We start from the raw sequence: 57,671 nt of genomic DNA on the forward strand, positions 1-57,671 counted from the left end.
GTTCCAGTACAGCGTTTTAATGCAGACAATATAACTTCATTAGCAGATGTAAAAAACTTTCTTGTACTGCTAAATCCTGAAAAATTTAAAAATATAGATGCGTTTTTTGAATATTTAAAACAAACAGACTATGATTTATTGTTAATAGAATTATCACATAATGGTAAATTTATGACAAAGAATCAAATTTCAATTTTAAAAAGAAAGAAGAATGGAGCAAAACGTAAAGTAATTGCATATTTTAGTATTGGGGAAGCTGGAAATTATAGAAGTTACTGGAAAGAAGAATGGAATAATAAAAGCAAAAGACCAAACTGGATAGTAGAAGAAAATCCTTATTGGAAGGGAGATTTCATTGTTAAATATTGGAGCAGCGAATGGAAACAAATAGTTAAGGATTATCAGAAAAAATTGGATGAAATTGGTGTAGACGGTTATTTATTAGATACAGTAGATATCTATTACAACTTTGAAGATAAATTTGAAAAAACTGGAAAAATTATTGATTAGAAAATTTTTGGGGATTGACATTTTTAGAAAATATGATATAATAAATGTGTAAAAATCCCTAAGGGAGACTTTGTATAATATTTAAAAAAAATGTGCTACAAATTAGACTGGAAAAATCCAGTCTTTTTTGTTATAATATTTTAGGTGAGTTTTAGCACAACTCACAAAATATTATATAAAGGAGCTAGTGAGATGGTAGATTTCATTGCGATATTTATTCTTTTTGTAATTATTTATTACATCTTGAATAGATAGAGCATGAATTTCACCTCTACTCCTCGCCCTTAGGGGAATACTTTAAAATTTAAGGAGGAAATATTAACAATAAATTTGTTAAAACAAAAAATGAACAAAATTAAAAACATTGCAATTATTGCACACGTAGATCACGGAAAAACGACTCTTGTCGATGCTTTATTGAAACAGGCAGGAACATTTGGGGAACATGAAAAAGTAGATGAAAGAATTATGGATAGTAATGATTTGGAGAAGGAAAGAGGGATTACGATTTTTTCTAAAAACGCTTCATTTCATTATGATGGATATAAGATAAATATTGTGGATACTCCTGGCCATGCGGATTTTGGTGGGGAAGTACAAAGAATCTTGAAAATGGTAGATTCTGTTTTGCTTCTAGTAGATGCATTTGAAGGTGTTATGCCACAGACTAAATATGTATTGAAACAGGCATTAGAGCATGGACTTCGTCCAATTGTAGTAGTTAATAAGATTGATAGGCCAAATTCAGATCCTGATGCAGTTGTGGATTCTGTTTTTGATTTATTTGTAGATTTAGGAGCAAATGACATTCAGCTTGATTTTCCAGTAGTTTATGCGTCTGCAAAAAATGGATTTGCTAAACTGGAACTGGAAGATGAAGATAAGGATATGAAACCGCTTTATGATAAAATTATGGAGCATGTGGAAGATCCTGAAGGAGATGTGAATGAGCCGCTTCAAATGCTTGTTACAAATACTGAGTATGATGAATATGTAGGGAAATTAGGAACTGGAAGAATTTATAATGGGAAAATTGAAAAAAATCAGGAAATTACATTGATTAAGAGAAATGGCGACTTGGTAAATGGTAAAGTTACTAGAATTTATGGATATGATGGTCTGAAAAAAGTTGAAATGGAAGCAGCGTTTGCTGGAGATATTGTAACAATTGCGGGAATTGAACAAATTGACATAGGAGAAACTGTGGCAAGTAAAGAAAATCCTAAGCCATTACCATTAATTGATATTGATGAACCGACACTTGCGATGACCTTTATGGTAAATGATTCGCCATTTGCAGGGCAAGATGGAAAATTTGTAACTTCGAGAAATATTTTGGAAAGATTGCAAAAGGAAGTAAATCATAACGTGAGTATGAGGCTTGAAATGACAGATTCGCCAGATGCGTTTATTGTAAAAGGAAGAGGAGAGCTTCAATTATCTATTTTGCTTGAAAATATGAGAAGAGAAGGTTACGAAGTGGCAGTTTCAAAACCTGAAGTTATTTTTAAAGAAGAAAATGGACAGAAACTAGAGCCAATTGAACTTGCAATTATCGATGTTGCCGATGAGTTTGTAGGAGTTGTAATTGAAAAATTAGGACTTAGAAAAGGTGAGATGGTAAACATGAATCAAGGAAGCGACGGATATACAAGACTTGAGTTCAAAGTGCCATCACGTGGATTAATCGGATTTAGAAATGAATTTTTGACGGAAACAAGAGGAACAGGAATTATAAATCACTCATTCTTTGAATACGGACCTTTCAAGGGAGAAGTTACAGGCCGAAGAAGAGGAGTTTTAATCGCAATGGAGCCTGGAACAAGCCTAGGTTACTCATTAAATAATTTACAGCCACGTGGAATCCTATTTATAGGACCGGGAGTGGAAGTTTACGAGGGAATGATAGTTGGAGAGCATTCAAGAGAAAACGACTTAGTTGTAAATGTATGTAAAGGTAAGAAACTTACAAATATGAGGGCCGCTGGAAGTGATGATGCTGTGAAATTGGCACCTCCAAAGGAATTTACGCTGGAATTGGCGCTTGAATATATTGAAAATGATGAATTAGTGGAAATTACGCCTAACTCTATCAGACTTAGAAAAAAATATTTGAATGCTAATGATAGAAAAAAATATGAAAACTCTAAAAATTAAATATTAATATAAATTAGTAGCGATGTGATTTTTATGGATAATATAAAACTGCAAGAAAAATTAAAAGCCGAGTTGTCAGATGAAAAAATAAAATTTATTGAAAAATATAGTTTGGAAATCAATTCCAGAAGGCAATGGATAACTAGAAGAAATAATACACCAGAACGTTTGTATTTTTCACATAAGTTTATTTCACAAAATAATATTTTAGAAATAGTTTTTAGAAAATATCAGCTTTGTTTTGCAAAATTGAAATATTTTAGAGAAAATATTGAAAAGTATGATTTTTATAAATATACTCCAAAAGAAGGTTTTATAAAGACGCAATTGTGGGATGTAGAATTTTTTTATCATAGAAAATCAGAAAAAATAATAGATTTAAGATATTTACAGCAAATAAGAAAAGTGGAAGATTTTTTGGAACTTATCGAATGGCTTGATAGTTTTGAAAAATAACAAATAAAACTGGAGCTAAAAAAATTTAATAGTTCCAGTTTTTTTATTGTTTTAAATTTATAAAATTTATTAGACTTGTTCGGAAATTTAATATTCCTTATCTTTTTACATGTAATGTTTATTTCGTTATATTTCTAAATTTATATAGTTATTAAGCAGAGCTGTTAATTTTTTTTAGTTTCTACCATTTTAGCCTGTTTTAAAATGCTGTCTGGTATTTTTATTCCCAATAATTGCATATTCTGCCTATTAATTTCTATTTGAAGATTTTTAACTGTTTCTATTGGGATTTCATTTGGTTTCTTGCCTTTTAGTAAAATTTCCGCTGCGATTTCTCCAGAACGGTAACCGATATTGTAGTCGGTAGTTCCTTGTGAAATCAGCCCTCCTGCATTTGAGTAAACGTCATTTGTAGCTAGAACTGGGACTTTTGCGTTGTTAAAAACATCCAGTATTGCCGCAAAATATGATGCTACTGTGTTGTCCTGAATGGCATAGTAGATATCAATGTCCTTTGAAATAAGATTTGCCGCGGCAACCATTTCCGTACCGTTTGTAACGGCTTTTTCCACTACTGTGAATCCATGCTCTCCTGCCAGTTTTTTCAAATTATTTACTTCAGAAACTGAATTTTGTTCAGACGAATTATAAATGATTCCTATTTTTTTCGCTTCTGGTAATAATTCTCTCATTAATTTTAAATTTTCTTTAATTGGGGCTGCCCCGCTTGTTCCTGTAACATTAGGAATTCCTACTAGTCCTGCACTTTTTGGATCTGTAACTGAACCAAATATAACTGGCGTTTCGCTTCCAATCTGATTTTTAGCCGCTTGTGCCGTTGGCGTTGTAATCGCAAATACCAAATCCTTCTTATCTGCTGCGAACTGTTTCATAATTAATGTCTGATTGCTCATATCATTATTTGCAATCTTGTCATCATAATCAGCTTTTACTCCAGCCTTTTCCAACGCATCTTTAAACCCTTGTTTTGCAGCATTTAACGCTGGATGGTCTACAATCTGTGACAATCCAATCTTATAAACCTTTTCACTAACTTTGGAATCCTTTTTTTGCTCTTGAGAATCATTACTTTTTTTGTTTCCGCAAGACAAAAGCATTCCTCCTAACATACCAAATAATAGTACACCTCTCATAATTTTTTTCATCTGTTTTCCTCCTAAAATAAATAATTTTTAAATCGTACTATTATTTTACCATATTTTTAAAAAATTTCCAGTATATTTTGAAATATATTATTTTTTTAAATATATATTAATTAATCATTCAGTATTTTATTAGGCTTTTTCTTAATGGTATACCATTTTTTATTGCAATAGCAGATTTTTTGTAAAGTTTTAATTTTTAAAAATTAAAAATTATATTTTAATTATTTAAAAATATTAGTTTTTTATTCCTTTGCAATAAATTTGTTATTTAAACTGAGTCTAGTATAAAATATGTCTTATAATACAAAGATATAAAAAGAAGGCCGCCATTTCTGGCAGCCCTCTCTAATCAAGCTATTTATTGTAGCCGTCAAGGCTTCTTCCGTTCATCGTTAAAATTTTCTGTAAGACCATAATTAGTACATTACTTTCAATCCTAATCCTGCTCTGAAGTTATGCCCTTTCGTATCGTATCCTGTGTTTACTGTCATTCCCAGTCTACCGTTGTCAAGTCCTAGTTTCAAGTCAGACTTGAAGTTTCCTCTTCTGTCTTCCTTGTCTCCCTTGATTGTGTAGTAGTCTGTCCATGCTCCTTTAATTCTTGCCTCGTTCTCTACCTCGTTAAGTCTTCCTAGCTCGTTTTCATAGCTGAATCCTAAGCTTGCTGTGAACTTAGAGTTCTTGAACACTGGCTGGCTGTATCTGAAGTCAATTCCAGCTTTTGGCTTGATTGAGTAGTAGTCATCGCTCTTAACTTTAAGTGCCATGTCTCCATCTTCATTTACAGTTGAGAATCTTCCGTATTCGAAGTTCAATCCTACGCTAGGTACTATGCTGAATCCTTGGTTAATTCTGAATACTTTTTCAAGGTTAGCATTTAACCCTGCTCCGTATGTATAGTAGTTAGATTTAGCTCTGAATTCTTTATCTACTACCCAGAATCTACGTTTAGTATCAGTTCTTCCGAAGAATCCTTCTCCACCTACAGTTATAGTAAACGTTCCGTTTTCATCAAGCGGAGTTTGTTTGAATACTCCTGCTTTAGCCATAGCTTGATTTTCATAAGATCTAGCTAAGTCTTTGAATGTGAAGTAGTTGTTTGTTACACCTGCATAGAATCCTGATTTTTCTCCAAGTTTAACTGTTTCGTCTTCATGAACGTATACCATACCTCCTGCATTACTTCTCCAATCTGGAATTCCTGCAGTATCAGTCTTGTATTCGTTTCTTTGTCCGAATGCTTTGAACTTGTTAGAATCTTTCGATCCGTTTGTTTCACTTCTTAATTGTGCAACTTCGTTGCTTAGGATATCTGAAGTTGACTTAGTTCTTTGTTGGATTCCACCATAGATATGTCCTCTCATTTGGTCGAATGCTTGTGCAAGAATATGTCCTTCTCCGTTTCCTAGGCTATTAAGTTTGTTAAAGATCATCTTTTCTTCACTACCTGGTCTTGCAATTTCGTAAATGTTATCCAAGTTGTTAGTGAAGTTTACTAACGAATGATCATCATCGAATGCAAATGAGTGGTATGGAACTTTACTCATGTATATTTCTGTCAATTCGTTATTATCGTCAATCTTAGCTAATACTTGCCATGTCAAGCTTGCTGACAATGGATTTACTCTTGCTCCTCCTGGCAATCTTCTCAACGCATCGTTAAATGGTTTCAAGATGTTGCTCTTAGCAAGAAGGTTTCCATCATCATCATATCTATCTCCAATTCTGATTGCTTTAGAGTTAGTATATTGAGTAGCTTCTGGTCCAAAGTACAAGTCAACTTTTCCTAAGTTTGGTAAGTTTTGAATACCATCTATAGGGTTAGTGTATCTAACACCTGATGTATCAACATACATTCCGATGCTTGTAACTTCTGACATTTGTTGATTATGGTATGCAGGGAATGCAGGGTTTCCATATTCATCTTTTGCCCAAAGCGGTATAATAGTTGTTCCTCCACTTTGCACGCTGCTGCTTACGAATACATGTTCTCCCCAGTCTCCAGGGTTAGTTGCATCAGATTCTACATTGAAGATTGGAGTATCAATTCCATCAACCGTTACCTTAGTTATAGGTACGATGTCTGGAGCTGTTATTGTTGTTCCTACACCTGTTGTCTTAGGATTTCCTGTTGTTCCTTCTTCGATTGAGCTTTCGCTTCCTCCGTAAAGGTCAGTTCCTCCGTGACCGTTAGTATTTCCTGTTGTAACTGCTGCAGAAGTGTTATATCTTGGATCTCCTGTAGTAAGAACTTCTGTTGGGTTTCCATTAGCATCAACTATGAATCTTGATCCGTCTGTAACAATTCCATAAGATCCTTGTCCAAGAATATTAATTTTACCGTAGTTCTTGATGTATCCTCCGTTTATTGCTACTACCCCTTTAAGTTGTGAAGCATTACCTGTGATTTCCCCATGGTTTTCACCGATTGCTCCTCTGTCAAGGTACATACCGATTGAACTGTCACCTTCAAGTCTGATTGTTCCGTAGTTCTTAGCTACTGAACCTGCTCCTGTAGCGAACATTCCAATTCCTTCTTTTTCCTTAACTACTATTGTTCCGTGGTTTTCAATGTTTCCTTCTTCTTGCGTTCTGTCAAATACTGCAGTATCGTTATCATTTCTGTAAATGTTACGTCCAGCCGCCATCGCTGCTGAATATTTCATGTTTACTGTATCTGACATACCAGTAGTAATAGTTCCGTAGTTCTTAGATGCTACTGCTGTATTGCTTGAGAAGATACCCACGTTACCAAATCCTAAAGTGTTGTTGTTTTGGTTTTCAAGGTCATATTGTGATCTAAGGTCGATAGTTCCGTAGTTATCCATGCTTCCCTTAGTATAGTATGCTGTATTATAGTCTCCGTCCATTGTTACGTTGGCATAAGACTTACCTCTTGATTCAGTATCTGCTGAGTAGTAGTATACTGCATTTCCTTGTTCGTATACTTCTTCAGGTACTTTAGGGTTGCTTGGTGCAGTTGATTTAACATGTCCACCTGCATTGTTGTTTGTTGAGTATGCTAGACGGATTGTTGGCGCATCAAGAGCTGATCCGATTGTAACATCTGTCTGAGCTCCTCCATTTTTCTCAGCAAGCACGATTCCGTATGAGTATCTGTCGATATCCATGTCAGCACTTACTTCAACGTTTCTTTGCGCGTTTGTAAGTCTTTGGTTGTTATCAATGTATACCCCAATTGCAGAATCTCTTTCTCTAGGAGTGTCTAGTCCTCCAAGAAGCTGCTGGTCAGTTGCGTATGTTGTTTGTCTTGAAATTGGGTATGCTGAAGGGTTCTTAAGTATTCCTTCCCCTGTTAATACCTGTTTGTGACCAAGAACTGTGTCGTTTCCGACTTTAAGCTTAGTACTTCTTATTTCAACGTTACCGTCTCCTGAATAGATACCGTGGCTGTTCTTGTTAATTGTTATTTCAGACTTAGTTCCATCTTCTTTTGCTCCAGTTTTTACGTTATATCCGTAAATAGCCCAGCTTCCAATGTTCTTGTCTATGTCAGTAGTAGCACTTTCAATCTTAATATCTCCATGATTTTCGATTGTAGTGTATACTCCTCCAGTAGCTTTATCAGCGTTGTAACCATTTGCGAAGATTCCGATATTTACTTTCTTCATGTCTTCAGATGTTACTAAGTTAGCTTGGTGATTCAATGAATCGTTAAGAGTTATTGCTCCATAGTTTACAAAGTTTCCTTTGTTTACTACAGCACCATAAGTTCTTACGTTTGTTACAGATGTTGTATCTTCTTTGATGTCCCCTCTGTTAATTACTTTATCGTTAGCATCGTTAGTGTTTACAAGGATACCTGCGATACCCTTAGTAGTTCCTCTTGTGCTCTTTGCGATTTCGTTAGCAAGAGTTACAGCTGTATCTGCTTTGTTAGTGAACTTGATGTCAAGATCATTTTGAGCTGTTGTAGCTTGAATGTTCTTACCACCGAATGCCATTGCGAATCCGTTCTTGTCATTTGCACCGTTATAGTTGTATTGGAATGTCTTAGTATGGTTTGCACCTTCTCCTACGATACTGTCATCCATTGCCCATAATCCAACTCCGTTGTCCTTAGTTTCTACTGTGAACTTATCAGAGTTTACATTGATTACTGCGCTTTCAGCGTAGATTCCGACACCATTCTTACCTGTAGCAATGTCATTTTTTTGAAGGTCAAGTGTAAGGCTTCCGATACCACCAAGTGTAGCTTTGTTTGCAAATGAACCTAGAACTCCAGCTCCACCTTTAAGGTTAATAACTCCTCCTGCATATTGCCATCCGTTAGAATAGTTATTGTTGCTCTTGTTTACAAGGGCAATACCTACTCCTCTTGCATCAGGTGATGTTACATTTTCATTTCTTACGTCAATACCTGTTGTACCAACTGTGCTGTTTATATAGTCAATTGTTACCTTGCTTGAATCAGCATTGTTTCTGTTTTCTCCGTAGATACCTACTGCAAGGTCTCCCTCAACATAAATCTTACCGTCTTCATGCTTGATTTCTATTGAGTTGTCCACTCCTGAGTGATTATTCAAGTCTGAGTAGTTGTAGTCAACAAATCCATCTGAGATACCAACAATACCGTAGTTTTCACCACTTTCTCTAGAATCATCGCTTCTATTTGCGTTACGTCCTTGTGTAGGCGGATTTGATGTTGGTTTCTTATACTTACCTGTTACAGTGATTTCACTGTTTTTCAAGTTGTGGATAATACTTCCGTCTGTTGCAACAATTGCATTACCGTGATCTACGTTTACAAATCCTCCTTTAGATCCGTCACCATTCTTAATAGTTCCGAAGTTAACAAGAAGTCCTGTTACCGGTGTTGCCTCAGATCCTCCCCATATATCAACTTTTCCGATATTTTGGAATCCTGCTTCATTTTTGTTTGTTTTTCTCCATTTTGAAGATGCGCTCTTAACATCGTCCCATCTGCTCAATGAGTTAGCCATGCTAAGTCCTACATTTCTTACTTGGTAGTTAGAATTTCCTTTAGCATCCTTAAGATCTCTTTCCTGAGCATCTCCACTTACTTTAGCATTATTATTGATAGTTACAAATGTACTTTCCATCTTAAGGTCATTGAACACGTCGTTCTTATCTGTTGCAGGTGCAGCAGTAGCTTTACTTGTTTCGATATCTTCGATATTTACATCTTGTCCATCTATTTTCAGTCTGCTGTTTATTAATGATACGTCAACAATTTTATCGCCTTTATTTAGAATTTTCATTCCACCAGCATAAGCTCCAACACCACTTAAAAAGTTACCTGTTGCAAGCCCTGTACCTGATTTACCTGACTTGTCTTTAGTCCAATTAATTTCATCGGCAGCCTGGTTAACAACACCGATTGTTACATTGTCAGAAAGAATGTTTGTTGTTACCTTTTCCATACCTCTGTATTTAGCATTGTTCCAGATAGTCAAGTCTGGCTCGTTACTTGGCTGAGTTACTGTTTTCGCATAGTCAAACTCTCTGTTTTGGCTGTCTCCAGCTTCAATTCTAGTTGCACCTGCATTACCGTTACCGTTGTAAATGTTACCTGTCAACAGGATACCATCATACATATCTATATTAGTATCTCCAGTAAATGTTATGCTTGACTGGTCAGTTGTGCTGATTCTCTTAGCATAGAATGGAGATACGTTAGCATGTGAATTTACTGTGCTTGTTGATTTCGCATGTCTTGTATCACTTTTTACTGTTGCATTAGTTCCGTCTGGTGTAATTTTACCACTTGGGTTATTGTAGTTTTGGTTTACGATATTACCTTCAAATTCGATTCTACCGTTGTTTTCTCCGTACAATGCACCATATTCGTTGTCAACAATAGTTACTTTTTTCATCTTAACTGAAGCATTATTTTTTGCAATAGCTCCAACTCCATAAATCAATGATCCGTTACTGTTGGCTGTTGCTCCACCTTTTTCTTGAACAGAAGTAGAAGCTGTTGCTCCAGTAATATCAATTTCTCCGCCGTTTATTGCATAAGCACCAATATTGTTATATGTACGCGAATTTGCAGCAGAATCGTTTATGTTATAGTTGTTTGTCGTTGTGTCATCTCCTAAAGTTAACCAGTCGGCTGCAACAACGTCTCCACCTTTAATAGTAACTTTTGAGTTGAAGGCACTGTTCTTTCCATTTCGTCCAGGTTGGTATCCGTCAGCATAGGCAATAACTGCTCCAGAACCTGCAGCTCTTACATGCTTACCTTTTGTCAGTTCAATTTCTCCACCGTCAACTGCAACGAAAGCACGTCCATCTTTAGCCATTACATCTACGTTCCCTTTAAATTCTATTTTAGAGGATTTGTTTGTAATTCTTCCACGAATCAGACTTCCTTTAATATCATCAATTTCTCCAGCAGCATATCCCATTATATGATTAGAAGCCACATCAGGAAGTTTGATTTTATCGTAAGTTCTGTCAACTGAAGATGCCGCATGTATTCCATCAGTGATATTAAGATCAGAATATTGACTAGCCCCTACTTCAACTGAAGATCCGTTAATTGCGTAAACTGATACACCATTACTTGCATTTGGATGGAATCCAACATTTAATATTTTAACTTGAACATTGTTTAATTTTGTTCCATTTTTTCCTGCAACAATACTTCCAGCGTCAATAGCATCTGCATTTTGACCATTTGCAGCATAAATAGCTACAGATCCTTTTGATTCATGAGTTCCACCAAATGCTCCTTGCAATTCAATGTCTCCATTGAATACTCCTGTTTTACCAACTGCTGCACTCTGATTACTTGGTCCTTGCAAGTTAACCATTATATTATTAGTTCCTTGCATTTGGACATCACCCAAAATCAATTTTGAACCAGAATTAGTTACAGCACCATATCCGTTATACACTACGTTATCATCTCCAACAGTGAAAATACGACCACCTAATTGAGAGTTCCATTCACTAACTTTGTCTGTATTTGCTCTATTTAAGTCTGTAGTACCACTTTGTCCTCTTGCATTTGCAATTTTCAAAGTGTCAATAGCTGAAATCATATTATAAACAATATTTTTCTTACCTTTAAATCTAACATCTACTGGTCCAGTTATTTCAACAGTATTAGTAACTCCATTTGCCTCGGTTGCATAACCATCTTGAATATTAAATGCGATATTATTATTAGTATGATTTGCATCTGCATTATCAATCACACCATTTGTAGTGTTAAAGTTTCCGATTGAACTCTTATTGTTTGAATTAAATACAAGTTTAACATTTCCAGTATTTCCAGCGTCAGTTACATACGCACCACCATTACCGTTATAAATTGAAACATCCACGTCATCTATATTAACAGTTGCTCCAGCTGCAGCTTTCAAGAATGTCCCACCTGGATTTGTACGTCCAATATTAGCATCTATATTTGACGCAGCCGTTGTTTCATTCGTGTATATCAATTGCGTTCTATAAGAAGGTGCAGCTTCTGCTAAATGGTTATCTGTATTGATATTATTATATACGGAATTCCAGTTATTATAAAGTGTACTTCCGTTACCTTGTCCAGCAGCACTGTATATCATGTCAGTCAAAGATAAATTATAATACGTTGTAGCTGCGGTACCATCAGGATTACTAACTATTGAAGGCGTTCCTCCAGCATTAGTTATTAATTGTTCAAAATAGGCTTGTCTTGCAGCCGTTTCGGTAGGGTATGTTGCAGTACTTAACGGATGAGTCCAGTAGGGACTAGTAGGGGTTGGGGGTACATGGTAAGCTACTGCTCCACCGGCATTGGCCGTACTTCTTGCGTTACTTATTTCATCATAAGTTAATCCTGTACTATCTATCTCAACAGTATGATTAGTAGCATAATAATTGCTTATAGAATTACGTAGGGTCGCAGTAGTGCGGTATCCCCACCATCCTCCCCAATATGTAGAATAACCAAAGTTGCTAACCGCATCATATCCTGTAGCTAGTGTTCCAGGTGTGAAATATTGATTACTTACTGTTGTAGGAGGTGTACCTACAGTTGCAAGAGGTGTAATTCCTGTTGCAACATTTGAATATTGTACATTTGTACTAAAAGTACTGTATGGATCCCACCACCAAGCAGTTCCAGAAGTACCAAATTCTGTATTGTAGTATGAACTTCCACTAGATGCGTTTCCGTTTTCCATAGTCGCATGAGTAGCTGCTGTTCCACCAATTGAAGTAGCACTCATTGTATTCAACGGATTGTTTCTTGTACCAACAGTCCATCCATTATACGTTCTTATTTTGTCATTTGAGAAATTAAATGTAGTGTCGCCATCATTTCTCCATCCCTTAATATTATTATTATTGGAATTTACATTTTGCAAAGGAACATAAGATGTACTTGTTCCATTTTGCACATAGTTAGCAGGTTTTACCCATGGAGTGCTTGTTGGAACATTTGGATTGAAGCTTACATCTTTTGGCATGTTAATGTTGTCAATTTTGTATGCTTCGTATGGTTTGTATGGTTCATGTACATTTGCAGGATTGATTGTAAGCGAGTTTGGCTCCTTGTTTCTTTGCACATGAAGGTTTGTTGCCCCATATTCATGCTTGCTTGCATCAAATACATACTTAGTCAGGTCGTTAGTTCTGTTGTAGTATTCTAAGTATTTTCCTCCACGTCCTCTGTACGATGTTCTCCAGTCGTTGTTAGTGAATCCTGTTGCAAACTGGAATGAAGCCCAAGGACTCTTGATTACTTGATCTCCTTGCTCCATAAGCAGGATAAGTTCTCTTTCAGCTCCTTTGATTGACTTTTCGTTTTCCTGTCTTGCACGTATAAACGACTGTCTAAGATCTGTTATCGTATCGTATGCCGATGCTGATATTTCCTGTTGTTCCTCAACAACGTCTGCACTAAGTGTTTTTGGTGCAAGTGTAAGAAGCCCTGTTACAAGGAATGTGATCAGCAGGCTGTCAGAATAGTGTACGTCTTTACATCTTTTTACAAACGATCGCAAGTCTTTTGCAATCTGTCGTAAGTTATTACTCATATCTTCCTCCTTAAAGTTTTGAAATAGCCATTAAGGACTATTATTCTTGTTTAGATGTTTCATCCATGCCCTTTATGGGCGTGAATAGTCTTGTAATCAGAAAACTGTAACAAAAGATTTCAAAAACTGAATGTCCGTGACTCCGAATGACTTCGGAATGTCCTTGAAATGAGAGGAATATCTAGGTAGTCCTTAAGGGGCGCCCTAAGTGATTTTTTGATGTAAAAGTTTAATTTATGTTAAAACATCTTTAAATAAGTGATTGATAGTGATTTCAACAAGTGATATTCTCACGGCACAGCCGTAAGTTTCTTGGGAATTATGTGAAATACATATTTGACCAAGCTCTTCGGATAGTTCCTACCCTGCCATTTTTAACACCAAAAATATACCATTTTTGAACATAAAACATTTCTAAAACAGATCAGCTAATTAATTTTTTTATAAAAAAAGCAATATTCAATCCATTTTTTCGGCGTTCTTAAAGTTCTCTAAATAATCTTCACTTTCACGATAAGCGATTTAACCCAATTCATCTAAAAGTAAAACTTCCATTTTTCAAAATTTCTAAACCATTTCTAACATTTTTTATTCCTTTCTTTAATAAAAAACGACATAATATGTATCCAACAGGCTCAAAGCCCATTAGCCATGATATTATGCTAGATTAGTCCTGATTCAGCATTTTTTATGGGAAGCATTCAAATTTAGTTTCAGAGATGAAAAATTTCTTATCCCAAATCATCATTTCTAAATTACATTTCCAAAATCGTCCTAAATTTCATTGCCATTCAATTTTTTAAAACTTAACGGATACAATAGCTCAATTTAAAAAACTTATTCAATTCCTCAAGATTTTCCTTTTCTTATTTAATAAAATTTTTTATCCGTATCATTTTAAAAGACTATTGAAACAATCTTAGTATACCCTATTAGAAGAAATATGTCAAGTTTTTTCGACAAATAACACTCGTTATCTTATTTAATCAAAAATTAAACCGTATAATAATATTATTTCTTTGCAAGTAAACTTTTCCCTTGAAAAAATAAGTATATTTTTTTGAAATTATAAAAAAAGAAAAAAATCATAAATTTATTATTTATAAAATTTTAATTTGAATAAGTTTTGGAAAAAAGTTTTTTTCTAATAAAATTTCTTATTTAAGCCGTAATTGTTATGTTCCTGGAGTGCAACTTATTTTATTAAGCAGTAATTTTTTATTTATCTTATACTAAACTCCATTTAAAAATAGGAATAAATTTTTATAATAGGATTGCTTAATAGTTAATTCATAATCATTCAATTAAATTATTTTTTATTATTTTTCAGATATTTTGATTAATAAATATTTTTTCATATTATTATGTTTTTCCTTTTTATTTCCGTAGGATTGCTCATTGCCGCAAATCCTACAACCTATGGCTAGTCTACGACATTTTTCTGCACTGACAAAAAACTCGCTATGCTCAGACAGTTTTGCCAGCACAGAAAAATGCTCCGACGGATTATTTATACTGGAATCTGATTGAAAAATGAAAATTATATTTTAATTATTTGAAAATATTAGATTTATATCCTTTATTAGAAAAGTTTGTAATGAATTTATTATTTAAATAGGGTTTAATATTAGTATAAAAAGTCAGTATTTCTACTGACTTTACAAGTAAACTTATTTTATTTAAACTTCCTAAAAAAATTATACTTCTCTCTTAAATTTAACTTCCAGTTCTTTCCCAAAAAATGCCGCTCCAACCTTTAGAATATTATTAATTCCAGCATTTCTCAGTACAGAAGCATATTTTCTTTTCTCAATCTGTTCTAATGCGGCTTCACATTCCTTTTCCAGTTTCTCATAAATTTCACTTTCGCTCAAATTATTATCTGCTTTCGCAACTTTAAGCTCTAAAATAATGCCTTCTTTTCTCCTTTCGGTATTTTTAGGCTTTAACAGCAAGTCATATCTGCCTTTTCCTGCAAAATTATTTGAAGTTATTTCGTACTCTTTTTTCAGCATTAAAACTAATCCCAGCATTAACCCATGATAAAACTGTTCCTTGTAGTCGCCGCTCACATCAAATATGCCGACGTTTTCAAGCAGGATTTTTTTTAATTCCCGTTTAAATTTATCAATATTCCCATTCTTTAATGCATGAGTCATTTCTAAGAAATCGTCATAATTTTCAAAATACACATCAATGAACATTGCTGAAAACATTTTTAATATTTCTTCATTCGGAATTTTCAGATATGCATCGTCGTAATCTTCATCATATTTTTCTGCTAGAGTTAAGTATCCGCTGTGAAAAAATAAGTTCCATATATTCCTGCTAAAATTTGCCTCTAAATTTCCAAAGGTCATATTGTCATTTATTATTTTTAAAATAGCTTCCTTATTCAAAAGCCTTGAAAAATCATCAAAAATTTCATCTCTTAATTTTTGCAAATACAGCTTTATCAAGTCATTTCCGCTTGTATTTACCCAATAGGGCTTTAATTTCCCCTCAGCTAAAAAATTAATAACTGACCAGGGGTTATAAGCTCTCACATCTCCAAATAAATATCCATTGTACCATCTTTGCATATCTTCCATTTCAACTTCAAGATTGAAATCTTTCAAAGCCTGCCCTACTTCTGCTTCCATTATTCCAAAATACTCTGTAAATCTATTATTCAGGATAGTGTAGACTTTCAGATTATTCAGACCAGAAAAGATGTTTTCTTTTGCAACCCTCAAAATTCCTGTCATAACTCCCGTTTCAAGGTATTCATTGTCTTTTAAGACAATACCGTAAAAACTCTTGAAAAAATCTATTGCCTCTTCGTAGTAGCCCTTTATGTAGGAATCTATTATCGGCTGGTCATACTCGTCTATCAAAACTACTACTTTTTTTCCGTAATACTCATACAAGTATTTTGACAAGTTAAATAAAGAAGATTTCCAATTTGCTGAGTCCAAGCCTCTTCTCACAGAATTAAATTCTTCAATTTCAATTTCATCCATTTTTTCAGTCAAGAATTTACAATCTGTATATAAATTTCTGATTATTTCTTTAACTCTTTTAAACCCATTTTCCCAATTTTTTTCGCCATAAGTTCTAAATGAAATGGAAATTACGGGATAATTCCCCTGTTTTTCAAAATATCTACTTTCAGAAATATCCAGATTTTCAAACAATTTTTTATTTTCATCTTTTTTCTCGATATCAAAAAAATATTTCAGCATTGACATATTAAGAGTTTTTCCAAATCTTCTTGGGCGAGTGAATAAATTAACCTTAAATCCGTCTTCCAAAAGATTTTCAATAAATTTAGTCTTATCAAAATAATAATAATCTCTTTCGATTATTTCTTTAAAATCAGAAATTCCTATTGGTAATTTTTTTTTCATATTATTTTTCATTAAAAATCCCTCCCCTCTTTTTTATAAATTTTATTTCACAAAATTTTTTAATCATCTTTTTAATTACAATGTTTCCAAATACTCAGTTAATGAAGTCGCTTTACGTCCCAACACTTTTTCAATATCATTTGAAATACCCGATTGTTCATTTCGGGCAATTGCAGTGTAAGTCGAAACCCACGAATCGTATTCCCATTGTTCGGCTTTCCAGATTTTACGTGACTCATAAGCCTCATCTACCGTTTCAGGAATATACTTAATTTCTTTACGTAAATATTTACTTGCAAGTTTTGTAATTTCCTCCATAGTCAATTCTTCAGGTCCTGTCATATTCAAAGTCTGATTTTCCCATTTTTCTGGATTTTCCAAAATTTTAGCAGCCACTTCTGACACATCCGAACGCACCACAGCCGAAACTTTACCATTTCCAGCAGGCCCTTTTATTTCGCCGTACTCTCTGCACATATCCACAAAGAAATCCGCATAAAAATTATCTCTCAAAAATGTATATTTAAAGCCATTTTCTTTAATGTATTCCTCAGTTGCATAATGATCTCTTCCCAATGTAAATATCGAATTTTTTGAAGCATTGTAAAACGAAAGATAAACAATATGCGACACTCCAGCTGTTTTAGCAGAATCAATAAAATCCTTATGCTGCTGAACACGGTCAGGATTTTCTGAACCTGATACCATAAAAAGCACATCAATCCCTTCAAGCGATTTTATAGTATCTTCTGACTTATCGTAACTTGATTTAAAAACATCAGAAAACCCCATTTTTTCAGCTTTTTCCTTATTTCTAGCCAAATTTCTCACTTTTATGCCATTTTCTTTGCATAATCTTGAAACCATGCCACCTAAATTTCCTGTCACTCCAGTTACTGCTATTTCAGCCATTTTGTTTCCCTCCTGTTTTTTTAATTTCGGACATACTTTTTCAACTTTTCTTTAAAATCTTCTCTATTAATCTTATTTTCTACAAATTCAACAACTAAATCTTCCATATCCCTAATATATTCCGTTATTTTTTCATCATACCCATTTTCTATCAAAAAATATGCCCCAACAGCAATAGAAGTCCTTTTATTTCCATCATTAAAAAAGTGATTTTTTGATATACTAAAAATTATATATGTTAATTTATCTAAAAATTCAGGATAATATAAATCATTTTGTACGAAATCACATACTTTTTCTATTCCTGATTTATCCTTGTATCCTTCTAAACCACCTGATAATTCTAAAACTTTATTATGTATTTTTAAAATGTCACAAACTTCAAAATATTTAATCATTATTTATCACGCATTCTGATAAAAACATCTTTATTTTCTTCCATTTTATTAAATAGAATATCCATTGAATTTTTTTCAATTTTGTTTTCTTCAACAAATTTAGCCATCAATTGAACTAATACATCACTTTCACTTTTTCCAGTTTTTTTTACAGCTTTTTTAAATTCATTAATTATTTTATTATTTTCTATTTCTGCAATATATGTCATCTTAATCACCCCTAATTTAATTTTTCTCTTTAAAAATTCCTCCCCCTTTATTAAACTTTATCCTTTTACCACAATATTAACCAGCTTATTAGGCACAGCAATTACCTTGACAACTTCTTTTCCATCAATAAATTTCTGAACTTTTTCTGAAGAAAATGCCAATTTTTCAGCGTCATCTTTTGAAATTCCAATTTGTGCAGGCAGCATATCCCTAACTTTTCCATTTACTTGCACAACCAAGTTAAAGTTGTTTTCCACAGTTAATTTTTCATCAAATGTTGGCCATTCTTGCTCAAAAGTAAGAGCTGTATTTCCTAAATCACTCCATAATTCATCCGCCACGTGCGGTGCAAAAGGTACAATTAGTAAAATCACTTTTTCAAGAACTTCGTGCCATACTTTTTTACTTTCTGACGAAATGTCGTTTTTGTCAATTACATTTTGCTTGTAAGTTGTCATATCATTTAGAAGTTCCATTATTGCGGCTATTGCTGTGTTAAAGTGAAAATCATCCTCAATACTGTCTGTAACTTTTTTTACAGTCTGATGTAATTTTTTCTGAATTTCCTTGTCTTTTTCACTTCTTGCATCTAAATTAATTCCGTAATTATCTTCCTTTGATGCATTTTTATCAGCAAAATCAGCTGTTGATGAAACTAACAGATAAAGTCTGTTTATAAATCTGTAAGCCCCTGCAAGACCGTTCATATTCCATTCCAGCTCTTTTTCAGGCGGCGCGGCAAACAATGTGAACACTCTTGAAGAGTCAGCTCCATATTCCTTCACGATTTCTTCAGGATCTACTCCGTTATTTTTAGATTTACTCATTTTTTCAACTTTTGTTGCCAATTCTTCTCCAGTTTCCTTAGAAACAGGTTTCCCATCCTTCATTTCCACTTCTCTTGGGAACAAATATCTTCTTTCATTTTGAGAATAGTAAGAAGGCCCTAAAACCATTCCCTGTGTCAAAAGACGCTTAAATGGCTCATTTGTGTCAACGTATCCTAAATCTCTTAATGATTTGTGGAAAAATCTCGCATAAAGCAAGTGCATTACCGCATGCTCAATTCCACCGATATATTGGTGAACTGGAGTCCAGCTATCTGCATCTTCCTTTTTAAACGGTTCCTTATCATTGTGAGAATCCAAATATCTCAAGTAATACCATGAAGAATCAACGAAAGTATCCATTGTGTCAGTTTCTCTTCTACCTTTTTTCCCATTTGGTAAAATCACATTTTTAAATTCCTCGGAAGTTTCAAGTGGATTTCCTTTTCCGTTAAACTCAATATCTGTAGGCAGTTTCACAGGCAAGTTTGCTTCCTCTTCCAAATAAATATTCCCATCTTCATCATAAATCACAGGAATTGGAGTTCCCCAGTATCTCTGTCTGCTAATTAGCCAGTCATGAAGCCTATAATTTACAGTTGCCTTACCTTTTCCTAATTTTTCCAGCTTTTCTACAATCTTGATTTTTCCATCTTCATTTGAAATTCCATCAAATTCTCCAGAATTAGTCATAATTCCATTTCCAGTAAAAATATTTTCAAATGTTTCTTCAAGCGTCAATTCATGCACATTCCCATCTTTATCCACAGGATTTACCACAATTTTAATTGACAAGTCATATTTTTTTGCAAAAGCCAAGTCTCTTGCATCATGGGCAGGCACAGCCATAACCGCTCCAGTCCCATAATCTATTAATACATAGTTTCCAATCCATAAAGGTACTTTTACATTGTTTATCGGATTTATAACATAAAGTCCTGTAAATACACCCTCTTTTTCCTTATCTTCAGCAGTACGGCTAATTTTATCCTCATTAATCATAGCCTCAACTTTTTCCCTAATTTCAGGATTTTGCTTCAAAATAACCTCTTCCACTAACGGATGTTCAGGTGCCAAAGTCAAGTAAGTCGCTCCAAATAATGTGTCTGCTCTCGTAGTGAACACAGTTATTACAACTTCACCTTTTTCATTTTTTACAATATTCTCATTATTCCCTTTATAATCAAAGTCCAAAATAAAGTCTACTTCCGCTCCTGTTGATTTTCCAATCCAGTTTTTCTGCATAGCAAGCACTTGCTCAGGCCAATGCCCTCTAAGTTCTTCATGTCCTTGCAGTAATTCTTCTGCATATTCTGTAATTTTGAAATACCATTGCGAAAGTTCCTTTTGAATTACATCTGTTTTACCGTGACGCCAGCATTTTCCACCTTCAACCTGCTCATTTGCAAGTACAGTATTACAGTCAGGACACCAGTTTACATAAGATTTTTTCTTGTAAACAAGCCCTTTTTTATACATTTCAATAAAAAACTTCTGATTCCACTTATAGTATTCTGGAGTATAAGTGCTAAGTTCCCTGTTCCAGTCATAAGAAAGCCCCATAAGCTTCATCTGCCTTCTCATATTGTCAATGTTCGCTTTAGTCCATTTCCCAGGATGTGCCCCATTGTCAATTGCGGCATTTTCCGCAGGCAGCCCAAAACTGTCCCATCCAAACGGATGCAGCACATTAAACCCTTTCATCTTCTTGTATCTTGCAATCGCATCTCCAATCGCATAATTTCTCAAATGCCCAACATGAAGCTTTCCAGATGGATACGCAAACATCTCAAGCACATAATAATTCTCTTTTCCCTCAACTTTATTTTCCGATTTAAAAACATCCTCTTCAAACCATTTATCCTGCCACTTTTTCTCAATTTCCGACGGTTTGTATTCCTTTGTCATTGTTTTCCTCCATTTTTTCAGTATTTAGTCCTACAATTTTATTTTTGAAATTTAACTTATAATATTTATTATTTTATCATATTTGCTAGATTTTTCAAAAGGTAATTTGATAAAAATAATATAATTTCACAAAAAAAGTGTTGACAATTTAATTTAATTTTGGTATACTAAATTTGTAATGATTACAAATCTATATAAACTATAAATTAAGGAGTGATAAAAATGTCAAAAACAGTTGAAAAATTAAATCTTTACTTAGCTAACTTGAATGTGCTTTACAGAAAAGTCCAAAATTACCACTGGAACATTGTTGGTGCTGGATTCTTTGCTGTTCATGAAAAATTGGAAGAATATTATGATGCGATAAATGAACAAATTGACGATGTAGCTGAGAGAATTTTGTCAATAGGAGGTCGTCCTTTAGGAACATTAAAAGACTACTTGAAAATTACAACTATTAAGGAAGCTGAAAATAAGGAAATTTCTATTCCAGAAGCAGTAGCTGATGTGAAAAAAGAATTTGAAGCAATGTTAAAATTAGCGAAGGAAGTAAAAGAAGCGGCTGATGAAGAAAACGACTACGGAACATCTGCATTAGTTGACGAATATATCAGTACATACGAAAAAAACTTATGGATGTTAAACGCATATTTAAAATAAGATTTTTATGAGAAAATTACCAAACAAAGTTATTAAAATTACCTATTATATATATTTAGGGAAAGTCTGTAAAAAGATTTTCTCTTTTTTATTTACAAAATATATAAAAAATGTTATAATTAATTATTAATAAAAAATTAAAAGGTGGGGTTATGGCAATAAGTTTATTTAGTTGCAGCTATATGGGTGTGGATACTTATGTTGTGGAAGTGGAAGTTGACCTGTCCAGAGGGCTGCCTGTGTTTAATATAGTTGGAATGGGAGATCAGGCGATTTCCGAGAGCAAGGAGCGGATCAGGAGCTGTTTTAAGAATGTGGGGTTTGAGTTTCCTGTCAGACGTGTGCTGGTGAATTTGTCGCCTGCAAATATCAGGAAAAAAGGCAGTCATTTTGACTTGAGCATATTTTTAGGAATACTTGCGAATACAGGGCATATTTCAAATATAGAAATATTAAAAAAATATCTAATTTTAGGAGAAATTTCCTTAAATGGAAAGATAAAATCAATAAACGGGGCAATAAATGCCACAATTCTGGCAAAAGAAACAGATTTTAAAGGCGTTATCGTTCCAATGGAAAATTACAATGAAGCAAAACTGATTTCAGGCGTGGAAATTATTCCTGTTGATGAAATTACAGAACTGCTGGACTTTCTGGAAGGAAAAACTAATGTGGAAGCATTATGTAAAAAAGCTGTTGAAATGAACACTCCAAAATTGGAAAAATATGAAAATTCAGATGAAACTGTTGATTTTTCAGATGTAAAGGGACAACTGCTTGCAAAAAGGGCTTTAGAAATTGCAGCGGCTGGTGGACACAATGTATTTCTAATAGGCGATCCCGGTTCAGGCAAGTCAATGCTTGCAAAAAGATTTAACACAATTTTACCTGACATGCCTGAAGAAGAAATAATCGAAACAACAAAAATTTACAGCATTTCAGGAATGCTGAGCCAAAGTGAACCAATAATACGTAACCGTCCATTTAGAGCTCCACACTATTCAGCTACACAAGTGGCTCTAGTAGGTGGTGCAAATAGAGTTGGGGAAATTACGCTGGCACTAAATGGAATATTATTTTTAGATGAAATTGGAGAGTTTGAAGGAAAGACATTGGAAACGTTAAGACAGCCTCTGGAAGATGGAAAAATCGTTATTTCAAGAGCAAATTTAAGTGTAACCTATCCAGTAAAAAACATTACAATAACTGCCTCAAATCCTACTCCAAGCGGATATTTCCCTGATAATCCACTATGTAACGACAGTTTGCATGAAATAAAGCGTTATCAGAAAAAGTTTTCAGGACCGCTTCTCGACAGAATGGACTTGTATGTAGAAATGCATCAGTTGAAAAAAGACGAAATTTTTGACGAAACTTTATCAGAAAAATCAAAAGATATTCAGGCAAGAGTAATAAAAGCCCGTGAAATTCAAAGAGAACGTTTTAAATCAAATACTTTGAATAAAGATATGAATAAGAAACAGCTAAACAAATATTGTAAAATAGACGAAGAAAGCCAAGAAATTATGAAATCTGCCATTGATAATTTAAAATTGTCAGTCAGAATGTTTGATAAAATCTTGAAAGTATCCAGAACAATAGCAGATTTAGACGGTGAAGAAAACATAAAAAAGGAACATTTATTGGAGGCACTAAATTATCGAAGAAAATAAATAGCACTAAACTTATTAAAAAAAGAATTTTTTAATAACAAGCAGTCTTAATACTTGTAAAATAGCATAGTAAAACTAGTTTAAAACAGAACTCAAAAATTATGACTATTTTACTCAAACCCTAAATTATATAATTTCTAGCAGTTCAATTTTAAATGGGTTCGAGTATAAAATCAGAAAATTTATGAAATTAAATTTATTTTATATAAAATTACAAAAGTTTTTACGACGGGTATTTAAAAATTAAATTTGATTTTTTTTACAATTTGGCAAAATAAAAAATGTGTAACTATTCAAATAAAACTGAGTAATTACACATTTTTATATATTCTTTAATCTATTATTTTTTCTCATTAATCCGCTCTTCTATAAAATCAAGCAATTCTTTTCTTCCAGTATTTTTTAATGAAGAATAAAAAAATACATCTTCATTTTTAAATACAAGTTTTTTCCTAATCTCCTTTAACTGCTTAAATTTTTCATTATTTGACAATTTATCAGCCTTTGTAAAGATTATATAATATTCAATTTCAAAATGTTCCAGCCATTTTAACATTTCCATATCCTCATTTGACGGAACTCTACGCAAATCAAGCAATAAAAATACTACTTTTTCACGTTTTGACACAAGATAGCTTTCTATCGTTTTTCCCCAATTCCTTCTCACAGTCTCAGGCACTTTAGCAAATCCATATCCTGGCAAATCTACAAAATGAATTTTATCATTTATCAAAAAATAATTGATTAACTGTGTTCTTCCTGGTGTTTTACTTGTTCTTGCCAGATTTTTTCTTTTTGTGAGTGAATTTATAAGTGAAGATTTCCCCACGTTTGATCTTCCGATAAAAGAAAATTCCACAGTATTATTAAATTCTGGATAATCTTTTTCCACAACTGCCGATTTCACAAACTCTGACTTGTTTATTTCCATATTTCACCTATTCTTTCTTAAATTTTCTAATTTTTAAACTCATCCTTCGCATTTTCCAATGAAGTTTCTTCTGGAATAAAATACCAAACTCCATTGATCATTCTTCCATCTCCATTAATTTCATACTGCTCAATTTTTTTATTTAGCAGAAATGCTGGCAGTACTGACAGCCCTTTAATTGGATTTACTGCTATATCCATCTTTTCTTTTGCGTATCCGTAAACTTCTGGAATATATTTCCATCCAGATGGTGCGACTAATTTTTTCACAATTCCCTGAATAACCTGTCTTTGACGTTCATCACGCTTAAAGGCTGTATCACTTTTTCTATGTCTTGTATAGGCAAGTGCCATTCTCCCTCTCAAATTATAGACTTCGCCTTGATTAAAGTGAAATACTTCCTGATCAAAATAGTCCTGATTAAAAGTATGATTTGAAACAACATCCACTCCATCAATTAAATTTGTCAAGTTCATAACATCTTCAAATCTAAACCTTACATGATAATTAATTTTTGTATCAAGAAAATTTTCCACAGCGTCAATGGTGCATTGCACACCTCCAAAATGATGCGAATGCGTAATTTTATCCTGCTTATAATTTTCACAAGGAATCTCAGCATACGTATCACGCGGAATCGAAATCATTTTTACCTGTGCCAGATAAGGCACAACCCTTATAACAACTAGCCCATCGCTCCGAGAACCTTCTGTTGGCTGATTAGCATACGCATCTACTCCTATTATAAGAATATTAAACGGTATAGAAAGCCAAACTATAAGCACCGCTAAAAATATTCCTAATATTATAAATACTTTTTTCATTTTTTCACCTCTTAATTTTTACATTATTTATACTTTTACAACTTTTTGAATAATATATTTAAAATAAATTTATTTAATACATAAATTGCAATATTAATTGCGACATTTTACCAAATTTTTATAATAGGGTTTTTCAATAGTTAATTCATAATCATTCAATTTTTTCTGTTTTATTTTCAAATTCTACTTTTTTCAAAAATTCATCAATTTTTTTTTCTAAATCCTGAATATTTCCGTCATTTTCAATAATATAATCACTTCGTTTCTTCTTTTCATTCAAGGACATCTGTGAATTTATAATATTTAAAGCCTCTTCTTCACTACGTCTGTCCCTGTTTAAAATACGTTTCACCTGCGTATCTTTTTCTGCACTGACTAACAAAATATAATCAAATTCCTTTTCCCACTGGACTTCAAAAAGAAGCTGAATTTCCACAAAAACTATCTTGCTTTCTTTTTTATATTCTAAAATTTCCTCCCGCATAGCACGTAAAATTTCTGGATGCATAATGGAATTTAAAATAAGCCTTTTTTCCTTATTTTCAAAAATAATTTTCCCTAACTTTTCACGTGAAATATTGTATTTTCCAAAATCATCACTTTCTAAAATTTCTCTTCCAAAGTTTTGTACAATTTTTTCCACAACCTTAGGAAATTTAATAACTTCATGAGAAATTACATCTAAATCAATTACTTTGTATCCTTTCCTTTGCAAAATTTGGCTAACTGTACTTTTACCTGTTCCAATTCCACCTGTAAGCCCAATAACCACTTTCTTCATTTTTCCTTTCCACAAAAATTCGCTTCAAATCCTAAATTTATTCAATTTTACAGAAGCTTTGGTATATTTTATACCTTTTTCCATTTATTTGCAACAATTTTTATTTTTCAAGCTTAATACAGCTATTTAAGAAAACAAATATTTAAAATAAAATTACTGGATAAATTTACTAATGCAGAAAAATAAATTTTTTTTACATAAATGATAAAATTTCAAAGGAAAATATGGTATAATAAAAGTAAGACTAAAAAAAGAAAAAATTGAAAAAATACTTATAATATGATAAAATTACATGTATAAATTTATGATAAATTCAATAATTAAAATTTGATTTATAAAATAAAATACGAGGAGGGAATATGGAACTTAAAGATATTCAGGAATTGATGAAAGTTCTAAAGAAAGAAGACATAGCGGAACTGAAAGTAAGATACGGAAAAGTAAAACTTACATTAACAAATTCTGAAAACACAAATATCACAAACAAAGCAGTGCCCATAACAGAAAAGGTAGAAAAAAAAGCTCCTAAATCTGTATTGCCAAAAGAAGAAATTGTCAAGTCAAGTAATGTAGGCAAAATAAAGCTCGTAAGTTCAAAACCTGGAACTTTGGTTAAAAAAGGTCAGATTCTTGCAAAAATAAATACAATAGGAATTGACAGTGATGTAAAGTCTACTGTAAATGGTATTTTGAAGGAAGTGCTAGTAGCAGATGGCTCACCAGTTGACTTTGCAAAAGAACTATTTAAAATTGAAATCAGTTAAAAATTACTTTTTATGAAACAGAAATCTTTTAGGAGGATAGAATATTAATGTTTAAAAAAATATTAATAGCAAACAGAGGAGAAATTGCTGTCAGAATAATTAGGGCAGCAAGGGAATTAGGAGTAGCAACTGTTGCAGTTTATTCAGAAGCTGATAAGGATTCGCTTCATGTAAAGCTTGCTGACGAGGCTGTCTGTATCGGAACTGCCAGCAGTGCGGACTCGTATCTAAAAATACCGAACATTATTTCAGCTGCCCAAATTACTGGAAGTGAGGCCATTCATCCAGGATACGGATTTTTAGCAGAAAATCAGAGATTTGCTGAAATATGTGATAAAAACGAAATCGTATTTATCGGTCCAAAACCTGAACTGATCAGCATGATGGGAGATAAGGCAACGGCGAGGGAAACTGCCATAAAGCACAAAGTCCCAATAACAAAAGGATCGGATGGAATTGTGCCAACTGTAGAAGAAGCCAAGAAAGTTGCAGAATGGATAACTTATCCCGTTATGATAAAAGCAACTGCAGGCGGTGGCGGAAAAGGAATGAGAATTGCCCATGATGAAAAGGAACTTGTGGAAAATTACATTGCCGCCCAAAATGAGGCAAAAGCTGCATTTGGAAATCCAGATGTCTACATAGAAAAATATGTTGAAGAGCCAAGACACGTAGAAATACAAGTTGTTGGAGATAAATTTGGAAATGTAGTTCATTTAGGGGAAAGAGACTGCTCTATTCAAAGACGGCATCAAAAATTAATAGAGGAATCGCCATCAGCAGGAATTGATGCAAAAACACGTGAAAAAATGGGAAAATTTGCCGCAAAACTTGCAAAAGGTATTGGATATGACAGCGTTGGAACATTGGAATTTCTTGTTGACAAAAACATGAATTTCTATTTTATGGAAATGAATACAAGAATTCAGGTAGAACACACAGTAAGTGAAGAAATTACTGGGGTTGACCTGATAAAAGAGCAAATAAGAGTAGCTGCGGGAGAAAAATTAAGCATTTCTCAAAAAGATATAAATATAAATGGACATGTAATAGAATGCAGAATAAATGCAGAAGATTCTGAAAATGGTTTCCTGCCGTCTTCAGGAGTTCTGGAAACATACATTCCGTCAGGTGGAATTGGAGTCAGAATTGATTCTCATTCTTATCAGGGTTATGAAATCCCGCCTTACTACGATTCAATGATAGCGAAACTTATCGTAAAAGGAAAAGACAGGGAAGAAGCTATTGTAAGAATGAAACGTGCTTTAAAGGAATTTATCATTGAAGGCGTTGACACAACTATACCATTCCACTTAAAAGTTCTTGAAAACCAGGAATTTAAAAATGGAACAATTTACACAAATTTTATTGAAACACACTTTAAGGACGCACTTGGTAAATAATTAATTCTAGAAATCAATAAAAAATCAGATTATACAAATAATTTGATTACTATTTGATAAAAAATAAAAATTAGGAGGAACTAAAATGAACGAATTAGGAAATGTAAATATATCGCAGGAAGTGGTAGCAACAATTGCAGAGTCAGTAGTATCAGAGATTGAAGGAGTAAACAGCCTTGTTGGCGGAACTTCTAAAAATGAAATTGTTAAATTTTTCCAAAATGTATCTTCAGGCGGAAAAGGCATTGAAGTGGAAGTTGGAGAAACTGAATGTACGCTAGATTTATACATTGTAGCAAAAATGGGATACAAATTACCTGCATTAGCTGGAGAAATCCAAACAAAAGTAGTAAAAGCGATTACTGAAATGACAGGATTAAAAGTTCAGGAAGTTAATGTCTACATTCAAAAAATTGTAAAAGAAGATAAAAAAGAAGTTGTTCAGACACCTATAGCAGAAACAGCAGAAATTGAAGAATAAAAATCATAATAAGCTCAAATATTCATAGAAATCTTGTTTACAAATAATATTTGAGCACATTCACTCAATTAGGAAAGGAGAACCTGTCAAAGATATATTTTGATTAAAATAATTTTAATTGAAATTATTTTACAAATTGCTGATAGATAACTTTACTCAATTATTAAAATACGGTATATTTTTGGCAGTACATATTAATGATTGCAATATTAGGATTTTTAGCAAGACTGTCTGTCATACTTGGGTTTCTTGGTATCGCGTTCTCAAGCATTTCAGATATGCTGTTCAGAACGGATTATTTAGGGCAGCTTGACAATTTTATTGATTTAAGCAGTCTGAACTTCAAGGTTTTAGTTGGATTGTTGTCAATAATTTATTTAGTTATATTTTTACTTTCTTATCTTAACAAGCTTACAAAATATTCTCAAAATAGAAAAGTGAAAAATAAAAATGGAGAAATTGAAGTTTCCATAAAAACAATAAATGAAACATCAAAAGACTTTCTAAGCGGACAGGAAATTATAAAAAATTCAAAAGTAAGATCATATCCGAAAGGAAAGTCGGTTGTTATCGAAGCTACTGTGGACACTTACAACGTTGACAACTTAAATGAGAAACTGGCAGAAATTCAAAACAAATTATCTGATTATGTTTTTCAGTCAACTGGAATCACAGTAAAAAAAAGTAAGGTAAAATTGAAAAAAGTTTTAGGTGAAACAATTGTTGAGAAAAAGATTATTGATTCTCCGTCTGTTCAAAAAGAAGAAGTAAAAAAAGAGAAAAATATTGAAAATGACATTCTGACTAGCGATAATAATTCACAAAATGATATTTCCACAGCTGGAAAGGAAAATTAATGACACGACGAGAAATTAGGGAAGAAATATTTAAACTTCTTTTTGAATACGAGTTAATTGACAATGATATTGAAAAAAGAATAAATGAAACAATTGCAGAAGAAAACTTAAAAAGGGATGAAGAAATTGACTTTTTAAGAAGCTATATTACTGAAATAATTGAAAATAAGGATATTCTAACTGACAGAATAAGGCAAGTACTGGACGGTTGGACTTATGAACGTTTGGGAACTATAGAAAAAGTTTTGTTAAAAATATCTTTTTATGAAATTACTATAAAAGACATAGGATATGAAATAGCGATTAATGAAGTTCTTGAAATTGCAAAAAAATATTCCTACAATGATACCAAAGACTTTTTAAACGGAATTCTTGCAAAATTAGTACAAAATATTAAAGATGAAAAACAAAAATAACGCAAGAATATTTCAAGCAAAACAAATAATAGGCAAAAAGACTTCTGTATTTGTATATATGGAAGTTTTTTTATATATAGCAATTCTAGTTTAAAATTAGAGTAAAAGGTTAAGCTGTATTTATAACTACAGTCAATACACTACTTTTTACATACTTTACTTCAATTTTTAAGTAGATCGGCTATAATTTTAAATTTTGTAAATTTAGTATTTAAAAAATTTGAACATACTATAAAATTAAACTAGAAAAGGAAAAATAATACAATGAAAAAAATAGGAATAATTATAGGAAAATTTTTTCCGCTTCACATCGGACATGTAAACTTTATTCAAAGAGCCAGCGGAATTGTAGACAGATTATACGTTGTTATCTCGTATTCCGATGATGCCGATGACTTGCTTACTTCTAATTCGCGTTTTGTAAAGGAAATCACACCAAAGGACAGATTACGTTTTGTAAAGCAGACATTTAAGAACCAACCTAACATCTCGTCCTTTTTGCTGGATGAAAATAACTATTCCCAGCAAGGCGACAACTGGCAGGAATGGGCAACAGCTTTAAAAAATGAAATTGAGAAAAGAGAAAATCTGAAAAATAAAAAGGAAATAGACTGGCAAAATGATGTAATTTTCATAAGCAATAGAGATGGGGACAAGGAATACAATCTAAAGCATTTTGGATCTGAAACTAAATCAATTGACAAAAATTATATTGAATACAACGTAAACTCAAAGCAAATACGTGAAAATCCAAGTAAATACTGGAAATTTTTACCACGTGAAGTAAGGGAGCATTTAATTCCCATTATTACAATTTGTGGAGGGGAAAGCAGTGGAAAAAGTGTAATGATAGACAAACTTGCAAATGTTTTTAATACAACTTCCGCTTGGGAATATGGACGTGAATATGTTTTTGAAAAATTAGGTGGAGATGAGGAGTCATTGCAATATTCTGACTACGAAAAAATCGTTTTTGGACATCAGTCAAATGTTTTGTATGCCGCTAGAAACGCCAATAAATTTGCATTAATTGATACAGATTATATCGCAACTCTGGCTTTTTGCCTAACTTATGAAAAACGGGACAATCCGATAGTTCGTGAATTCGTCCAAAATTACAGATTTGACTTGACGATTTTACTTGAAAACAATGTTGCTTGGGTAAATGATGGACTTCGTTCAATTGGCGATAACGATAGACGTGAAAAATTTCAGAATTTATTAAAGAAACTGTATAAAGAATACAATATTCAATATATTACAGTAAAATCAAGCAGCTATGAAAAAAGATATTTAGCTTGCAAGCATATTATAAAGGCATATTTAGACGGTGCTGATAATTCACAGCTTCAGGAAATAGCAGATACTTTTATATAAAAAAATAACCTATTACTAAAATTTGTTTTAATGCTTAGTAAATAGGTTTTTTTATTTCTCAAATTTTTTATTTTTCTATTTTTTAAATTTCAATTTTAAGTTTTTTTGAAAAAACAGCTAAATACTTTTATCGTGCCCTCCTTAAATCGTGCATACTTAGCTATTTTTGAAAAACCACTTTATATTTATATAATTACAAAATTATATATTTTATTTAGTCTCTTTTCCCCATTTCCTTGTCTAATAAATATAACGTAGCGTTATTATTGTCAACATCAAGTGAAATAATCTTATCAAGGAATTTTTGAGCTTGTTCCTCTTCTTCTTCCTGCTCTTCAGCAAATTCATTCAAGAATACTTCTGCACCATAATCTCCTAGTTCTCTTGCAAGCTTGTGAATATTCTCAATAGAGGCTGTAACAGCTTCTTCATGTGCAAGAGCAGCTTCAAATACTTCTCTTACTGATGTAAAGTCCATTTTAGGCTTATCTAATCCCAAAAATTCAATTTTTCCATTTCTTTTTAATACATACTCATAAAATTTTTTTGAATGTTCTATTTCCTCTTTTGCTTGATTTCCCATCCAGTTTGCAAAACCTTCTAATGCTCTTTCGTCAAAGTATGCAGCCATAGCTTGATATTGATAAGCCGCTGCTAATTCCATATTTATTTGATTATTTAATAAAACTTCCAATTCTTTATTTAATTTCATATTTTCTCCATTTCTATTTTTTATTTTAATAATTTATTTCTAATTTTTCTTTTCTAAACATTTTTCGCAAGTACCTTTTATGTAGAAATGTATTTCATCAATTTCCACATTACCCAATTTTGATAAATCGAATTTTGATAAATTTACATCAAAATCTATTATTTCTCCACAATTTTTACATTTGAAATGTCCATGATCCTCCGTCACTACATCGTATCTCACTTCATTTTCTTCAATAATAATTTCTTGAATAATGTTATTACTGACAAATATATTTAACGTGTTATACACTGTAATTTTTGATAAAGTAGGCATTTCAGGAGATAAATTCTGAAAAATATCGTCGACTGTTGGATGTGTATGATGATCCAGCAGATATTGAAATATTTTCATTCTTTGTACTGAAGGTTTTATTCCATTTTTCTTTAAATAGTCGCCAACGTTTTCTATATGCATATTCCCTCCTAAATTATTTATTTCATTTTTTTATTTAATTAATTATATTTACCTTTCCTTTGTATCCATTATAATTTTATACTCTTTTCTATATTTTGTCAATACATTTATTTATTTTTATTCTCAAAGTTATTTTTTACAGTATTTCAAGATACTTAAAACTTTTTTATAATTAAAATAAAATAACAATAATTTTAAAAATCTCAGTTACTGCGAGTCATTTAGTGGAATTAAAAATGTGAATACGGTTTTAATATTAGGCACACTTTTTACAAAAATTTCAATATTATGCCGTAAAGCTATTTCTTTTGCAATTGCAAGCCCTAATCCCATTCCATTTTTGTTTTCCTCAGTATTTGACTTGTGATAACGGTTAAAAATTTCTCCAATGTTTTCAGGATCAATACCTCTTCCGCTGTCACATATTTTAAGCTCGTACTTTTTATTCTCTTTTTTTAACAAAATATCAACTTTCTGATTTTCATTAGAAAATTTTATTGCGTTATCCAGCACAATTATTATCATTTGCCGAATCCGCTGATAATCCCCAGCAAAAAGATACCTGTCTTCTTCAATTGTATTTTCAGCAGAAAAATTTATTTTCACACCTTTTTTAGTTGAAATCTGTTTCATGCTTCTCACAGCGTCATTTATAATTTCAAATAAATTTATTGTACTTTTATCAATGGAAAAATCTGTATTTTGAAGTTTCGTCAAATCTATCAAATCATTAACCAGCCTTTGCAGATGAATACTATCTGATAAAATCTGTTCATTATAATCCTTTAGCTGCTCAGGATTACTTATAATTCCGTCGCAAATGGCTTCTATTGAACCACGAATCACTGTAATCGGCGTTCGCAGTTCGTGAGAAATATTTGCAATAAAATTTTGCCGCATTTTTTCAAAACGTTCACTTTCTTTTGAGCTTTTATCTAGTTGAAGTGCCAGTTTATCAATACTTTTTGCAAGTTCCCCAATTTCATCGCTCTGTTTTATCTGCGTTGTTACTTCATAATTTCCCTTTGCCAATTCTGCTGTTGTATCACGAATTTTATTAAGTGGCTTTGTAAAGCTTATGGAAAGCCAGACGGCACTGATACTCGCAAGGATTAGAGCGACCAAGATACTGAAAATAAGAGTATAAATACCGCTTTTTAATGCCGAAGACATATATTTGACTGGAGAATGAAGGAGCACGACTCCTTCAATTGTTTGACCGTTTTTTATTGGAACTGCTACTGTTATTGAATTTTCATTTAAGTAATCATTAAAATTTTCTGTCGTAGTTGTTTCTCCAGAAATAGCTTTTTTAATAGTTTCTTCTGCATTTGGAGGTAATTTCAGATATGAAAGCGGTTGCCCCTTCTCATTTCTTCCCTGCACAATATTTCCTGTTTTTGCATCCACTATCCAGACTTCTCCCATCGCAATGTCCTCAATCATTCGCATACTTCTAAATATTTTGACATTATTGTCCTTCTCATCCACGATTCTATGTCTATGAAAATGTCTTTCATCTAATAATTTTTTAGAATTTTTTTCTTCTGGCCTTTTTTCAGTTTCATTTTTCCGTATATTTTCAATAACATTGTTTTCAAATGCTTTTCCATTTATATTTCCTACAATTTTAGGTTTTTCTCTCCTAACTGGCTTTTCAGAAGAAGTTTCCTTTGATGGAGGTTTCCTGTCTTTATTCTCAAGATTCTCATTTCCGTCTTCAAACCACATTTTTGAAAGAGTTGTTGAAATCTTATAAGCTCTTTCAACCAAATCTTTCTTATGTAAACTAACAGTATTTTGAATATAAATATATCCAAAAATGCTCCCAATCACAATGGAAAATAACAAAAGCGACAATCCAAAATATGAAAGTAATTTTATGAATATTTTATTTTTAAATTTTATGCCTTTTATTTTCACACTATCTTCCTTCTGCTACAACCTTATCCATCCAGCTAAATAACTCATCTAAATCATAATCTCCAGAATGTGGAGTTGCCCAAGGCGATGCAAAATCAACTTTTTTCCCAAGATTTTCGAGTTTTATAGCAAGTATCGCAGGTATTGCAAGTGAAGTATCCTTGTCAACCGCACCATGTCTTATTCTCCAGTATTTTACTTTTGAATTTGCAACATAGTTCATTGGATTCATCATTTTTATTATTTTTTTATCAGCCATAGTTCCATTCGCTGTAGAGTGTTCCAGCATATATTCCGTAAAATGCTTATTGTTCGTAGTTTCATCTCCAAATTCGTTATTTTCCCCTGTTGACAAATCTACATTGTCAAATGCCCCTGGCGTTTTTTGTCTACCCATATAAGCCACATATTTATCATAATCTAAATCTACAACTTTCCCATTTTTTATTGTCAAAAATTCAAATTCCGATAAATCAGTCCCTTTCTTCAAAGTGACATTTGCAGAATCAATGTAATATTGCTTAATCTGCTCCTTAAAACTTCCATTTCCATTTTCATCCAATGTTAAAAGTTTCCCATTTTTACCTTTTAATTTTAGACTGTTTAAATAGGTAGGAAACATTTTCTTCAAATCATTTGAACGTAAAATTTCATCATCAGTCAACGTACCCTCAGTATATTTTCTTTCCACATTGTAATCTAACATTGAAATCTCTATCTTTTTATACGTTTTTACATCGTTAAACATCCACTCGTAAGCTGTATTCGCATTATCCAAGTTAGTTATTGGACAATAAGCTGACACAGCGTAAATATCATCTCTTACATTCAATGCACCAATTTCCTTTAGATACGGTTCATAATCCTTATTATTCCCAGTCGCTCCGAGCAAAGCTGAAACTGCTCCTCCAGCACTTGTCCCATTGGAAATAATTCTATCCGCTCTTCCTGGCATTCTAACATCATTATATCGCAAATATCTCACAGCCGCTTTCAAATCTACAATTACAGCAGGTGCCTTTCCAGTATACTTCCCATCTTTTTCCAAAGTTCTGCCTCTAGCTCCAGGACTTGCCACGACATATCCATTTGATAATGCGACTAATGAAGCATCCGGCTTTCCATCTCTTCCATTTCCAGGCACTCCAGCCGCTCCAGGCATATATCCTCCTACTGTATTCGGGAAAAATATTGGTGCAGTTTTTGCATTGTATTTTCCAACTGATTTATTTTTAAAATATTCTTCTGGAATATAGATATTTATAGTCTGATAAGCAATATCAACTGGTTTTGCAACATAAACTATATTTTCATAAGCACGATAAGTAACCGTTTTCCCATTAACAGTCGCCGTTTTCGCCGTATAATTTTTATTTACATCAAAATTTAAATTATAACCATTTTCTGTTTTATTTGTTATCATATCTTCGGTTATTACTTTTTTATTCATAGGTGCTCCCATTTGTGGCTTTTTATCTTCATTCTTATTTACTTCAACATTTTTATGATTTTTACTAGAATCCACTAATCCTTTTTTATTATCAGCAGCCATTGAAAGAGCTGAAACCAATAAACTTAATATAATTAATTTTTTTTTCATGAATTCTCCTTTTATTTTACTATATTTTATTTTTTTTAAATCTTACAATATTTCGCATTAGAATAATAAATTTATTGTAAATCTATTTAACAAATGTTTTGAAACCCTTGTTAGAAAATAAATAAAATATCTTTTTAATTAAAATTACTATAAAAAAAGGACATAAGTATAAAACCTATGCCTTTTAACTATTATAATTATTATACTAATTCAATAATTGCCAATTCAGCTGAATCTCCACGTCTAACAGCCGTTTTGATGATTCTTGTATAACCACCATTTCTTTCAGCATATTTAGGTGCAATTTCATTAAAGATTTTTGCAACTGCTCCTTCATTTCTTAAAAATGCAAAAGCCTGTCTTCTCAAATGCACTCTTCTTGCCACATCAGTCGAATTATTATATTTTTTCCCTAAAGTAATTGCTTTTTCAGCAAATTTTCTTAATTCTTTAGCACGAGTTACTGTTGTTTCAAGTTGCTCATGCTCTACTAAAGAAATCGTCATATTTTTAAGCATAGCTAATCTATGATCAGTTCTTCTACCTAGTTTTCTATATGATTTATTATGATTCATTTTCCCTCCTCGTTTAAGATTTTATTCTAAATTCTAGTTTAATTTTATATGATTATTCATCACTACTTGTATTATCGTCTAAATCATAACCAAGTTCTTTCATTTTATCGATAATTTCATTTAACGATTTTTTTCCTAAATTTTTAATTTTCAATAATTCGTTATATGTCATTGAAGTTAAGTCTGAAATTGTATTTACTCCTGCTTTCTTCAAGCAATTATAAGAACGTACTGTAAAGTCAAGTTCTTCAATTTTCATATCTTCAATATTATTTTCATTTTCAGCATCAGCTTCTGCCAATTCATCCTCACTATCTCTGTATTTACTCATACTGTTTCCAATATTTGTAAATGGTTCCAAATGCCAAGTTAGTAACTCTACTGCATAAGATAAAGCGTCTTTAATTTCAATACTTCCATCTGTAGCAATTTCCAAAATTAACTTGTCATAGTTTGTAACACGTCCAACCATAGTGTCTTCAACACTATAATTTACTCTCTTAATAGGTGTATAAATTGCATCAACTGCTAAATATCCTATTGGCCATCCATCAGTATTAATTTCATCAGAAACTACAAATCCTTCTCCAGAATCCACAAGAAATTCTATGTCAATCTGTTTATCAGTTGTAACAGTCATAATAACCTGCTCAGGATTTATAATTCTTAATCCAGGTTCTACATGAATATCTGCCGCTGTAATTACAGCTGGTCCTTTTACTGAAAGCGTCATTTTCTTTTCACCAGGCTCATCAGCTTCAACTACTATTTCCTTCACATTTAAAATAATATCTGTAACTGCTTCTTTTACACCTTCTATTGTAGAAAATTCATTTAACACACCTTCAATTTTAATTCCTTTTATTGCAGTTCCTGGAATTGATGACAGCAATATTCTTCTAAGTGCATTTCCAATAGTATTCCCATATCCTCTATACAGAGGCTCTAGCGTGTACTTTGCTGTATAATTATCTTCTTTTTCTTCAGTTAATCTTACATTTTTAGCTATTTTTTCAATATTTAACAAGCTAATTCATCTCCTCCGATTAAAATATTATTATCTAGAGTAGAACTCGATAATCATCGCTTCGTCAACTTCAAAGTCAACTGCATCTCTTCCTGGATTTTCTAACACTTTAGCTGTCAAAGCTCCTTCTTCAAGTGATAACCATCCTGGAACTGTTTTTTGTCCAACAGACTCTTTAATTAAAGCTAATTCTTTAGAATCTTCTTTAACAGTAATTACATCACCTTGTTTTACTCTATATGATGCAATATTTACTCTTTTTCCATTAATTAGAATATGTCCATGACTTACGATTTGTCTTGCTTGTCTTCTTGTAGCACCAAATCCTAATCTGTAAATTACGTTATCTAATCTTCTTTCAAGATATTGAAGTAAAAGTTCCCCTGTTACTCCTTCTTTTCTTGTTGCTTCTTCATATAATTTATAAAATTGTTTTTCCATTACTCCATAAACAAATTTTACTTTTTGTTTTTCTCTTTGTTGTGTTCCGTATTCAGTTAATTTTCTATTTGCATTTGGTCTAATATTTCTATTTGATTTTTTGTTTACCCCTAAAACAATAGGATCTAAACCAAGATTTCTACATCTTTTTAACACAGGCTGTCTATCTCTTGCCATTTATCTTTTTCCTCCTTAGTTTATAAAATTACGGTCTTCTCTTTTTAGGTGGTCTTGCACCATTATGAGGTACTGGAGTTATATCAACTATTCTTGTTACTTCTAATCCAGTAGCCTGTATTGATCTTATAGAAGCTTCTCTTCCAGATCCAGGTCCTTTTATTTTGATTTCGATTTGTTTCATTCCGTTTTCGATTGCAACTTGAGCCGCTTGTTCAGCCGCTATTTGAGCTGCGAACGGAGTTCCTTTTTTAGTTCCTTTGAACCCTGAAGTTCCTCCTGATTTCCAAATTACTACTTTACCTTCTGAATCTGTTATAGTAACAACAGTATTATTGAAAGTAGAATGTATATATGCGATTCCATTAGGAATATTTTTTAATTTTTTCTTTTTTGAAGTTGCTGGTCTTTTTGCCACTTACGGTTTCCTCCTTTAACTTAATAGTTTATTATTTTTTCTTAGCAATTGCCATTCTAACTGGCCCTTTTCTAGTTCTTGCATTTGTTTTAGTTTTTTGTCCTCTTACAGGTAATCCATTTCTATGTCTTAATCCTCTGTAACTCTTAATGTCAAGCAGACGTTTGATGTTAAGTCTAATTTCTTTTCTTAACTCACCTTCAATTTTGTACTCTTCCACAGCAGCTCTTAATTTTGCTACTTGTTCTTCCGTCAAATCTTTTACTCTTGTATCTCTGTCGATACCAGTTGCTCCTAAAATTTTGTTTGAAGTGCTTCTACCAATTCCAAAAATGTAAGTCAAAGAAACTTCTACTCTTTTATTTCTTGGAATATCTACTCCTGCTATTCTAGCCAAATTTTTTCCTCCTCGTTTTGATATTTTTAATCTTCTTCAATATGCCCTCACATACATAATATAAGGAATAAGCTCTACAGCTAAACATACCTTTACAATCTTTATTTAAATATCCATAGTGTCTTTGTATCTCATTTAATCTATATATATTTTAATAAAAATGTTTTTAGGTTTATTAATCTGTTTTTTATTATCCTTGTATTTGTTTGTGTTTAGGGTTTTCGCATATTACTCTTACTTTTCCGTGACGTTTAACAATTTTACATTTGTCACAAATAGGTTTTACTGAAGCTTTTACTTTCACTAAAAACCCTCCTTCCAACTGTTATTTTTTTCTATATACAATTCTGCCTCTTGACAAGTCATACGGAGAAACTTCCACCGTAACCTTATCTCCTGGCAAAATTTTTATATAGTTCATTCTCATTTTCCCTGAGATATGTCCTAAAACTTCGTGTCCATTTTCAAGCCTTACTTGAAACATTGCATTTGGTAATGCTTCGATTATTTCACCTTCCAGCTCAAGAACATCCTGTTTTGCCATAAATAATCACCTCGGATCCTTTCTATTATAACAAAAAAATAAATAAATGTCCAGTTTTTTTGCATTTATTTTTGATATTTAATTTCACTTAAAAATCAAAAAAACAACTAACACTTTTTATTTACCTTATCATAATACAGTATTTATACTATTTTGTCAATTATTTTAAATCACTTTTTATTTTCACTTAGATAGATATTATTCTACAATATCTGAAAAATCTGAAAAAATATGCCATAATTTCAATTTTTTTGATTGTATGTTGTATACACTCTTATACCGTTGAGATGTATTTTTTTTATCAACAAAACAAAATTTACCATGTAAATATTCATTTGAATGTTTATTTTGAATATCTTGAATTAAATTAACATTTTGAGTTATATCAATTTTTTGTATAACAAATCCCCACATTATATTTTCACCATAACGTGAAGAATATTTTTGTATAATAAATCTATTGATTCCTTTCTCTACATATTGATTATTTAAATATTTTTCTCCATCAATTCTTTTGCATTCGATAAAATAATATTTAGGATATTCCGGAAAACCTGGTAACAAAACTCGAATATCGACTCTTCCATCATATTTTTCTTCTTTTTTATTCCAATTTTCAGGAACTTCAGAATCAAACCAATAGGATATTCCATAATCACTTTTTTTCTTTATTAGGTATTCTTCTATTAAAACATTTCGTATTTTATTTTCACTATTCTTTGGAAGTTTTAGTTTATTTTGTTGATAATCTTTTATAATTAACTCGCTTATCTCTAAAAGATACTTTGCTATTTGATCTACTTCTGTTTCAGAATTTGACTTTCGCAATTTTTCCAAAATTTTTTTATCTCCCAATGTTTTAATTCTCCTTTTCAATTAATATTTCATTAACTACTTTATAGCTGTCTTTTATCGCCATTGCAGAATGCCAATTTTTAGCTTCAATTGATTTTACAATGATAATAGAGTCTTCTGAAAATTCTATAATATCTTTTTTCTGATAAAAATAATCATTTTTTTGATATATCATAAATTTAGTAAGTAAGTCTATGTCATCATTAATATCATTGACAATAATATCGGATTTTTTCTCTTTAAGAGATAATTTTATTTCTAAAGCGGCAAATTTACCTTTTATATCAGGATAAATATTTATTGTATAATACACTCCACTATTTTCAAAGTGTCTATTCCAAATTTTTGAAAAGACTTTAGCGTATTCTTCTATTAACTTCTTGTTACATTTAATTTCTTTGTAAACTCCACAAAGTATTGGTATTTGTATAGATAATGCATAATCAATAAAATAATTGTCTGATAATCCATACATATCCATAACACATCGGTTTAATTCTACTCTTAACTTATCTGAATTTCCATCATTTTTTATTTGTTGTTGTATTTTTTTTACTATTTCAACAAGTTTATCACTATATCTATATGGATATTTTGCTATTTCCTCCAAAAAAATTTGTTCCCGTTCTATACCTACAGAAGAACCCAGCATCAAGTTAAAATATGAAAATAAAGAAGAATTTAATAATCCACAAAGGTTTAATAAAATATTTTCATCTTCTTTAGACCCTTTTATGCAAGTTATTGTATCTCTATAAAGAAAATCTTTTTCTGTATACACTGCTTTTATAGAATAATTTTTTGAATCTACTCCCTTTTTAAATAAAACATACGGTGCTTTATATATTTCTGGACTTCTTGGTCGGTTTATTTTTTTTTTATTAAATATTGTATATTCTTTATCATCAAGATAAAAATGATCTACTGCAGATTTAGAATTTAAAATCTTTTTTCCAATTAAATGCGAAGAATCTGCCTTACCATCATTATCTTGTAGTCCTTTTTTCATTATCAGTCCTTTTTTTAGTATTATATTCTCAATAGTATCAAAATTGATTTTCATATCATTAAGTAATTCGAAATCCCAATATCCTCCATAAACTAATATTTTCCATAAATAATCATTTTCCATAAAAAGTTTCTGTTTTACATATTTAATATCATTCGACTCAACCATAATTAAATTATATAATCTTAAAAATTTATTAGGCTTTAGACTTATGTATTCTACTTTATGATCTGTTGAACTTTGTCTACATAAAAAAGAAAATACTGCTGCCGGTGCTATTGCTTCTTTAAAAATTTGCTTCCTAACGGATGAAATTTCTAATACTTGTTCTAATTGAATATTGGTTAGCAATTCTTTTCTAAAATTTATCGAAGTATCCCCGATTTTATAAAGTATTTTTGAAGGGATTATCAAACTACATTTTGTGTTTACAGTTCCTAAATCTTTAACTTTTAATAAAAATGCTGTACAGATTTCTTTATTTGGTATAACAAATTTTCTATTTTTACAATACTCCTTATACTTCTCTTGATTCTTGATTTGTCCCCAAGGAGGATTGCCTAAAATAAATTTAAACTCTATATTTTCAATTAATTTTGTTTTCTTTTCATCAAAAAAATCTCCAAAAATAATATTATTATTTTTTAATAAAGGTAATTTAAAACCTTCTAATTTCTTTGGATCTTGATAATCAAAAAGAGTGATGTATAGTGAAAAAATTGTAACATCTATAGCCTCTTCATTATAATCTATACCATATATATTATTTTCAATCAATTTATTTAATTTGTTTTTATTTTGAAAAAAACCATTTAATTCACTATTTTTTTCTAATATTTTTTGAAGAGATTTAATCAAAAAAATTCCTGATCCACAAGAAGGATCTAATATTTTGCATTCATTTTCATTAACAAGAAATTCTTTAACTGTTCTATCTACGATGTAATCTGCTAAATATTCTGGTGTGTAATAGGCTTTATCTTTATCTTTTTTTTCTTTTCCCAACAATATTTCATAAATATTGCTTATTAATTCAATTGGAATAAAATTAAAATTATAAAAAGGAAACAAACTCAATTGTTTTGTTTTTAAATCTTGGCGAGCTGTTAAAAAATCATGTAACATAGAAAGTGCTTCTTTTGTTATCTCACTTCTTTCTTTTAGTTCATCCATTTCAAATAAATTACCATTAAATCTATTTTTTAAATATTTTATTAACTTAAAAAACTCTTCTTTATCTTTTATGATACTTAAAAATTTTTCTTGTGAATTTGTTACATTATTATTAAGTCCCATATATCCAATATTAACACCTCGATCTATTAAATATCTTATAAATAATATTCTTAACATTAATTTATTTGCAAAAGAAATTTTATATTTATTTTTCAATGATTTCGTAATATATTTTAAATTATCAATCAAAAATTCATTCAAATTTTTTTTATCAATACTTTTTTCATAAAGATTCAATGATAAACTATTTGTTATATTCCAATATGAAAATTCATTTTTTTCATCAAATTGATTTAAATCATATGAAATAATGTCCTTTAATTTGATTTTTTTATTATTCTCTAAATTCATACTTTTTCCATTATAAATTTTAATATCCTCTCCCTCATCTGAAATAATTATTGGTATCTGTGCATTCCATAATTTCCCATGAATATTTGTATGTTCACGATTATTTAAATCATTAAAAAATAATACAAGAACATTTCCATCCATAATATAGAAAGCATAAGGAGTTAATTCATGCAATATCCTTTTATTATGTCTAGATAAAGCAATACACTTATCTATATTTTCCAAAGTTTTGCCATTATTTACATAGATTAAATTTTCCGATTTACTATATCCTAATCGTTCAATTATATTATCAATAATTTTCATTCTATCACCTCCTAATTTTTCTTAATATTATAGTTTTTTTATTGTTAATTATATCATAATTTATAATTTTTGAATAGATAAAATCTTTCCTTTAGTTCTTAACACTTCTAAAAATTCTATACCCCGCATTAATTTCCAGTGTTTCACAATTTCCAAAAACTTCTTCCAGCTTTCTCTGTGTACTTTTCGCTCCGTGCTTTGTCTGAATTACACAATAAAATTCTCCATTTTTATTTAAATGCTCGAAACTTTGTTCATAAATTTGAAAAATTGTTTGCTTTCCAGCCCTAATTGGTGGATTAGACAAAATCACATCAAACTTTTCAGAAATATTATCAAACACAAAAGACTTTCTCACTTCAAAATCATCATTTTCATCCTTTACAACTTCATTTTTTAAAAGATTTTCTGTTGTAAGCTCCAATGCCCGCTCATTCACATCTGTTGAAACAGTTTTTACATTTTGAAAGAATGATTTTATAATAACTGACACAACCCCGTATCCACAGCCAATATCCAGCACTTCAAATTTTTGATTTTTTTTGTTCATATTTTCTCTCAAAAAAACTTTTAACATAACATCTGTCCCAAAATCCACCTTTGTCTTTGAAAATACTCCGTTATCTGTCACAAATTCAAAATTTTTATTTTCTATTTCATATTTTATTATTTTTCTATCCGACTTTACTTCCTGCTTTTCTGAAAAATAATGGCTCATTACCAGTTTCCTCCTAATTTTTCTATTTTTTATTTTAAGTTTATTTTATCACTGAATTTCAATTATTCATAATACTCCCCTGCTGTATTATCAAAATCACTTTTACCTTTCAATACTTTTACTATATCCAAGAATAAATCTGTAAGCGATGAATCAGTATACTGTACATTTTCTCTTATATATCTTATTTTTGTAACGCCATTTTTAATTTCATATACTCTTATTGGCTTATAATAAGCATATCTATCAGTTATGTAAATTCTTGTTGTCTTTTTTTCATCTCCAACCAACTTCAAATAATTTTTAACTTGTTTAACCAGACTGTTTAATCCTTCGCCGTTAACTGAATATCTTACTGAAATATCAATCACCTGATCAATTTCACCAGAAAATTCCTTTACATCAAAATCATCATCATACTGTTTTGGTTTTTTAAATTCTGTAATACTTACCGAATCTATCATAGGTAATTTTTTTATTATTTTTTCCATCTCTTCCTTATCTTTTATCTTGGAAAAATATGAACTATATACAATATTACGTGGTTCCCAGTAATAAATTGTCATAAAATTGACAAACTTTACAGATTGAAAAAATATTAATATCATAAAAAAGATAGATTTCCACTTTCTTCTTTTTATTTCCTGAAAAATTAGTATTGCCATCTGCACTGCTAACAATAAAATCAAATAAGTGATAACAGCTATATTAAATCTTTTATTCAAATCCCTATAACTCGAATATTTTATAAAAAACATCGTAAAACCGGCAATAAAACTTGTTATGTACTTATTGCCTTCCATTTTTATGTCATCTACGAAAATTAGAAAAAATAGCCCTGTAATAATTACCAGCAGATATATTCCTGTAAGTTTTCCCGATTCCCCATTATTCAGCAACATAAATAGTTTTCCCATTAATAGCAAATATACCAAGTACCAGTTTGAAATACTTATTTTATTCATTATGAAATTCTCCCATTTTCTTTATTTTTACTATTATAACATATTTTTCACAGTTACATATCCATTTTTTGTCTTACAAATATTTTTTTCAAAATTATTGCATATACAAAACTTCTTGCATTCTTATAAATTTTTTTATATAATAAACTTAACACAAAGCTTTTAATTTAAAATTTTGTGTATAAATAAAAATAAAATTTTATGGAGGTTTTGAAATGATTAAAAAACTTGTTGAAATAGAAGGACTGCACTGTGAAAATTGTGCTAAAAAAGTGGAAGACGCTTTATATGGACTGCCAGAAGTGGAAAATGTGGAAGTAAATCTTTCTGATAAAAATGCAAAAGTTACTTTAAATGAAGAAGTTGACGATTTGCTGATAGCGGATGTGGTAAATTCTGCCGGACATTATAAAGTGAAGGATGTTACAGAAATTTCTTAATCTTTTTTATTAACTATTTATTTACAAAAAATTAAAAAAATTATTTTAAATTGAGTTGATTTTTTTATTATAAAATGTTATAATAATGATGTAAAAGAATAAAAATTCTCATTGTAGTGTTACAAATCAAAAGAGAGCCAACCCCCAAAGTAAGCTCTCTTTTTTAGTTATTTCCAAAATTCTTGACGTTCTCATCGTAATGCACCTCCTTTCTCAAGGATTGCTAAAATTATATCATTTTTTGAAATATTTGTATATCTATTTTTTAATTTTTTTAATAAATTACAAATTTTTATAAAATAAAAAAGATGATATTGAACAATTTTACTGCTCTTTATCATCTTCCAACATTTTCTATTTAATTATTTCAAAAGCTATCATCGGTAAATACATCATCAGAAATGAAACTATCCAATAACACATTGTTTTCAGCCAGCTTATCTGAAATTTTCCTTCTAAAACATTTTGAGATTTTAATTCGTCTTCTAATATTTTTAAATTATTTGCCAATTTTCTTTTTTGATATTTGCTTACCATAGGGAAGATTAAAAAATCTTCTTCGTCAGTTGATATTGAGATTGCTTTTTCAAGCCCCAAAAAACTATGTATTTTATATTTTTTTATTCTTATATCTTGTGCATTTAATGTGAAATTCCCATTTTCCAGCATCAATTTGCTCTTACAAAAAAATATGAACCAAAGCATAACAGCTATAGAAATTCCTGCTCCCATAAGCGTAAATGAAGTAGCAAGTTTTTCTGAATCTTTAGAAATTGCCATAACAGAACCCACAATTCCATAAATCACTGCAACTATTGCTGTGGCAATCATTAAGTTAGTTTTATCGTCATTTATTTTAATTCCTTTAATTAATATTGAATTTTTATTTTCCACTTTTTTTATTTCTCCTGCCTTTAATTTAGGTTTTTATTCCCTTATTTGACCTTCTCCCCTAATCACATATTTCGTCGTAGTCAGCTCTCTTATTCCCATAGGCCCACGAGCATGCAGTTTTTGTGTAGAAATTCCAATTTCTCCACCGAATCCAAATTCCCCTCCATCAGAAAATCTTGTAGAAGCATTTAAATAAACGTTTGCTGAATCTACTTCGTTTAGGAATTTTTCAGCATTTTCTATAGATTTGGTCAAGATTGAGTCGGAATGGTGCGTTCCATGATTATTTATGTATTCAATTGCTTCATCTATGTTTTTAACTAATTTTAGTGACATTATTAAATCCAAGTATTCAGCTCCAAAATCTTCTTCTGTTGCCAATTTTACATCTTTTCTGTTTCCAACAATTTCTAATGCTTCTTTGCTGTACCTTAGCTCTACACCATCTTTTAAAAGCATTTCTGTTAATTCTGGCAAGATTGCTTTTGCGATATTTTCATGAATAAGTGTTGTTTCGATGGCATTACATACGCTTGGGCGTTGGACTTTGGCATTTTCGATGATTGGTAATGCCTGCTTTATGTCAGCTGTTTCGTCTACAAAGATGTGACAGATTCCTGCACCTGTTTCTATCATTGGAATTGTTGCGTTTTCTATGATAAATCTTTTTAACCCTTTTCCTCCTCTCGGGATAATTACATCAATATACTTATCTGCACGAATTAAGTCCTTCACAAGTTCCCTTTCTGGCTTTTCTACAAGCTGAACTGTATTTTTTGGCAATCCGTGAGCATCTGCAACTCTATTTAATAAATTATTCAAATAAATATTTGAATTTAGGGCATCTTCTGACCCACGTAAAATTATCGCATTTGAAGATTTTATTGCAAGTCCTGCCGCATCTACTGTAACGTTTGGGCGGGATTCATAAATCATTCCGATTACTCCAAGCGGAACTCTCTTTTTTACAATACTCATTCCATTTTTATGATTCCATCCTGTAATGACTTCTCCAATTGGATCTGGAAACATAGCCATTTCACGTAAACTTTGAGCCATTCCTTCAATTCTGCTGTCTGTAAGCTCCATTCTATCCAGCAAGGAAAATGCCATTCCATTTTTCTTACCATTTTCCATATCTATTTTGTTCGCAGCCTTTATTTCTTCTTTTTTATTTATCAATTCATCTGCAATTGCAAACAATACATCATTTTTTGTTTTTGTTCCAATTTTCAAAAGTTCCCTTGAAGCGGCTTTTGCTTTTTTCCCAAGTTCTTCTATATAATTCATACTTCCCTCATTTCTTAATTTATCTAATTTCTAAAAAAGATTTCCAGCTTTTCTATTCCCATCCTTCATCTTTTTTATTTTTCTACGTTCTATAAATATAGCTATTATAAACATAACTGCAAAAATAGTTAAAAACAGCCAGTAAATTACCAGATATCTTTTAGCCCAGCCAATATTAAAAATATCTTCACTCTTCACTTACTTCTCCCCTTCATTTTTTCACTCATTCGCTCCGAAAGTATTAATTATTGTTTCTAATAAATTTGTATTATGAATCAACGCTTTGTCTGACAAATGCAATATTTTATTTCCAGTTTTGTCTGTTATATTTATTCTTCCAGCCATTGTGCTTATATTGTAGTCATTCCAGTTATAAACTTCATTATCCAGAGCCAAGGCTTCTCTTGTAACCTTTATTTTCAATGCTTGTTCCAATTTTTTAGCTATATACTTTTTAGGAGCCAACGCCATTACAGATTTTTTTGGATTATTAAATAAAAATTCAACTGGTTCACCTTTTTCAATTTTTCTCATAGCTTCTGGGTAGTTAATTTTCACAAAATCTTGCTGAAACAAGTCAAAGGCATTAGATGGATAACCTGCCGCCGCTATATTTTTCCAAGTTCCATTATTATCTTTATACCATATTCCCAAAAATGTATTTGGTCTCATTATATTTGGAATAAAAAAATATTCCAAATTTTCATAAAGAATTTTTTCATTTTTTCCAATAGCAAATCCATCTTCATAAAAAGATATTTTTTCATATTTCCTTATTATAAAATATGGCAAAATATAAGCAAATATTATTAAAAACAAGCCTATTAATGTTATTGCTATTATAGCGCCTAGAAGTTTCCCTCTTTCAGCGGCATCAGACAGATTTTTCACAAAAAGTTTTATAAATACTATCAAAAAAAGGTTAAATAGCAAAAAATTTGCCAATGTAAGTATTTTAAGATAAAGTTTCATTCCTACTATTTTTTTGGGTTGTTCGTAACTCATAAATCGTCCCGCTTTCTATTTTATTAAAATTTTTTGATACTTGTGTACTAAACACTTTAAATAAAATTTCTCTCAAACAGCAAAATTAAATTTATTATTTTTATTTTCTAATAACCACATTATCAATATGAATCACAGCGTCATCATATTTGTAGCCCAATATTTCCTCTATATTTTCACTTTTTACGCCTTTTATAAGATTTATTTCCTCTGATGAATAATTTGAAATTCCAGTTGCGATAACTTTTCCTTCCAAATCTTCTATTTCGATAACTGCCCCTTTATCAAAATTTCCTTCAATAGATTTTATTCCCACAGGCAATAGGCTATTTCCATTTTTTAATGCTGCTTTTGCACCATTGTCAATTGTTAACGAACCTTCCTTATTAGGCCCGTATGCAAGCCAGTATTTTCTCAAGCTGATTTTTTTATTTTTTTTCACAAAAAGTGTTCCTATATTTTCTTTTTCAACTATTCTAGTTATATTTTTTGGATCATCTCCACTGGCAATTACAAGGCTTGTCCCAATTTTTGTTACCATTTCCGCAGCGATAATTTTTGTTATCATTCCACCAGTTCCAAATTTTGAGCCTTCTGCACCTGCCATCTGCTTTATATCTTCATTAATATCCCCAACCATATGGATTAAGTTCGCATCCTCATATTTTCTAGGATTTTTATTATAAAGTCCATCAATATCCGATAAAATTATAAGTAAGTCAGCATCAATCAATCCAGAAACAAGCGCTGACATTGTATCATTGTCCCCAACTTTTATTTTTAATGCATTAGACACAATTGCATCATTTTCATTTATAATTGGTATAATTTTTCTTTTCAAAAAAGCATTGCAGACATTTCTCATATTCAAGTATCTTTTTCTATTGGAAAATTCCTCTTTTGTCAACAACAATTGTCCAATTATCTTGTTATGCTCTTTAAAAAGAGTTTGATAAATTTGCATAAGTGAAACTTGCCCAACTGCTGACAGCATCTGCTTTTCCGCTAAAGTTTTAGGCTTTTCACTTATATTAAGAAGTCCCATTCCAGCTCCAACTGCGCCAGAAGTTACAAGTATTACATCATATCCTTTATCCTGTAAATTACTCAGTTCCAGCACAATTTTCTTTATCTTTTCAATATCTAGATGGCCATCCTCTGTTGTAAGTGTAGAAGTTCCAACTTTCACAACTATCCTCTGCATATTGTCTAAAATTTCTTCTCTTGTATTACTATTTCTCATTTTTTCCATATTCTCCTGTTTAAACATTTCTATGTAGCTCATTTTTTAACGTAAGGGCATTAACCATGCCCTTACAACCTTAAACTATTTTTTCAATTTGTTACAAAGACTTGTATTCAGGCAAGTATATCCTCCTGCAACTGCTCCTGCTCCCAATGCCACTGCCGTACAAGAACTCAAACTCATCATTAACGCAATTACTGCTCCTATAATTTTAATTTTTCTCATTTTTCTTACCTCCAATTTTGGTTTTTTCCTAAAAATAACCTAGAAAGGTTCATATTATTTTAACATTTATTCCTTTACAACAATAGATAATTTCAATATTTTTATCTTAACTTTTCCGTATCCAGACAGAAATTTTTTCACTTTCAACTTTAAAGTTAGCATTTCCTTCCTCATCTATTACAATGTCTTCATATCCACTACCTGTAACTTCCTGCCAAATTTGGCCAGCTCGCTCTTTTCCAATCTCAATCTGTATTTCCTCTTCCTCTTCAGAATTTGAAAGTACGGCTACGCAGCCCGTCCACTCATCTCTTCCTGTTCTTTGAATTGCAATTACATTTGGATTATCCAGATGATTTATTTGTTCTCCATAAGCATGTATTCTCCGTACTTCCAGAAGTTTGTCAATTATCCATTGATGTGGACTTTTTTCTCCTCCCATTCCATAGTAATCGCCATAAAATAGGCATGGATAACCATCTTTTGATAATAATATTATAGCATATGAATGGGGAATAAACCAGTCTTCCACTTGTGATTCTAAAGCACTTCCTTTTTGAGAATCGTGATTATCCACAAATGTTACCGCTGCCATCGGATTTGTTGCCACTATCGTATGTTCAAAAATTTCTCTTAAATCATAATCCTTTTTCTTTTTAGATGCATCATACATATTAAAATGAAGCCCAACATCGAATAGATCAGTCTTATACCCAACATTATCCAGATATTCCTTCAACTTTTCCAAATCATTTCGCCAGTATTCTCCAACAGAATAAAATTCTTCGCCGTAAGCTGCTCTTACTTGTGTCAAAAATTCAGCTATAAACTCATCTTTTATATGTTTTACAGCATCCATTCTGAATCCATCAATTTTTAATTCATTTACAACCCATTTACCCCATCGGATTACTTCTTCACGCACTTCAGGATGTGAAAAGTCAATATCGGCATTCATCAAATAGTCATAATTTCCAAGTTCAGAGTCAACTCCCTCATCCCAGTCCTTATTTTCACCAACAATTTTATAAATTGCTGTTTTACCAGTTTTGTTATCAAAATCCACACCATCAAAAAGATTATAATTCCACTTGAATGCAGAATATTTATCATTTCTTCCAGGAAAAGTAAACTTTGTCCAGCCTTCTATTTCAAAAGGCTCGGTTATTTCCACAGTTCTGTCTTCAGGGTCAACTTCTATCGCCAAAAAATTCTCTGTTTCATCAGCTCCGCCCTTATGATTCAAAACAGCGTCCAAATACACATTTATATTGTATTTATGAAGTTCTTCTATCGCTTCAATCAGTTCCTGCTTTGTCCCGTATTTCGTTCTGACAGTTCCTTTCTGGTCAAATTCACCTAAGTCCCATAAATCATAGGCACCATATCCCACATCAAATTGTGAAGTTCCTTTATATGCTGGCGGAATCCACACTCCACTTACACCAATTTCACTTAGATGTTTTGCATCATCCTTTAATCTTTGCCAATGTTTCCCATCATTCGGCAAATTCCACTCAAAGTACTGTATCATTACTCCGTTTTCCATAATTTCCTCCTTTTTACAATATTTTATTTATTTTAATGTTATTCCATTTTCAGTTATAAATTTAACAACTTCTTTCAAATCCTCTTGTGTATCCACTCCTATTACCTGCGACTTAGTTTCTAAAACTTTTATTTTATATCCATTTTCAATAAATCTAAGCTGTTCAAGCGATTCTATCTTTTCCAAAACACCTTCCTTTAAATTTTTCAGTTCATTTAAAAATTTCGCTGTATATCCATAAATTCCAACATGTTTAAAATATTTAATATTTTGGCTGTTATTCTTATCACGCTCATAAGGAATTACTGAACGGCTAAAATAAATGGCGTTATCATTAAAGTCTGTAATAACTTTTACATGATTTGGATTTTCAATTTCATTTTGAAATTTCATTTCCTGCTTTAATGTAACAATTTCTGATTTTTCATTTCTGTAATTATTTGCTAAAATATTTATTGACTCAATGTCAATTAACGGCTCATCTCCCTGAATATTTATAATAAAATCATAATTTTTATACTCACTTTTGTTTATAACTTCTATTATTCTGGAAGTTCCATTCTGATGATTTTCAGCTGTCATAACCACATTTCCTCCAAACTTTTCTACAGCCTCAAAAATTCTCTCATCATCTGTAGCCACAACAATCTCGTCAATATCCGCATTTTTTGCTCTTTTGTAAACCCATTCAATCATAGTATGCCCGCAAATATCCTTGAGTGGTTTCCCCTCAAACCTGCTGGACGCATATCTTGCTGGTATCACTCCCAATATTTTCATAAATATGTTTCTCCTTTTTTCAATAATTTTATAAAATCGTAGTAATACTCTTTTAAAACTAAACTTAAAACTATACTTTTTTAGCATTAAATTTATTCAATTTTTATTAGTTCAATTTTAAATAAGTTTAAATATATTTTACCATATTTTTATTTAAATTACATTATATTTATCAGATAAACAAAAAAAGAGCCATTTAATTTTCTAAACAGCTCAATTTTACTTTACTTTTTTTTATGCAAGTCCAAATGTAATAAATCTCAAAATACGTCTAAACAGCGATAACTGCTTATAATCATTCTGTGCCACAATATCAACAGTTCCTACAACCTTGTTGTCATCCGACAGCACTTCAAGCTTACCTATTACATCTCCTTTTGAAATTCCTTCTTTTTCAGCCGTAACCTGTAAATCCTTAACTTCAAATTTATAATTTGTATTGTCAAGCTGGTAGACATTTGTTGATAAAACACCTTTTATTTCCTTCTGTTCAGCATTTTTAATCTTAAATTTGCCTCCTATTTCCTGTCCTGCCTTGTAAACTGGTATCATTCGTTTTTCCAGCTGTGTAAATTCCTGCTCCTGATCTTCCGTTCTGGCATCATCACTTTTATTTCCCAATGTAACTGAAATAATTTCAAGATTTCCTATTTTACTTGACACTATCATATTATATCCCGCCTGCGCATGAAATCCTGTCTTCAGCCCATAAATTCCGAACTGGTCTAAAAGATGATTCCTATTACTATAAACAACATCTTCTCCTTCTGAATTTTGCAGCACCAATTCCGATTCCTTCATCCATGCACGCAATCTTTCATCTCTTATAGCCCTTTTTCCAAGCAAATACATGTCGTATGCAGTCGAAATATCCATATTCTTATTTGTCATTGAAGATGGCAAGCCTGCTGGCGTATAGTAACGCGTGTCATTCATTCCCAGCTCTTTAGCCTTGTCATTCATTAATTGTACAAAATTATCAATATTTCCTTTTCCAATATGGTGTGCCACTAGGTATGCCGCATTGTTTGCTGAATAAATAATTTCTGCACGAAGCAAATCTCTTAATGTGTAGCAATCTCCAGCCTTTGCATTTAGCCAGCTTCCGCCCATGTTGACAAATTCAGGTGTAAAGCATATTTTATCGTCCAGCTTTGCATTTCCCCTGTCAACCTGCTCCAAAGCCACCAGAATGTTCATAACTTTTGTAAGTGAAGCTATTGGATGTTTTTGCCTTGACATTTTTTCCTTCAGTATTTTTCCATCTGTAGTGGCAATGAATTTTATAACTTCCCCATAATAATGTGAAGCTCCCTCGTGTTCATGCTCTATTGCCTTTACAAGTTTCCTTTTATGCTCTGCTTTCCCTGAGGTACCATTTTTTACTGAATTGATTTTGTCCTTCCCTTTTTCAGATTTGCTTTTCCATCTAGAGGAGTGATTTTGACTGTCTTCAGTATATTCGCTGGATTCCTCGTGTTTAGAATCCCATCTTTTTTTTCCATGTCTGGAACGCTTTGAATATCCTCTTCTTGTTGCCTGCTCTATTTCGCTGTAACCATCGGCTTCCTTTCCCACGGAACCTTTACTTTTCTCCTCTTTGACAGCTACACTTCCCTCTTTAGGCGAATCTTGTTCCCCTTCTGCATAAGCAAGAGCTGTAAATAACGCCAGTACTCCAAAAATCAAAACTCTTTTTACCTTTTTAACCATTCTTTTCCTTTCTGTATTTATTTATACTAAAGTCTATTTATTAATTCCATTTTTCTTTAAATTATCTAGATTGTATTTACAGTAGTCCCTGATTTCACATATTTCACACTTGGGCTTTCTGGCGATACATTTGTCCCGTCCATGCAAAATCATATAATGGGAATACACAAACCAGTCTCTTTTCGGCACAAATTTCATAAGTTCCCGCTCAATAATCTCCGGATTGTCATTTTGCACAAGCCCTATACGGTTAGATAGTCTCTTGACATGCGTATCGACAACAATTCCTTCACGAATATTCCAAAGTTCCCCAAGAACAACATTCGCAGTTTTACGTCCAACACCTGGCAGTTCTACAAGCTTTTCCAAATCCTTCGGAATCACGTCATTATATTTTTCAAGCATCATTTCAGCATTTAGCTTTATATTTTTTGCCTTATTCTTGTAAAAACCTGTTGATTTTATATATTTTTCAAGTATTCCCAAATCCATTTTCCTGATGTCTTCAGGCTTTCTTACAACTTTAAAAAGCTCCTTTGTAACAATATTTACACGCGCATCCGTACATTGGGCTGACAGGATTACTGCAACCATCAGCTGATAGGGCGTTTCAAATTCCAAGGCAGCCTTTGGATTGCCAAATTTTTCTTTTAATATCGGAAATATTTTTTTCAATCTTTCCTTTTTTGTCATTTTCTCTCTCCAAAAATTTTCATAATTACATTAAAATTACTTAATATTCCTTATTCCTTCTAAAATAAGAAAATGTACCGGATAAAACAAATAAAAAAAGTATTTCATACTTCTTCCCTTTTTCCCATTATACATAAAAATAAATATAAGCGAAACTATTGAAAAGAACTGCGTTTCTGTCAGCTTAAAGACATCTGGAAAGAACAGATTTAGAATATTTAATATAAGAAAATTCATTGATATGTGAAATTTGCTAGTCCTAAAGATATTAAAATTCATAATTAGCAAAATTCCGTATGCTCCATAATCCATTTCAAGCCATTGTGCAGCAATTAATATGAAACCAGTCAGAATAATTTTTATTATCCATAAAAATGTCTGATTTTTTATGTATTTTTTCTTAAAATTGAGGATATGGATTGCCAAAAGCCCTAAAAACAATGTAAAAAATATATTCATAGGATACTTGTAGCCAAATATGACAGACGGTATCTGCATACCTGCCGCAAAAATAAAAAGTCTAAGTAAATATTTTTTTAAATTTCGCGTATGTACATACCCTTCACTTAGCGTAAATGCAAATATTGGAAAAGCAATTCTCCCAACAATATTTAAAATCAGGCTTCCACCAACCACATAATGGTAATGATCCATAAACATCGCTGCTATACCAATTATTTTTAAAACAAATAAACTCAACTCTTCTCCTAAATTCAATTATCTGTACTCAATTCCCACTCACAGTAATTTCCAAAATTTATTTTTATTTTTTTAACTTAAAAATCCTCTGAACTCAGATATTTTTATATAAAAAAACATTTTTTCTTATGATAAATTCCGATATTCAAAGAAATTTTCAAAAAAACTATTATATTTAATAATATCATTTTTTTACTGTAATTTCAAGAATTTTTTTTGCAAATTCAAAGTAAAAAATTAGAGATGCATTATTTATCAAAATTTATTAACTTTTCGACATCTCCGCCAATATTATCCCTCCAGCCACAGATACATTCAGCGAGTTTATTTGCCCCTTCAAGTGTATTTTTACAATTTTGTCACAATGCTCCTTGACTTTTTTTCGCATTCCATTTCCTTCACTTCCAAGTACAAGACACGCTTTTTCTGGATAATTTTCCTCATAATAATAATTCTGCCCATCAGCTTCTGCACCGTAAACTGCATATCCATATTTTTTTAATTTGTCAATCGTATCAGAAATATTGGTAACTTTTACAATATCCACATGCTCAATCGCTCCTGTTGATGATTTTACAACTGTTTCTGTAACTTTCACGCTGTTTCTGTCCTGAATAATAATCCCATCAACTCCAAAGCACTCTGCACTTCTTATAATCGCCCCAAAATTTCTCGGATCCTGAACCTGATCCAGCACAACAACTATTGATTTTTCCTTTTTCAAAAGTTTTTCTAAAAATGCAGAAAAATCCACATAATAATCAAATTCTGAAACAAGTGCCACAACTCCCTGTGAATTTTCAGTCCGTCTATCAGTATAAAAAATCTTTATATTTCTTCTGCTTGCCAGATTCAATATTTCCTTAATTGTTTCCTTCTTTATCTTCTTATAAATCTCCAGCTTCTCAATATTTTTATCCGATTTCAATACTTCAATCACTGGATTTATCCCTATTATCTTCTCCATTCTTTTCTCTCTCTCTTTCTATATATTAAAAATTTTTTTCTAATATTAATTTTTATTTATTAAACTTTTATTTTCAGATTATTTTGATTAATAACTGTTTTTTCAATTATTCTTATATTTTTTTCTAATAATCATCATTTCCCTTTGTTTCGCAATAATAGTTATTTTAACATATTTAACTAATAGCATATTAAAGAAAATGGCGAAAGTGCTACGCACTAACCCTGGATCGTCTAAGCATTTTTTTGAAATATTCCCAAATTTTATTTGGGAAAGTAGTCTAAACTTTATTATTTGCATAAAACCTTGATTACTACGAAAACGAAACTCGCTGACGCTCACTTTCTCAAATAAAGACTATAACAACTCCATAAAATATATTTGCGATAAAGGTTATGGCGAAAGAAGTACATAAATGTGTTTAGTCGTTTTCATTCCAAAAAAATCACGACATTCTACATTAACTCATAAAGATTATATATTTAAGCTCTTAAATTGAGAAAATATTAAACAAGCAAAATTTCGTTAAAGGAAAAATAACTAAATACAAATGTATTTCTTTCGCCATAATTTTTATAACGATAGAACTTATTTATGTTAAAATAACTCTTGTTTGCGAAAGTGAGCGTAGTTTTAACGAAGCGAGTTTTATTTTTTCTTTATAAGAAAGTTTTGCGTAAAGCTGGGAGGCAAGGGCATGGCGTCTGATGCCCTTGCTTAAAATAACCTAAAATTAGAAAAAATAATTTTTCTCTTTTAAATATATTTTATACCAATTTAACCTTAAAATCAAATAAAAATATTCAACAATTCAATTAATATTAAAAAGGAATGCTCTTATAAAAAAATTATAAAAAACATTCCTTAAATTATACTAATTTTTATTATTTAAACTATAACCAGTCAGTTCTGTACATTCTGTATTCAATTTCAGGGAAGATATTATCTCTGCTTTCAATTTCACTTATCCAGCTTTCATCCAAACTGCCGTTTTTGAAGTCTTCATAAATTTTGAATAACCTATGAACGTGATCGCTTATTTTCTTGTGAGCATAACCAACCATTGTTCCAGTATACATTATAAATTCCCAGCATGAAGTCTGTGCCATTAATAATTCTCTTGCGGCCTGATTTAATGCTCTGTATTCTAATTCGTTGTATGGTTCTCTTCCGTTTGCCAGTTCTATCATTTTTTGTGCGGCTTTATGTAAATGTCTGTAGGCGTAATCATTTGAGCCGTCTATCCAAACGTCATAATAACCGTTTGCTCCCCAGCTTGACATGCTTACATCAACTATTTGATTTGTCGGATATTGCTCTAAATATTTGTATGGTGTTATTGTAGA

General features: G+C 31.4%; 50 protein-coding genes (2 of these 50 running past the window's edge). 12 read left to right on the forward strand and 38 right to left on the reverse strand.

What is annotated here, in order from left to right; genetic code table 11:
- From FVE77_RS09660 to FVE77_RS09670, 3 genes are all read left to right on the forward strand, one after another.
- On the forward strand, nucleotides 1-510 hold the 3' portion of the coding sequence (locus tag FVE77_RS09660) for an endo alpha-1,4 polygalactosaminidase (protein ID WP_026746909.1). It extends 486 nt beyond the left edge of the window; only the last 510 of its 996 coding nucleotides appear in the window; the start codon falls outside the window, past its left edge; its stop codon occupies nucleotides 508-510.
- 345 nt (nucleotides 511-855) lie between these two features.
- On the forward strand, nucleotides 856-2,667 hold the full coding sequence (typA, locus tag FVE77_RS09665) for a translational GTPase TypA (RefSeq protein WP_026746908.1): 1,812 nt from the start codon (nucleotides 856-858) through the stop codon (nucleotides 2,665-2,667).
- 33 nt (nucleotides 2,668-2,700) lie between these two features.
- Nucleotides 2,701-3,123 (forward strand): hypothetical protein, encoded by a 423-nt coding sequence (locus FVE77_RS09670; RefSeq protein WP_026746907.1) that lies wholly within the window; start codon nucleotides 2,701-2,703, stop codon nucleotides 3,121-3,123.
- 164 nt (nucleotides 3,124-3,287) lie between these two features.
- Here the strand turns inward: FVE77_RS09670 and FVE77_RS09675 are convergent, their stop codons facing one another.
- The 7 genes from FVE77_RS09675 to leuS all read right to left on the reverse strand — a co-directional run bounded on the left by FVE77_RS09675 (nucleotide 3,288) and on the right by leuS (nucleotide 20,944).
- Nucleotides 3,288-4,289 (reverse strand): ABC transporter substrate-binding protein, encoded by a 1,002-nt coding sequence (locus FVE77_RS09675; protein WP_026746906.1) that lies wholly within the window; start codon nucleotides 4,287-4,289, stop codon nucleotides 3,288-3,290.
- 416 nt (nucleotides 4,290-4,705) lie between these two features.
- Nucleotides 4,706-13,300, reverse strand: coding sequence for an autotransporter-associated N-terminal domain-containing protein (locus tag FVE77_RS09680; protein ID WP_026746905.1), 8,595 nt, complete (start codon nucleotides 13,298-13,300; stop codon nucleotides 4,706-4,708).
- A gap of 1,697 nt (nucleotides 13,301-14,997) precedes the next feature.
- Entirely contained in the window at nucleotides 14,998-16,701 is a 1,704-nt protein-coding gene (locus FVE77_RS09685; RefSeq protein ID WP_026746904.1) for an AAA family ATPase, read from the reverse strand.
- 63 nt (nucleotides 16,702-16,764) lie between these two features.
- Entirely contained in the window at nucleotides 16,765-17,601 is an 837-nt protein-coding gene (locus tag FVE77_RS09690) for an SDR family oxidoreductase (RefSeq protein WP_026746903.1), read from the reverse strand.
- Nucleotides 17,602-17,621: 20 nt separating this feature from the next.
- The gene (locus FVE77_RS09695) at nucleotides 17,622-17,999 is read right to left on the reverse strand and encodes a type II toxin-antitoxin system death-on-curing family toxin (RefSeq protein WP_026746902.1); all 378 of its coding nucleotides are present in this window, start codon (nucleotides 17,997-17,999) and stop codon (nucleotides 17,622-17,624) included.
- Nucleotides 17,999-18,217 carry a hypothetical protein gene (locus tag FVE77_RS09700; protein WP_036088211.1) on the reverse strand — a complete coding sequence of 73 codons (219 nt, stop codon included), beginning with the start codon at nucleotides 18,215-18,217 and terminating at the stop codon, nucleotides 17,999-18,001. The genes FVE77_RS09695 and FVE77_RS09700 overlap by 1 nt, the downstream gene beginning before the upstream one ends.
- A gap of 48 nt (nucleotides 18,218-18,265) precedes the next feature.
- On the reverse strand, nucleotides 18,266-20,944 hold the full coding sequence (leuS, locus tag FVE77_RS09705; protein WP_026746901.1) for a leucine--tRNA ligase: 2,679 nt from the start codon (nucleotides 20,942-20,944) through the stop codon (nucleotides 18,266-18,268).
- A gap of 222 nt (nucleotides 20,945-21,166) precedes the next feature.
- Here leuS and FVE77_RS09710 point away from each other — a divergent pair, with 222 nt between their 5' ends.
- Nucleotides 21,167-21,604: a Dps family protein gene (locus FVE77_RS09710; protein WP_026746900.1), complete on the forward strand. Its 438-nt coding sequence runs from the start codon at nucleotides 21,167-21,169 to the stop codon at nucleotides 21,602-21,604.
- Nucleotides 21,605-21,756: 152 nt separating this feature from the next.
- A complete protein-coding gene (locus FVE77_RS09715; protein WP_026746899.1) occupies nucleotides 21,757-23,277 on the forward strand; it encodes a YifB family Mg chelatase-like AAA ATPase in 1,521 nt (506 codons plus the stop codon).
- A 340-nt stretch (nucleotides 23,278-23,617) separates the two neighbouring features.
- Here the strand turns inward: FVE77_RS09715 and yihA are convergent, their stop codons facing one another.
- The 3 genes from yihA to coaE all read right to left on the reverse strand — a co-directional run bounded on the left by yihA (nucleotide 23,618) and on the right by coaE (nucleotide 25,813).
- Entirely contained in the window at nucleotides 23,618-24,208 is a 591-nt protein-coding gene (yihA, locus tag FVE77_RS09720) for a ribosome biogenesis GTP-binding protein YihA/YsxC (RefSeq protein ID WP_026746898.1), read from the reverse strand.
- Nucleotides 24,209-24,234: 26 nt separating this feature from the next.
- Entirely contained in the window at nucleotides 24,235-25,032 is a 798-nt protein-coding gene (locus FVE77_RS09725) for an LCP family protein (RefSeq protein WP_026746897.1), read from the reverse strand.
- Nucleotides 25,033-25,183: 151 nt separating this feature from the next.
- Nucleotides 25,184-25,813 (reverse strand): dephospho-CoA kinase, encoded by a 630-nt coding sequence (coaE, locus tag FVE77_RS09730; RefSeq protein WP_036088208.1) that lies wholly within the window; start codon nucleotides 25,811-25,813, stop codon nucleotides 25,184-25,186.
- A 359-nt stretch (nucleotides 25,814-26,172) separates the two neighbouring features.
- On the opposite strand from coaE, the gene FVE77_RS09735 reads away from it, so the two are divergent.
- From FVE77_RS09735 to nadR, 6 genes are all read left to right on the forward strand, one after another.
- Complete coding sequence (locus FVE77_RS09735; RefSeq protein WP_006805836.1) at nucleotides 26,173-26,577, forward strand: acetyl-CoA carboxylase biotin carboxyl carrier protein; 405 nt, start codon at nucleotides 26,173-26,175, stop codon at nucleotides 26,575-26,577.
- Nucleotides 26,578-26,624: 47 nt separating this feature from the next.
- A complete protein-coding gene (accC, locus tag FVE77_RS09740; protein ID WP_026746895.1) occupies nucleotides 26,625-27,980 on the forward strand; it encodes an acetyl-CoA carboxylase biotin carboxylase subunit in 1,356 nt (451 codons plus the stop codon).
- Nucleotides 27,981-28,065: 85 nt separating this feature from the next.
- Complete coding sequence (locus FVE77_RS09745) at nucleotides 28,066-28,461, forward strand: Asp23/Gls24 family envelope stress response protein (protein WP_026746894.1); 396 nt, start codon at nucleotides 28,066-28,068, stop codon at nucleotides 28,459-28,461.
- A 197-nt stretch (nucleotides 28,462-28,658) separates the two neighbouring features.
- The gene (amaP, locus tag FVE77_RS09750) at nucleotides 28,659-29,318 is read left to right on the forward strand and encodes an alkaline shock response membrane anchor protein AmaP (protein ID WP_026746893.1); all 660 of its coding nucleotides are present in this window, start codon (nucleotides 28,659-28,661) and stop codon (nucleotides 29,316-29,318) included.
- A complete protein-coding gene (gene nusB / locus FVE77_RS09755) occupies nucleotides 29,318-29,734 on the forward strand; it encodes a transcription antitermination factor NusB (protein ID WP_006805840.1) in 417 nt (138 codons plus the stop codon). Before amaP ends, nusB begins: the two co-directional genes overlap by 1 nt.
- A gap of 264 nt (nucleotides 29,735-29,998) precedes the next feature.
- A complete protein-coding gene (gene nadR / locus FVE77_RS09760; protein WP_026746892.1) occupies nucleotides 29,999-31,111 on the forward strand; it encodes a multifunctional transcriptional regulator/nicotinamide-nucleotide adenylyltransferase/ribosylnicotinamide kinase NadR in 1,113 nt (370 codons plus the stop codon).
- A gap of 214 nt (nucleotides 31,112-31,325) precedes the next feature.
- Here nadR and FVE77_RS09765 read toward each other — a convergent pair whose 3' ends face one another.
- From FVE77_RS09765 to FVE77_RS09835, 15 genes are all read right to left on the reverse strand, one after another.
- Complete coding sequence (locus tag FVE77_RS09765; RefSeq protein ID WP_026746891.1) at nucleotides 31,326-31,823, reverse strand: ferritin; 498 nt, start codon at nucleotides 31,821-31,823, stop codon at nucleotides 31,326-31,328.
- A gap of 39 nt (nucleotides 31,824-31,862) precedes the next feature.
- Entirely contained in the window at nucleotides 31,863-32,279 is a 417-nt protein-coding gene (locus FVE77_RS09770) for a Fur family transcriptional regulator (protein WP_146967922.1), read from the reverse strand.
- 207 nt (nucleotides 32,280-32,486) lie between these two features.
- Nucleotides 32,487-34,202, reverse strand: coding sequence for a sensor histidine kinase (locus tag FVE77_RS09775; RefSeq protein WP_026746890.1), 1,716 nt, complete (start codon nucleotides 34,200-34,202; stop codon nucleotides 32,487-32,489).
- Nucleotide 34,203: 1 nt separating this feature from the next.
- Nucleotides 34,204-35,802 carry a subtype B tannase gene (locus FVE77_RS09780; RefSeq protein ID WP_026746889.1) on the reverse strand — a complete coding sequence of 533 codons (1,599 nt, stop codon included), beginning with the start codon at nucleotides 35,800-35,802 and terminating at the stop codon, nucleotides 34,204-34,206.
- Between the two features lie 200 nt (nucleotides 35,803-36,002).
- The gene (gene rplQ / locus FVE77_RS09785; RefSeq protein ID WP_026746888.1) at nucleotides 36,003-36,377 is read right to left on the reverse strand and encodes a 50S ribosomal protein L17; all 375 of its coding nucleotides are present in this window, start codon (nucleotides 36,375-36,377) and stop codon (nucleotides 36,003-36,005) included.
- A 52-nt stretch (nucleotides 36,378-36,429) separates the two neighbouring features.
- The gene (locus tag FVE77_RS09790) at nucleotides 36,430-37,404 is read right to left on the reverse strand and encodes a DNA-directed RNA polymerase subunit alpha (RefSeq protein WP_026746887.1); all 975 of its coding nucleotides are present in this window, start codon (nucleotides 37,402-37,404) and stop codon (nucleotides 36,430-36,432) included.
- Nucleotides 37,405-37,434: 30 nt separating this feature from the next.
- A complete protein-coding gene (gene rpsD, locus FVE77_RS09795) occupies nucleotides 37,435-38,022 on the reverse strand; it encodes a 30S ribosomal protein S4 (protein WP_006805848.1) in 588 nt (195 codons plus the stop codon).
- 28 nt (nucleotides 38,023-38,050) lie between these two features.
- Nucleotides 38,051-38,440 carry a 30S ribosomal protein S11 gene (gene rpsK, locus FVE77_RS09800; protein ID WP_015770205.1) on the reverse strand — a complete coding sequence of 130 codons (390 nt, stop codon included), beginning with the start codon at nucleotides 38,438-38,440 and terminating at the stop codon, nucleotides 38,051-38,053.
- A gap of 31 nt (nucleotides 38,441-38,471) precedes the next feature.
- Nucleotides 38,472-38,837: a 30S ribosomal protein S13 gene (rpsM, locus tag FVE77_RS09805; protein ID WP_006805850.1), complete on the reverse strand. Its 366-nt coding sequence runs from the start codon at nucleotides 38,835-38,837 to the stop codon at nucleotides 38,472-38,474.
- A gap of 190 nt (nucleotides 38,838-39,027) precedes the next feature.
- Nucleotides 39,028-39,141, reverse strand: coding sequence for a 50S ribosomal protein L36 (gene rpmJ, locus FVE77_RS09810; protein WP_015770204.1), 114 nt, complete (start codon nucleotides 39,139-39,141; stop codon nucleotides 39,028-39,030).
- Between the two features lie 21 nt (nucleotides 39,142-39,162).
- Nucleotides 39,163-39,381, reverse strand: coding sequence for a translation initiation factor IF-1 (gene infA, locus FVE77_RS09815; RefSeq protein ID WP_006805851.1), 219 nt, complete (start codon nucleotides 39,379-39,381; stop codon nucleotides 39,163-39,165).
- Nucleotides 39,382-39,579: 198 nt separating this feature from the next.
- Entirely contained in the window at nucleotides 39,580-40,236 is a 657-nt protein-coding gene (locus FVE77_RS09820) for a hypothetical protein (RefSeq protein ID WP_026746886.1), read from the reverse strand.
- Between the two features lie 4 nt (nucleotides 40,237-40,240).
- Nucleotides 40,241-42,670, reverse strand: coding sequence for an HsdM family class I SAM-dependent methyltransferase (locus tag FVE77_RS09825; RefSeq protein WP_162141771.1), 2,430 nt, complete (start codon nucleotides 42,668-42,670; stop codon nucleotides 40,241-40,243).
- A gap of 562 nt (nucleotides 42,671-43,232) precedes the next feature.
- A complete protein-coding gene (locus FVE77_RS09830) occupies nucleotides 43,233-43,859 on the reverse strand; it encodes a class I SAM-dependent methyltransferase (RefSeq protein WP_026746884.1) in 627 nt (208 codons plus the stop codon).
- Nucleotides 43,860-43,921: 62 nt separating this feature from the next.
- Nucleotides 43,922-44,824, reverse strand: a complete 903-nt coding sequence (locus FVE77_RS09835; protein ID WP_146967924.1) for a hypothetical protein — start codon at nucleotides 44,822-44,824, stop codon at nucleotides 43,922-43,924.
- A 215-nt stretch (nucleotides 44,825-45,039) separates the two neighbouring features.
- On the opposite strand from FVE77_RS09835, the gene FVE77_RS09840 reads away from it, so the two are divergent.
- A complete protein-coding gene (locus FVE77_RS09840; protein WP_026746882.1) occupies nucleotides 45,040-45,264 on the forward strand; it encodes a heavy-metal-associated domain-containing protein in 225 nt (74 codons plus the stop codon).
- A 354-nt stretch (nucleotides 45,265-45,618) separates the two neighbouring features.
- Here FVE77_RS09840 and FVE77_RS09845 read toward each other — a convergent pair whose 3' ends face one another.
- The 13 genes from FVE77_RS09845 to FVE77_RS09895 form a co-directional block, all read right to left on the reverse strand.
- Nucleotides 45,619-46,158 carry a hypothetical protein gene (locus FVE77_RS09845; RefSeq protein ID WP_026746881.1) on the reverse strand — a complete coding sequence of 180 codons (540 nt, stop codon included), beginning with the start codon at nucleotides 46,156-46,158 and terminating at the stop codon, nucleotides 45,619-45,621.
- A 33-nt stretch (nucleotides 46,159-46,191) separates the two neighbouring features.
- On the reverse strand, nucleotides 46,192-47,448 hold the full coding sequence (locus tag FVE77_RS09850; RefSeq protein ID WP_026746880.1) for a glutamate-5-semialdehyde dehydrogenase: 1,257 nt from the start codon (nucleotides 47,446-47,448) through the stop codon (nucleotides 46,192-46,194).
- Between the two features lie 30 nt (nucleotides 47,449-47,478).
- Nucleotides 47,479-47,646 (reverse strand): hypothetical protein, encoded by a 168-nt coding sequence (locus tag FVE77_RS12505; RefSeq protein ID WP_154669762.1) that lies wholly within the window; start codon nucleotides 47,644-47,646, stop codon nucleotides 47,479-47,481.
- A gap of 21 nt (nucleotides 47,647-47,667) precedes the next feature.
- Nucleotides 47,668-48,453, reverse strand: a complete 786-nt coding sequence (locus FVE77_RS09855; protein ID WP_026746879.1) for a hypothetical protein — start codon at nucleotides 48,451-48,453, stop codon at nucleotides 47,668-47,670.
- A 100-nt stretch (nucleotides 48,454-48,553) separates the two neighbouring features.
- Entirely contained in the window at nucleotides 48,554-49,696 is a 1,143-nt protein-coding gene (gene proB, locus FVE77_RS09860; protein WP_026746878.1) for a glutamate 5-kinase, read from the reverse strand.
- Nucleotides 49,697-49,780: 84 nt separating this feature from the next.
- Complete coding sequence (locus FVE77_RS12695; RefSeq protein WP_006805862.1) at nucleotides 49,781-49,924, reverse strand: hypothetical protein; 144 nt, start codon at nucleotides 49,922-49,924, stop codon at nucleotides 49,781-49,783.
- Between the two features lie 106 nt (nucleotides 49,925-50,030).
- Nucleotides 50,031-51,473 (reverse strand): alpha-amylase, encoded by a 1,443-nt coding sequence (locus FVE77_RS09865; RefSeq protein WP_026746877.1) that lies wholly within the window; start codon nucleotides 51,471-51,473, stop codon nucleotides 50,031-50,033.
- Nucleotides 51,474-51,500: 27 nt separating this feature from the next.
- Nucleotides 51,501-52,253, reverse strand: coding sequence for a 3-deoxy-manno-octulosonate cytidylyltransferase (gene kdsB / locus FVE77_RS09870; protein ID WP_026746876.1), 753 nt, complete (start codon nucleotides 52,251-52,253; stop codon nucleotides 51,501-51,503).
- 234 nt (nucleotides 52,254-52,487) lie between these two features.
- Nucleotides 52,488-53,966 (reverse strand): D-alanyl-D-alanine carboxypeptidase family protein, encoded by a 1,479-nt coding sequence (locus FVE77_RS09875; protein WP_026746875.1) that lies wholly within the window; start codon nucleotides 53,964-53,966, stop codon nucleotides 52,488-52,490.
- A 33-nt stretch (nucleotides 53,967-53,999) separates the two neighbouring features.
- Entirely contained in the window at nucleotides 54,000-54,659 is a 660-nt protein-coding gene (nth, locus tag FVE77_RS09880) for an endonuclease III (protein ID WP_026746874.1), read from the reverse strand.
- A gap of 36 nt (nucleotides 54,660-54,695) precedes the next feature.
- A complete protein-coding gene (locus FVE77_RS09885) occupies nucleotides 54,696-55,358 on the reverse strand; it encodes a TraX family protein (protein WP_026746873.1) in 663 nt (220 codons plus the stop codon).
- A 265-nt stretch (nucleotides 55,359-55,623) separates the two neighbouring features.
- Entirely contained in the window at nucleotides 55,624-56,325 is a 702-nt protein-coding gene (gene rlmB / locus FVE77_RS09890; RefSeq protein WP_026746872.1) for a 23S rRNA (guanosine(2251)-2'-O)-methyltransferase RlmB, read from the reverse strand.
- Between the two features lie 893 nt (nucleotides 56,326-57,218).
- A protein-coding gene (locus tag FVE77_RS09895; protein WP_026746871.1) for a glycoside hydrolase family 57 protein crosses the window boundary here: on the reverse strand, nucleotides 57,219-57,671 show its final stretch. The gene runs 1,137 nt beyond the window's last position; the window shows 453 of its 1,590 coding nt (coding positions 1,138-1,590); the start codon falls outside the window, past its right edge — the gene reads right to left on this strand; the stop codon is at nucleotides 57,219-57,221.

The sequence above is a fragment of the Leptotrichia hofstadii genome, assembly GCF_007990525.1.
Lineage (GTDB): Bacteria > Fusobacteriota > Fusobacteriia > Fusobacteriales > Leptotrichiaceae > Leptotrichia > Leptotrichia hofstadii.

Bases quoted from the DNA above. Each gene is read 5' to 3' on its own strand.
- typA (WP_026746908.1), top strand. From the start codon at position 856: ATGAACAAAATTAAAAACATTGCAATTATTGCACACGTAGATCACGGA.
- rplQ (WP_026746888.1), bottom strand. From the start codon at position 36,377: ATGAATCATAATAAATCATATAGAAAACTAGGTAGAAGAACTGATCAT.
- FVE77_RS09685 (WP_026746904.1), bottom strand. From the start codon at position 16,701: ATGAAAAATAATATGAAAAAAAAATTACCAATAGGAATTTCTGATTTT.
- rlmB (WP_026746872.1), bottom strand. From the start codon at position 56,325: ATGGAGAAGATAATAGGGATAAATCCAGTGATTGAAGTATTGAAATCG.
- FVE77_RS09770 (WP_146967922.1), bottom strand. From the start codon at position 32,279: ATGCATATAGAAAACGTTGGCGACTATTTAAAGAAAAATGGAATAAAA.
- yihA (WP_026746898.1), bottom strand. From the start codon at position 24,208: ATGGAAATAAACAAGTCAGAGTTTGTGAAATCGGCAGTTGTGGAAAAA.
- FVE77_RS09710 (WP_026746900.1), top strand. From the start codon at position 21,167: ATGTCAAAAACAGTTGAAAAATTAAATCTTTACTTAGCTAACTTGAAT.
- FVE77_RS12695 (WP_006805862.1), bottom strand. From the start codon at position 49,924: ATGAGAAAAATTAAAATTATAGGAGCAGTAATTGCGTTAATGATGAGT.
- nusB (WP_006805840.1), top strand. From the start codon at position 29,318: ATGACACGACGAGAAATTAGGGAAGAAATATTTAAACTTCTTTTTGAA.
- proB (WP_026746878.1), bottom strand. From the start codon at position 49,696: ATGAGAAATAGTAATACAAGAGAAGAAATTTTAGACAATATGCAGAGG.
- FVE77_RS09695 (WP_026746902.1), bottom strand. From the start codon at position 17,999: ATGATTAAATATTTTGAAGTTTGTGACATTTTAAAAATACATAATAAA.
- FVE77_RS09850 (WP_026746880.1), bottom strand. From the start codon at position 47,448: ATGAATTATATAGAAGAACTTGGGAAAAAAGCAAAAGCCGCTTCAAGG.
- amaP (WP_026746893.1), top strand. From the start codon at position 28,659: ATGATTGCAATATTAGGATTTTTAGCAAGACTGTCTGTCATACTTGGG.
- FVE77_RS09835 (WP_146967924.1), bottom strand. From the start codon at position 44,824: ATGAATAAAATAAGTATTTCAAACTGGTACTTGGTATATTTGCTATTA.
- kdsB (WP_026746876.1), bottom strand. From the start codon at position 52,253: ATGAAAATATTGGGAGTGATACCAGCAAGATATGCGTCCAGCAGGTTT.
- leuS (WP_026746901.1), bottom strand. From the start codon at position 20,944: ATGACAAAGGAATACAAACCGTCGGAAATTGAGAAAAAGTGGCAGGAT.
- FVE77_RS09675 (WP_026746906.1), bottom strand. From the start codon at position 4,289: ATGAAAAAAATTATGAGAGGTGTACTATTATTTGGTATGTTAGGAGGA.
- FVE77_RS09865 (WP_026746877.1), bottom strand. From the start codon at position 51,473: ATGGAAAACGGAGTAATGATACAGTACTTTGAGTGGAATTTGCCGAAT.
- FVE77_RS09855 (WP_026746879.1), bottom strand. From the start codon at position 48,453: ATGAGTTACGAACAACCCAAAAAAATAGTAGGAATGAAACTTTATCTT.
- rpsD (WP_006805848.1), bottom strand. From the start codon at position 38,022: ATGGCAAGAGATAGACAGCCTGTGTTAAAAAGATGTAGAAATCTTGGT.
- FVE77_RS09830 (WP_026746884.1), bottom strand. From the start codon at position 43,859: ATGAGCCATTATTTTTCAGAAAAGCAGGAAGTAAAGTCGGATAGAAAA.
- nadR (WP_026746892.1), top strand. From the start codon at position 29,999: ATGAAAAAAATAGGAATAATTATAGGAAAATTTTTTCCGCTTCACATC.
- FVE77_RS09875 (WP_026746875.1), bottom strand. From the start codon at position 53,966: ATGGTTAAAAAGGTAAAAAGAGTTTTGATTTTTGGAGTACTGGCGTTA.
- FVE77_RS09670 (WP_026746907.1), top strand. From the start codon at position 2,701: ATGGATAATATAAAACTGCAAGAAAAATTAAAAGCCGAGTTGTCAGAT.
- accC (WP_026746895.1), top strand. From the start codon at position 26,625: ATGTTTAAAAAAATATTAATAGCAAACAGAGGAGAAATTGCTGTCAGA.
- FVE77_RS09715 (WP_026746899.1), top strand. From the start codon at position 21,757: ATGGCAATAAGTTTATTTAGTTGCAGCTATATGGGTGTGGATACTTAT.
- FVE77_RS09690 (WP_026746903.1), bottom strand. From the start codon at position 17,601: ATGGCTGAAATAGCAGTAACTGGAGTGACAGGAAATTTAGGTGGCATG.
- nth (WP_026746874.1), bottom strand. From the start codon at position 54,659: ATGACAAAAAAGGAAAGATTGAAAAAAATATTTCCGATATTAAAAGAA.
- infA (WP_006805851.1), bottom strand. From the start codon at position 39,381: ATGGCAAAACAGGATGTTCTTGAGCTGGAAGGTGAAATAATCGAAGCA.
- FVE77_RS09765 (WP_026746891.1), bottom strand. From the start codon at position 31,823: ATGAAATTAAATAAAGAATTGGAAGTTTTATTAAATAATCAAATAAAT.
- FVE77_RS09735 (WP_006805836.1), top strand. From the start codon at position 26,173: ATGGAACTTAAAGATATTCAGGAATTGATGAAAGTTCTAAAGAAAGAA.
- coaE (WP_036088208.1), bottom strand. From the start codon at position 25,813: ATGAAGAAAGTGGTTATTGGGCTTACAGGTGGAATTGGAACAGGTAAA.
- FVE77_RS09745 (WP_026746894.1), top strand. From the start codon at position 28,066: ATGAACGAATTAGGAAATGTAAATATATCGCAGGAAGTGGTAGCAACA.
- FVE77_RS09780 (WP_026746889.1), bottom strand. From the start codon at position 35,802: ATGAAAAAAAAATTAATTATATTAAGTTTATTGGTTTCAGCTCTTTCA.
- FVE77_RS09680 (WP_026746905.1), bottom strand. From the start codon at position 13,300: ATGAGTAATAACTTACGACAGATTGCAAAAGACTTGCGATCGTTTGTA.
- FVE77_RS09725 (WP_026746897.1), bottom strand. From the start codon at position 25,032: ATGAAAAAAGTATTTATAATATTAGGAATATTTTTAGCGGTGCTTATA.
- FVE77_RS09840 (WP_026746882.1), top strand. From the start codon at position 45,040: ATGATTAAAAAACTTGTTGAAATAGAAGGACTGCACTGTGAAAATTGT.